The following is a 56,884-nucleotide window of genomic DNA, read 5'->3' on the forward strand; positions in this document are numbered from 1 at the left end:
CGCCGCCGCATCAGAGCGGGGCGGGCCTTTTACACGTGCGACCCGGGATCAGCGCGGCCGCGGCGCCTGCTGGGTACCGCCCGACGTGGAGCCCGAGGTCGAACCGGAGGGCTTGGTGCCGGTGGAGCCCGAGGGCTTCGAGGTCGAGCTGCTCCTGCCGCCGATCTGCGCCTTGATCTGGTCGAAGCCGCCCACGAGCTCGCTCTTGCCGGAGCTCTTGCCGCTCGTGCGGATCTTGCCGCTGAGCGTCTGGGCGCGCTCCCCCGGCGCCGGATGCGAGGCGAAGAACTGCTCGAAGGCGTTCGGGTTGCCGCCCGACATCCGCTGGAGCTTCTTGAAGAAGGCGGGCATCGCCGCAGGGTCGTAGCCGGCGCGGGTGAAGAACGCGAAGCCCTCGTTGTCCGCCTCGCGCTCCGCGTCGCGGGAGTGGCGGGACATGTAGCCCTGTGCGGCGATGCCGGCTGCGAGCTGCGAGATCATCCCGGGGTTCTGGCCCAGGGCGAGGGAGGCGAGGGTCTGCAGGCCGAACTGCGCGCCGAGGGCCCGCGCCGCGTGGCGCTCGGTGACGTGGCCGACCTCGTGGCCGAGCACCGAGGCGAGCTCCGCCTCGCTGTCCGCCGCCTTGATCAGGCCGGAGTAGATGTAGATGTGCCCGCCCGGCAGGGCGAAGGCGTTCACCTGGTTTGGATTGTCGATGACGGTGAAGTTGTACTTGATGCCGGCGCGGCGGTCCTTGCCGGCGGCGTTGACGATCTTCTGCCCGACCTGATCGACGTAGCGCTGCACCGCGTCGTTCTTGAGGATCTTCTCCTCCTTGTTCACCTCGGCGGCGAGCTGGTTGCCGAGCTTCACCTCCTCGGAGGTGGGGAGGAGGGCCTCGCCAAGGGCGGTGGTCCCCGCGTCCGCGGTCTTCTGCACGCCGGAACAGCCGGCCATGGCGACGGCGATCAACAGGCTGGATAGCAAACGACGCATTCTCGTCTCCTGGAGCGGCACGTTGCTGCACGTAGCTGGAAAGCCCCATCCAATGCGCACGACCCTCGGGTCGCGGCAACCGCAATTTCTCCAAACGTTGACGGTCGATTGCCCCGAAAGCTTCACGGCCGTAGGATGCGCGCCCCCGTGAAGCTCTCCGCCGTACAGGGCCAGCCCCGCGCCATCCGCCAGCTCGAGGCGGCACTCCGCAACCGACGCGTCCACCACGCCTGGCTCTTCGCCGGTCCGCCTGGGGTGGGGAAGGAGATGGCTGCGCGCGCCTTCGCCGCCGCCCTCCTCTGCGCGGAGGGCGGCGAGGAACCTGCCGCGGAGGCCTGCGGCAGCTGCGACGCCTGCCAGCGGGTGGCCCGCGGCGTCCACCCCGACTTCGTGGTGGTGATGCCGGAGGCCGAGGCGGTCCACCGCAAGCTGCTCGCCCGCGAGGACCTGCCGAAGAGCCCGTCCCGGGACCTCAAGATCGACCAGATCCGCCAGGTGGAGTCACAGCTCGTCCACGCGCCGCTCGTGGGCAGGCGCCGGGTGGTGCTCCTGCTCCGGGCCGATTCGCTCAACGCCGCGGCGCAGAACGCCTTCCTGAAGACGCTGGAGGAGCCGCCGGAGGGGACGCACCTCGTCCTGGTCGCCGACGCGGCGGACGGGCTCTTGCCCACGATCCGCTCCCGCTGCGTGCGCGTGCCCTTCGTGCCCCTGCCGATCGACTTCGTCGCTGCCCGGGTCCGGGAGGAGAAGGGGGTCGACGAGGAGACCGCCCGGCTCTGCGCCGCCCTCGCCGGCGGCTCGCTGGGGGAGGCGCTCGCCGTCTCCGCCGATTCGCTGGCGGACCGGGTCCGGATCCTCGAGGCGCTCGAGGCCCTCGCCCCCACCGACCTCCGCCCGCTCCTCGGCCTCGCCGAGACGATCGCGGGCAGCGGCAGGGAGGCGACCGAGCTCCGCCTCGACGTGATCGCGCTCTTCTACCGGGACGTGGCCCTCGCCGCGGAAGGGCTCCCCGACGACGCCCTCGCCAACCGCGACCTGGCGCCCCTCGTCCGCAAGGCAGCAGCCCGCGGCGCCGAGCAGGCGCTGGGCAGGGTGCGCCTCGCTGGCAAGGCGAAGGACGCGCTCCGCCGCCACGCCAGCGCCCGCCTCGCGGTGGAGCAGATGCTCCTCGCGATGATCGTGCCGGAGGAGATCTCGTGAGCGCAGCGATCGACGCGATCCTCGCCGACGCCAAGGCGGGGAAGGCGAAGCCCGTCTACCTCTTCCACGGAGAGGAGTTTCTCGCCCGCAAGGCCGCCGAGGATCTGGTCGACGTACTGGTGCCCCCGTCGCAGCGGGACTTCAACCTCGCGCAGCTCGAGGCCGCCGCCTCGCCGGGCGACGTGGCCCGGGACCTCGCCACCGTGCCCATGTTCCGCGGCACCAAGGTGGTCTGGCTCCGGGATCCGGAGTTCCTCGCGCCGCGCCGGGCGGCGAAGAGCGATCAGCTCGCCCGGCTCCGGGAGCTCTGGGAGCAGGGCCGGGACAAGGAGGCGACGCGGCGGCTCCTCGCCCTGGCGCAGAAGGCGGGGCTCGAGCTCGCCTCGGCCACGCCTGCGCAGTGGGAGAGCGAGGCGGGCTTGAGCCCCTCCGCGGAGGACCTGGCCTTCTGTGCTGCCGCCGCCTCCTTCGCGCAGGAGAACGGGATCACGCCGCCCTCCAACGACGTGGCGGAGCTCGAGCGCCTCCTCGCCCGCGGCATCCCGCCGGGCAACCACCTCGTCGTCTCGGCGGTGGCCCTGGACGGCAGGCTCGGCCTCTTCAAGAAGCTCAAAGAGGCGGGCGACGAGATCTCCTTCAAGACCAGCGGCAGGGAGAAGCGCGACCTCGGTGCGCTCGCCGCCGAGGTGCTGGCGCCGCTGGGCAAGCGGGCGTCCCACGGCGCGCTCGCCCGGCTCGACGCGCTGGTGGGCGCCGACCAGGTGCGGCTCCTTCACATGGAGCTGGAGAAGGTGGCGCTCTTCGTCGGCGATCGGCAGCAGATCGAGGCGGAGGACGTCGACGCGGTGGTGGAGCGCTCCCACGACGTCGAGTTCCTGCTTACCAACTCGCTGGAGAAGCGGAGCCTCGCCGGCGCCCTCGAGGGGCTCGCGCAGATCCTCGAAGCGGGCGGCGGCCTGCCGCAGGTGACCGCGTCGATCGGCACCTGCATCCGCCAGCTCCTCGCTGCGCGGGAGGCGACGAAGGCCACCGGCGGCAGGATCCCCGGCTTCGGCGGGGCGGCGCAGGCGTGGGTGCAGGCCTACAACGAGGCGGGCCTGAAGATGGGCAATCCCAACGCCGCGAAGTTCAAGGCGGAGGCCGCCTCCCGCTTCTCCCGGCAGGAGCTGGTGCGGGCGCTCCACAAGGCAGCCGCCCTCGACCTGCAGGTCAAGAGCGGCGGTGGCCGCCTCGACGTCGAGCGGCTCCTCTGGGAGATCTGCGGCGTCCGCGGCTGATCACTCGAGGCGGCAGTTGGCGCTGCAGCCGTCGCCGTCCGCGGTGTTCCCGTCGTCGCACTGCTCCTCGCCCTCGCGGACGATGCCGTCACCGCAGCGGGCCTGGGTGCAGGCGTTGGTGCAGCCGTCGGTGTCGACCGCGTTGGCGTCGTCGCACTGCTCGTCGACGTGGTTGATCAGGCCATCGCTGCATTTGGTGCAGTCCGCCCTGCAGTCCCGCGGGCCGCCGGTGCCGTTGACGCCCTCGCCGTCGTCGCAGCCTTCGTAGCCGGTGACCTTGCCGTCGCCGCAGATGACGATGATGCACTCGACGCACTCGTCGGTGGCGTCGGCGTTGCCGTCGTCGCACTCCTCGTCGTCCTGGTTGACCTCGCCGTCACCGCAGACCGGGGGCAGGGTCGTGCCGCCGCTCCCGCCGCTCCCGCCGCTGCCGCCGGCGCCGCCGCTCCCGGCCTCCCCGCCGCCGGCACCACCGGCACCCCCTTCACCTGCAGCGCCGCCGGCACCACCCGGCGCGCCGGCGCCGCTCCCGTCGTCGGAGCCGCAGGCGACGAGGAGCAAGAGAGCGACGCCAATGACGATCAGGCAGCGAGCTGCGCCCACCAGGAACCTCCGGGTGAAGGGAAAGCGCACATCGTGGCCGGGGGGCGGCCCCGTGTGGAATTCCCCGAACGGGTAGGTGTTCTCCTGAATCGGCGTCCCTGGCGGCTGGCCACGGGCAGCGGTCCGGGCGCCGTTCCGGGCCGGTTCCGCAGGGAATTCGGCTTTGACCCCACCTGGCCGTCGCGGTAAGGGACCCGCTTTTCCGAGCGGTCCCCTTGCGCCTTGCCGACCGCCCGCGATGGAGGAGCCGTGGCAAAGAAGATCCTCGTCACCAGCGCCTTGCCCTATGCCAACGGTCCCGCCCACCTCGGCCACCTGGTCGAATACCTGCAGACCGACATCTGGGTGCGCTTCCTCAAGCTGAGCGGCCAGGACGCCACCTACGTCTGCGCCTCGGATACCCACGGCGCGCCGATCGAGATCAACGCGGCGAAGAACGGCATGGCGCCCGACGCCTTCGTGGCGCAGTGGCGGGAGAAGCAGCTCGAGGCCTTCCGGGAGTTCCTGATCGGCTTCGACACCTTCTACACCACGCACTCGCCGGAGAACCGTCGCTGGGCCGAGGAGATCTTCCGGCGTCTGCAGGCCGGCGGCCACATCGAGGAGAAGCCCCTCGAGCAGTGGTTCTGCGAGCACGACGTCCGCTTCCTGCCCGACCGCTTCGTGAAGGGCACCTGCCCGAATTGCGGCGCTGCGGACCAGTACGGCGACGTCTGCGAGGTCTGCAACAAGGCCTACGCCTCCACCGAGCTCAAAGACCCGTACTGCTCGCTCTGCAGGAACCCGCCGGTCCGCAGGACCTCGCGGCACTTCTTCTTCAAGCTCGACCACTTCAAGGATTTCCTCGCCGACTTCACCTCCCGCGAAGGCGTGCTCCATCCCTCGATCCGCAACTCGATCAAGGGCTGGCTCGAGGGCGGCCTGCAGGATTGGTGCGTCTCCCGCGACGGCCCCTACTTCGGCTTCGAGATCCCCGGGGCGCCGGGCAAATACTTCTACGTCTGGCTCGACGCGCCGATCGGCTACCTCTCCTCCACCGAGCACCTGGTGGGAGAGGAGCGGGCCCTCGCCGACTTCTGGAACAAGGACGCCGACAGCCGGATCGTCCACTTCATCGGCAAGGACATCGTCTACTTCCACGCCCTCTTCTGGCCGGCGATGCTCCACGCAGCGGGCCTGCACGTGCCGGACAAGATCCAGGTCCACGGCATGCTCACCCTCGGCGGCGAGAAGCTCTCCAAGAGCCGCGGCCGCCTGGTCACCGCCCGCGAATACCTCGACGCCGGCCTCGATCCCGAGGCGCTGCGCTGGTTCTACGCCTCCAACCTCGGCGCCGGGCCCTACGACGTGCCGCTCGCCAAGGAGGAGATCAAGAACCGGGTCAACGCGGAGCTGGTGAAGACGCTGGCCAACTTCGTGGCCCGCTCGCTCACGCCGCTGAAGAAGGACTTCCCCAACGTCGGCATCCCCTCGGACGATCCGGCCTCGCGGGAGCTCTGGGCCCGGGTGCTCGAGCACTCCGGCAAGATCCACCAGGCCTACGAGGCGGTGGAGCTCCGGGAGGCGACGCAGGCGCTGGTGCAGCTCGGCTTCGAGGCGAACAAATACCTGCAGGACCGGGCGCCGTGGACCAAGCGGAAGCAGGGCGACGTGGAGGGCGCGCACCGCGACCTCGCCCTCTGCGCCAACGTGGCGTACGTCATCGGCACCTGGCTGACGCCGATCCTCCCGCGCTCGTCGGTGCGGCTCGCCGAGATGCTCGGCGGCGCCACCTTCGATCCGGCGAAGATCGCCGCTGGGGCGGATTGGCTGGTGGCCTCCGACACGGTGCTGGGCGAGCTCTCGCACCTCGCGACGCCGATCGACGACGCGAAGCTGGACGCCCTCTGGCCGGAGCCCGGGGCGGAAGCCACGCCGGCGGTGCCGCCGGTGAAGAAGCAGCCGCAGATCGAGAAGGTGGCGCCAGCGGAGAAGAAGGTGGCAGCGCCTGCGCCCGAGGGGATCATCAGCTTCGACGACTTCGTGAAGGTGGAGCTCCGCGTCGGCCACGTGCTCGCCGCGGAGCGCGTGCCCAAGGCCGACAAGCTGCTCAAGCTCACCATCGACGTGGGTGAGGAGGCGCCGCGGACCATCGCCGCCGGCATCGCCGAGCACTACGAGCCCGAGGCGCTCCCCGGCAAGTACGTGGTGGTGGTGGCGAACCTCGCGCCGCGCACCATCCGCGGGATCGAGAGCCGCGGCATGCTGCTCGCCGGCGGCGGCGACACCGGCAAGGTGGTCCTCGCCGAGGTCCCAGGCGTCGCCCCCGGCTCGCGGGTGAAGTGATGGAGATCGTCGAGCGACTCGAAGACGAGCGGCCCAAGGTGCGGGCGGAGGCGGCGGCGGATCTGGTCGAGCTCTGCCGCGCCGACCCGGAGGCGCGGGAGCGCTTCGGCATGCGCTTCCTCACCCTGCTGAGCGACGAGTCGCCGGCGGTCCGCGGGCAGGCGGTGGTGGGGGCGATCGTCTGCGACGACGAGCTCGCCCACGTCGATCGGGTGGCGCGGCTCCTCGAGGATCCCTCGCCGGGCGTGCGCCTCCAGGTGATCCACACGCTGGGGCCGCTGGGCCTTCCCGAGGTGGCGGAGGCGCTGGTCCCGCGCCTCCGCGACGAGGATCTGCGGGTGCGGACCACCGCAGCTTCGGCGCTGGCCTTCGGCGGCGACGCCCGCGGCCTCGACGTGCTGGTGGAGGCGCTGGAGAAGCGGGCGACCCGCGAGGAGGCGCTGCACGCCCTTCGGCAGATCGCTGCTGCGGACGAACGGGGTGCGGTGGCGGAGGCGGTGCGCCGGATCTTCGGCGGGCTCTTCACTTCGCGCTTCGAGCGGGTGGCAGCAGCGGGCGTCCTCGCCGCCCTCGGCGACGCTGGCGGGAGGACCCATCTGGTGGAGCGCACCGGGAAGACGGGTATGGATCGTCCCCTGGCGATGGAACTCTGCGGCGAGCTGGGGATCGCCGAGGCGGAGCCGCTCCTCGTGCAGGCTGCAGCCGACCGCAAGGATACGCTGCGCGGCACGGCGCTGCGCGCCCTCGCGTCGATGCAGGCCGCTTCCGCCTTCCCCTCCTGCAGCGACGTGCTCCTCGACGAATCCGAGGACGTCGATGTGCGCAGCGACGCGGCGGAGGGGCTGCTCCTCCTCGGCACCGCCGCGGCGGAGGGCGTGCTCCTCCAGGCCCGCGAGCAGATCCGCGACCAGCGGGTGGGACGGGTGGTGCAGGCCTGCCTCGCGCTGTGGGGCAAGCCCCAGCGCGAGATCCGGCTCTACCTGCCCCTCTCCGGCGACGAGCTGCACGGCGACTGACGCAGCCTGCCCGCCCGGGCGGTAGGCAGCCCCCGCCTGCACGGCAATCGTGCGCCTCGGGTCTTTGCCTGCAGGGGGAGCGGCATGCGCGCGATGGTGCTGGAGCGCTTCGGCGATCCGGAGGTGTTGCAGCTGAAGGAGATCGACCGGCCGTCTCCGGCGCCGGGGGAGCTGCTGGTGCGGGTGATCGCCTCCGGCACCAACCCCGTCGACGCCAAGGTGCGGGCTGCCGGGAGCTGGGCGGGGATCACGCTGCCGGCGGTGATCGGCTACGACGCCTCCGGGGTCGTGGAGGCGGTGGGCCCCGGGGCCGGGGATTTCCGGCCCGGCGACGAGGTCTTCTTCACCCCCGAGATCTTCGGCAACGAGCACGGCACCTACGCCGACTACACGGTGGTGCAGGCTTCGATCGTCGCCCGCAAGCCGCCGTCGATCTCCCACGTCGAGGCGGCGGCGGTGCCGCTCGCAGGCGGGACCGCCTGGGAGGCGATCGTCCGCAGGATGCAGGTGCAGCCCGGGGAGACGGTGCTGATCCACGGCGGCGCCGGCGGGGTGGGGACCTTCGCCGTGCAGATCGCCCGGGCCGCAGGCGCGCGGGTGATCGCCACCGCCTCCGGGGGAAACCTCGACACCCTGCGGCAGCTCGGCGCCGACGCTGCGATCGACTACACGAAGTACGACGTCTTCGAGGCGGCGCTCGAGGCGACCGGCGGCGCAGGCGTGGACGCGGTGCTCGATCTGGTCGGCGGCGACGTCACCCCGGACAGCTGCCAGGTGACCCGGCCCTTCGGGCGCATCGCCTTCATCCTCGGGCCCGTGGGCGATCTCTCCGCCGCCTACCAGAAGAACATCACCCTGCACGGCGTCTTCCTCCACCGGGAGCGGCGGCGCCTCGAGGAGCTCTCGCGGCTGCTCGAGCGCAAGCAGCTCGTGCCGGTGATCGACGAGGTGCTGCCCCTCGATCAGATCGCGAAGGCCCACCGGCGCCTCGACTCCGGCCACGGCAGGGGCAAGGTGATCCTCGAGGTGGCGCGGTAGGGCAGGGCGCGCTATTGGGCGGGACCATGGAGCTCATCGACGCGCACGCGCACCTCGACGCCAGCCAGTACGAAGCCGACCGGAACGAGGTGATCGCCAGGGCCCGCGCCGCCGGGATCACGAAGATGATCGCCGTGGGCCAGTGGCACGCCCCCGGCGACTTCGGCGGCGCCCACGCCCTCGCCGCGCGCTACCCCGACCTCTTCCACGCCACCGTCGGCATCCATCCCCACGAGGTGGCGAAGGTGCCTGCTGCGGATTGGGAGAAGCTCGAGGAGCTCGCGGCGCTGCCCGAGACGATGGCGGTGGGCGAGACCGGCCTCGACTACCACTACGACTACTCGCCGCGGGAGGAGCAGCGGCGGTGGTTCCGCCACCAGCTCGACCTGGCGAAGCGCCTGGGCAAGCCGGTGGTGGTCCACACCCGCGAGGCGGACGACGACACGGTGATGATTCTCCGCGAGGCGTCGCCCGAGGCCGGCGTGATCCACTGCTTCACCGGCGGGCCGGAGCGGGCGCGGGCCTACCTCGATCTCGGCCTGCACATCTCGGTGGCCGGCGTGCTCACCTTCAAGAACGCCGACGATCTCCGGGAGGCGGTGCGGATCGTTCCCCTCGACCGGCTGCTCATCGAGACCGATTGCCCCTACCTCGCGCCGATCCCCTTCCGCGGCAAGCGCAACGAGCCGGCGTACGTGCGCCACGTCGCCGAGAAGGTGGCAGAGGTGAAGGGCCTCTCCGTGGAAGAGGTGGCCGCCGCCACCGCGGAGAACACCCGCCGCTTCTTCCGGCTGGCGTAGCTGGCGGGTGGTTACGGCGGCGGTCCCGCTCCGGCGATAAATCCCCTCCTCGAACCTATTTCCCGGGAGGGGGATGCGGCGGTGGATGCTCGCGCTCTGCGTCTCGTTGCTTGCAGCCTGTGATTCGTCGAACGGTGGGGGAGGGGGCGCCGGCGACGACGGCCGCTGTGTCACCCAGGACGAGTGCAGCCTGCCGACGCCGCTCTTTGCCGAAGGGCGCTGCGTGGCCTGCACCGAGACCGCGCATTGCACCGCCGAGCGGCCCTTCTGCCTGGAAGGCGCCTGCTGGGGCCGCGACTGCCAGGACGACGCCGGTTGCAGCGAGGAGAAGCCGATCTGCGACCTCGGCATCTGCGTCGCCTGCGCCGGCAACCGCGACTGCGACGCGGGTGAAGTCTGCAGCGCGGCGGGCAGCTGCGGTCCCTGCACTGCCGACGGACAGTGCGACGCGGGGCAGATCTGCGAAGGGGGCAGCTGCGTCGAGATGCAGCCGCTGGCGGACGTCGTCTTCGTGGTCGACCGCTCCGGTTCGATGCAGATCTGCGCGGCGGGCGGTGCAGGGGAGGGGAGCTGCGACTCCGATGGCGACGGCAGCCTCGACGCCACGGGCGCGAGCCGCTGGGGCGTGGTGCGGGCGGTCCTCGCCGACACCTCCTGGATGGCGCCCGCGCAGAAGGTCGGCCTCGTGGTCGCCGGGGTCGGCGGCGACGACGCCAGCTGCGGTGCACCTGCGCTCTTCGTCTCGCCGGGCAGCAGCCCCGACGCCCTCGCCGCCGAGCTGCTGGGCGCCGCGGGCAGCGAGACGCGGGTGGTGCTGGTCACCGACGGCCCGATGAATTGCAACGTCGATCACGCGATGCCCTGCACCTGCGCCAGCGAGTACGGCTGTCCCAGCGCCGACGGCGGCGCCCCGATCGCCTTCCGCGAGGAAGGGAACCTCCTCGACGGCCGCTTCTGCCTCGACGCGGATGCCGGCGTCGAGGCGGTGCAGCAGCTCCGCGCGGGCGGCGTGCGCACGGCGGTGGTGTCGGTGACCGCCACTGACGACGCGCTCGCAGGGATGGGCTGGGTCGCTGCAGCGGGCGGCCTCGTCTCCGGGCATCCCTCGGGGATCCACCTGGCCGGCGACGAGGCGAGCCTCCTCCAGGCGGTGCAGGACGTCCTCAGCGCCGAGTAGCCGCGGCGTGTGAACCGAGCACGTCGAAGCTCGCCAGCGGGTAGGCCTGGCCGTTGACGAGCACCTCGATCCGGTGGCGGCCCGGGTAGTGCTTCCGGGTCGTCATCTCGGCGAATGAAACCGTCCCCGCGAGGTGGGCCGTCTCGAGCGGCCCGAGGCCAACGCGCCGCAGCTTGAAGACCTTCCGCCTGCTGGCGCCCCGTGCGCCGACGAAGTGGACGGCGAAGTCGACGAGCAGCTCCTGCGCGGTGCGCCCCGTGCTGGTGAGCTCGAAGGAGAAGCGCAGCTCCTCCCCGAGGCGGACCTGGCGAGGCGTGAGTGTGGGGCTGCCGATCTCGACCTGCGGCGCGCCACCGAATCCCAGCGCCTCGAGCGTCTGCGGATCCCCCTTCTTGACCAGGGAGCGGAGCGCGTGGCCCACGATCCAGCGGCGGCCCGCCGGCGCATCCTCCAGCCAGCGCCGACAGATCTCGGTCACCAACGCCGGGTGGTCCTTGCCGATGTCGTTCAGGTTGTTGGCGACGGAGCGCTGCACGTAGCGCTCGGGGTCGTCCTTCAGCAGCTCGAGCAGCTCGACCACCGGTGTCGGATCGGCCTGGTAGGCTCGCAGCCGCCGCGCCCAGGGGAGGCGGGGGCGGGTCCCCTCGGAGACGAGCCGGCGCACGTGCACGTTCTCGTCGGTGGCCCAGATCCGGAGGCGCTCCAGGGTGGGGCCCGGGTACCTCTCGAGGAAGGCCCGGATGCTGAACTCGGCGGTGAAGCGCTTCGTGAGTTGGTATTGCACCGCCATCGCCTCCTCGAAGTGGTCGACGCCGTATTTCTCCACGAAGCAGCCGTGGGGCAGGTAGCGCAGGGTCGACGTGCCGGAGAGCTCGCGCTGCGGCAGCTCCGCGCCCAGGGACGCGCCGAGCACCTCCGCCGCCAGCGGGAAGGGCTGGGGCAGGTGGCGGTGCATCGCCGCCGCGATCTGCCACGCGCGCGCTTTGAGCTCGAGCGCGTCGAGGCCGGCGAGGCAGTCGGCGGCGAAGGCGGCGCGATCGAGCGCCGGCCAGACGCGGTGCAGGTCGTCGGCGATCGCGCGAGCGGCGCCTGCGTCGAGGATGTCCTTGAGGTTCGTGGGCATTGCGCTGCTCCTCGGATCGCGGACGCTCAAGCACCCTCGACGAAGCGCTCGGTGATCCTGCCGCCGAAGCGTCCGACCAGCTGCTCCGCGATGTCGGAGAGCGCCTGATCGAATGCCGTCTTCATCGCGGGCAGGTCTTCGGCATCGTAGTGCTGCTCCCAGGTGAACGCCGTTCCTCCTGCGGTGGGTTGCACGAGGACGAGGGTGAGATCGCCGGTGATCCCGAAGGCGTTCGGCTCCTCGGCGCTCGTGGCGTAGCCGGTGCCGGCAGCGTACCAGCGCACCTCCTCGCGGAGGGACGAGCTGCCCTCGTCCGGAGCGGCGGGGCGGAAGTGGCAGATGCGCTCGTCCCCGGTGGCGCTCGCTTCGACGCGCTCGAGACCGGCGCTGTACTCCGGAAGGCGGGTGTGGTCGCCCACCAGGGCCCATACCGTGGCGACATCCGCCTCGAGGTGGACCCGGATCCGGTTGCGCAGCGGGCTGGAGGTGAAGGCAGCGGCTGCCGGAACTTCCGCTGCGTCGGCGCGGGTTGGGCCGGGATGTACGGCGGTCGCGCAGCCTGCGGTGAGGAGCACGGGAACGACAGACAGGGCGAGGAGCGGGGCGTGTCGGGAGCGGATCGGTTTCATCTCGTCGGTCTCCATTCGCCGAGCGGCGCTCGCTGCGCCGCCGGAGCCCTTTTCCCTAGCTCCGATCCATGACAGTTTCTGTCGCCATATGTCGCGTGCGGTTCGATTGATGGAGCTCGCCGACCTGCTGCGCGGCAGCGATGCCACGACGGTCGGGACCCTGGCGGCGCAGCTCGAGGTCAGTCCCCGCACCGTGCTGCGGGATCTGGCGACGCTTCGCGAGCGCGGGATGCCGATCTCGGGGGAGGCCGGCCCGGGCGGCGGGATTCGGCTCGAGAGGGAGCGGGGTGTCGCGGCGGTGCATCTCGCGGTCACGGAGGTGGTGGCGCTCTGGCTCGCCGCGCGCCTCTCCCGCGAAGCCAGCGACCTGCCGTGGGGGGAGGCCGCGACCTCCGCCCTCTCCAAGCTGCTCGCGAGCCTTCCGCCAGCGAAAGCGAGCGACATGCGGGTTCTGTGCAGGCGCGTGATCGTCGGCCCCCCCAGCAGCTCGACCATCCGCGCCGGCGCCGGGCTGCCGCCGCCGGAGCTGCTGCGCATCTTCGAAGAGGCATTCTCGGGCGGATTCGGGCTCGCCTTCCACTACCGGGATCGCGAGGGGCGGGAGACCAACCGGAAGATCGAGCCGCACGGACTGCTGGTGAATACGCCGGTCTGGTACGTGCTCGCGCGGGACGTGGAGAAGGGTGAGCCCCGGATGTTCCGGATGGACCGGATCGCCCGGCCACGCGTGGTCCGGCGCATCGAGTTCCGACCCGACTTCGAGCTGATCCGCTCGCAGATCCCGGAAGGGCCCGAGTGGCGGTCGCTGGCAGGTTGAGCGGCGGCCGTTCCAGCGCGGCAATCGTCGACTCCGCCCGAACCGGCGCTCCGACGATCGCCGGCTTCCCCCAACGCGAAACGCCCGCCGGCCACGGAGCCAGCGGGCGATTCCACGTGCTACGAAGTCCGGATCAGGCGTTGCCTTCCGGCTCCAGCCTGGCCGGCGTCTCCTCCGGGCCGGTCTCCGGCAGCGACTCGGTTGTGGCGGCTTCGGGCTGTGCCATCACCGACTCCTCCGCACCGGCGCCGGTCTCCACCGGCATCGGCGTGAGCTCGCCCTCGGCGCCCGGCGTCTCCGGCTCCTCGGTCAGCGCCGAGAAGGGCTTGAAGGTGAGCTTGGCCTCGCCGCCCCGTGGTGCGCCGCCCTCGGCGCGCTTGAGGATCTTCGGTCCGGGCCCGCGGCGCTCGGCGCCGCCCTCGCGCTGCGCGGCTTCGCGCGGGGCGCGCTCCTCGCGGGCCGGGCGCTCGCGGCGCTCCCGCCGCTCGGGGCCCGGGGCGGGAACGTTCTCGCCGGGGACCAGCGCTGCCTCGGCGGCGCTCACCTGCTGCCGCTCGCCGCGCTCGCGCTTCTTCTTCTCGCCCTTGCCGCGGCGCAGCTGCTTCCACGCCGGCCCCTGGCGCCTGCCCTCCTCGGTGGGCATCGCGCCCTTCCAGAGGAGCGACTCGTAGCCCTTGGTCGGCTCCGCCCAGCGCTCGCCCGGCGAACGCGCCATGTGCGAGAGCCAGGAGTTCACCCGGCTGTCGATCTCGTCGAGCTCGTGGACGAGGAAGGCTTCGATCGTCATCGGCAGCTTGGGCGAGCCGTACTCGAGGCGCCCGTGGTGGGCGAGCACGATGTGGGTGAGGTGGAGCTCGAGCTCCCGGGGGAATCCGCCGATGGTCTTCGCCCGCTCGTGGATCCACTGCGCCGTCATCACCAGGTGGCCGACGAGGCGGCCCTCGTCGGTGTAGCCGGTGCCGCCCTTGTCGTAGGAGAGCTCGTTCACCTTGCCGAGATCGTGGAGGAAGGCGCCTGCGACGAGCAGATCGCGATCGACCATCGGGTACTGATCCGCGAGGCGCTGCGCGAGGCGCACGCAGGAGAGCATGTGGTCGGCGAGGCCGCCCGGGTGGGCGTGGTGGATCTCCTTGGCAGCGGGCGCGCGCTTGAGCCGCGGCCCGATCTCCGGATCGTCGATGAAGGAGAGGAGGAGGGCGCGCACGTGGGGATCCCCCACCCGCGCGAGCTCCTGCCGCAGCTGCTGCACGGCGGCCTCACCGACGCCGCCGCGCCGCGGCTCCTCGCGCTGCGGCGCTGCCGGGGCTTCCGGCGCGTTGTAGTCGAACTCGGCCCGGTCCTGCTCGCCGGTCTTCGCGAGACGCTCGACGGTGAGCTGCGGCTTGCCCTGGAAGGATTCGACCTGGCCCTCCGCCTCGACGAAATCGCCCTGCTCGAAGGTGGCGCCCACGGTCTCGGCGTCGTGCCACACCCGCGCGTCGAGGTGGCCGGTCTTGTCCTGGAGCAGGAGCTTCAGGAAGGTCTTCCCGTTGCGCCCGGTCGCCTGCTGCTTCTTCGCCACGAGGAAGACGCTGCTGGCCCGCTGCCCCTCCTCGACGTCCTTGACCCACAGCTTGTCCATGCGTGCTCCGCTCGGCGCGGTCTTGCGCCCTCGTTGCCTGGAACGAACGGCGGAAGCTAGCAGAGCGATCCCCCACCGACAACGCGCGAATCACGGGGCGGCGTCCGGCGGCGGGCACCAGCCGTGGGGCTTGCGGTGCACGGCCGCTGCGACGATGCTGCACGGCCTCTCTCGCCAACCAGCTGCGCTGCGGGTGTCCGCATGGATCGACAGGTCGCTGTCTACATGGGAAGTGGCATGGCCTCGTTCGGCTTTCGCCCGCCGCACTACTTCGGCAGCGCGCGCTTCGCCCATTTCGCCCGCGTCTTCCTCGCCTCACCGTGGGCCGACCGGGTGGACCACCTCGACGCGCCGCCTGCGAGCGACGGGGAACTCACGCTCTTCCACACCGCCGAATACGTGGAGCACGTGCGGCGGGCCTGCGCCGCGGAGAGCGGCCTGCTCGCCCATGCGACGCCGGCGGAGCGGGGACTCGACGGCGCAGCAGCCGGCGTGGTCGGGGCGGTGGTCGACGGGGTGCGGCGCCTCCTCGCGGGGCAGCAGCGCCGGCTCTTCGTGCCCATCGCCGGCTTCCATCACGCGCGTCCCACCGCGGCGGCGAATTACTGCCTCTTCAACGATTGCGCGATCGGGATCCGCTACGGCCTCGCGCAGGGGCTCGAGCGGATCGCCTACGTGGACATCGACGTGCACCACGGCGACGGCGTCTGGTCCGCCTTCGCCGACGACCCGCGGGTGGCGGTCGCCGACATCCACCAGGAGCCGGACAGCTTCTGGTACGGCGCGGAGACGCCGGTGGCACCGGCGAAGGGCAAATACGCGGTGTCACTGCCGCCCGGCAGCGAGGAATCGGCCTTCTGGGCGAAATGGCCCGAGGTGGTGGCCTACCTCGACAACTTCCGGCCGCAGCTGGTGGTGCTGCAGGCGGGCGCCGACTCCCTCGACGGCGATCGCCTCGGCTCGCTGCGCTTCTCGCCGGAGGTGCACGAGGTGGTGACGCGGACGATCTGCTCGATCGCCGAGCGCCACGGCGAGGGGAGGGTGCTCGTCCTCGGCGGCGGCGGCTACCACCTCGACAACCTCGCCGCCGCGTGGACGATGGTGGTGCGGGCGCTGGTGGAGGCGCCCGTCGCCGTACGAAGCCCTGGGCTGCTATAGGGAGAGCCATGAAGACAGGTGGATGTGCCTGCGGCGCGGTGCGCTACACGATCAGCCTCGAGATGACCCCGGTCACGTTCTGCCATTGCTCGAAGTGCCGGCGCTGGCACGGACACGTCGGCGCGTACGCAGCGGTCGACCGGCCCGGTTTCCGGTTCGACGAGCAGCGCGGGCTCAAGTGGTGGGCTCTGTCGCCAACGGTGCGCCGCGGCTTCTGCGGCGAATGCGGATCGAGCCTCCTCTGGGACGAGGAAGGCGTGCCGAAGATCTCGATCTGCGCGGGCAGCCTCGACGCGCCGACCGGGCTGCGGCCGAAGGCGCACATCTACCTGGGGAGCAAGGGCGACTACTACGAAGTGCCAGAGGATGGCCTCATCCGGCGGGAGGAGTTCACCCGGTGAGGCCCTCCCTCAGAAGAGCGCCGCGATCACGATGAAGAGGCAGGCGAGGAGCGCGGTCACGAAGAAGATTTTCTTGAACCGCGCCACGTCGCTCTTCTCCGAGCGCATCATCGAGGCGTACTCCGGGATGTCCCGGAGCTTGCGCCATTTCTCGCTGCCTTCCTTGCGGATCTCGTCGTCGGGCTCGAGGAACTTCTGGCGGAAGAGCCGCACCACCTGCTGTCCATCGGCGGTGAGCTCGTCGCCGCTCCCCGTGCGGATGTGGTACTTCATCGCGCCCCCTCGGACGGTTCAGGCAGCGAGTGCATCACACTCCGCCGCGATCGCTTCGGCAACGCGCAGGCCGTCCACCGCTGCGGAGACGATCCCGCCGGCGTAGCCCACGCCCTCCCCGCAAGGATAGAGCCCCGGCGCCGAAATTGCCTGGTAGTCGTCGCCCCGCACGATCCGCAAGGGGGCGCTCGTCCGCGCCTCGAGGGCGATGAGCGTCGCCTCCTCGGTGACGTAGCCGCGCATCTTCCGGTCGAAGCCCCGGAGCGCCTGCTTGAGGGTGGCGGTGACGTGGGCCGGCAGGAGGAGCGAGAGATCGGCGTGGGTGAGGCCCGGCCGGTAGGTCGTCTTGCCCGGGGCCGTGCCCAGCCTGCCGGCGATGTAATCGGTCACCCGCTGCGCCGGAGCGAAGTAGTTGCCGCCGCCGAGCTCGAAGGCCGCCTTCTCCCACTTGCGCTGGAAGCGCAGGCCGGAGAGGGCGTCGCGGCCGTGGCCGTCCCGCTCGAAGTCGTCGAGGCTCACCGCCACCACGATCCCCGAGTTGGCGAAGTGGGCGTTGCGGCGGCTGTTGCTCATGCCGTTGACGCAGAGCAGCCCCTCCTCGGTGGGCGTGGGCACGACGATGCCGCCGGGGCACATGCAGAAGGAGTAGACGCCGCGGGGCTTGCCCTCGCAGACCGGGTTCTCGGCGAGCTTGTAGTCGGCGGGGGGCAGCTTGGGGTGGCCCGCCGCCTGGCCGTACTGGATCCGGTCGATGAGCTTCTGCGGGTGCTCGGCCCGGAAGCCGATGGCGAAGGGCTTGGCCTCCAGCGCCCAGCCCTGCTCGAAGAAGCGCTCGTAGAGGTCGCGTGCCGAGTTGCCTGGCGCGAGGATCACGCGGTCGGAGAGGAGCTCGGTGCCGTCGGCGAGGAGCACGCCCCTGCAGCGGCCCTTCGGGTCGCGGAGGATGTCGACGGCCTTCGCCCCGAAGCGGACCTCGCAGCCCTGGGACTCGAGCCACTCCCGCAGGCCGGTGACGGCGCCGGGGAGGAGGTCCGAGCCGATGTGCGGCTTGGCGTCGGTGAGGATCTGGTCGGGGGCGCCGAAGCGGGCGAAGACCTCGATCACCTTCCGCACCGAGGGGTGGGTGATCCGCGTGGTCAGCTTGCCGTCCGTATAGGCGCCGGCGCCGCCTTCGCCGAAGTTCATGTTCGACTCGGGATCGAGCTTGCCCTCGCGGCCCATCACCGCCACGTCGCGGCGGCGGGGGCCGATCGGCTTGCCGCGCTCGAGGAGGATCGAGGGGATCCCCCGCTCCATCAGGCCCAGCGCGGCGAAGAGGCCGGCGGGGCCGGTGCCCACGATGATCGGCCGCTCCTGGGGCTTGCGGGTCACCGGGGGCGGCGGGGGATCCGCCGGGGCGGGCTGCACGTCGCCGCCGATGGTGACGCCGGCCGCTTCGGGGACCTCGACGTCCACCACGTGGAGGAAGCGGGGGTGGCCCTTCTTCCGGCAATCGAGGGATTTGCGCACCACGCGGGGTGCGGAGACCTGGTCGACAGGCAGCCCGACGGCGTGGGCCGCACGGGCGAGGAGGAGGGATTCGTCCTCGTCGAGCCAGAGGGAGATGTTGCTGATCCGCAGTCGCATGCCGCCTTCAATTCTCGCGCAGGTTTCGAAATTCGACCTGCATCAACAGCCGGAAGGCGGCGTTTATAACCGCGGCCCGGGGCCCGGCCAAGCGTGGCGGGCCTCCCCGGGCTGCATGTGGACCGCGCAGGATGCTGCGCAGGGTTCGTCAGGCGTCGGCGGCGGGGAGCTCGGCCTTGACCTTGAGGTCGGCGGTGAGGAGCTCGAGGAGCTCGTTCGAGGCAGCGATCACCTGCTGCGGCGTGAAGCCCTCGGCCCGAAGCTCCTTGTAGAAGGCCTGCGCCAGCATCCGGGCGCTCCGTGCGTCCGCCGCTGCGTTCATCGCGAGCAGGCCCTGCGCCTTCAGTTCGAGCATCTTCTCGGGAACCATGGCTGCTTCTCCTTCTCGCGTCGCGGGGAGTCCATCGGGTTGGTTCGACGCGGAGCGCATGCGAGTAAGCAACCCCCACGCCAACGGCGAGCGCTCACTTGTGTGTAGCGAGAGAAATCAGGGGCTTGTCAACCTGCCGCACCCGGGATGGGGGGCCAGGTGCGTCACTCCTTACGCACCGGATCGGGTGCGTGCAAGGCCGGGTGCGTATCTCGCTACCCACCGGCCCGTCGCCTGCAGGACGGATGGGCGATGGAGGGGTTTTCCGCTTGATCGACCGGGGCTGCGCACCTATGTACGCGCCTCTCGCAGGACACGCTGCACGAGAGCGCCGCGCTGGTGCGACGCATTCAGACAAAGAGAGGCGAGCGATGAAGTTTGCCATCAACGGCTTCGGGCGAATCGGCCGCTGCGTCTTCCGCGCCGCGGTGGAGCGCAACGACAAGGACATCGAGATCGTCGCCATCAACGACCTCGACTCGCCCGCGACCCTCGCGCACCTGCTCAAGTACGACTCCGTCCACGGCACCTTCTCCGGCACCGTGGAGGCCCGTGAGTCGTCGATCGTGGTGAACGGGCGCGAGATCCCGATCACGGCGATCAAGGAGCCCGAGAAGCTTCCCTGGAAGCAGCTCGGCGTCGAGACCGTGTTCGAGTGCACCGGCCGCTTCACCGACCGCGACAAGGCCGCCAAGCATCTCGAGGCCGGCGCGCGCAGGGTCCTCATCTCTGCCCCCGCCAAGAACCCGGACATCACGATCTGCTACGGGATCAACCACGACCAGTACGATCCCTCGAAGCATCAGATCTTCTCGAACGCCTCCTGCACCACCAACTGCCTCGCGCCGGTGGTCAAGGTCCTCCTCGAGAGCTTCGGGATCGAGCGCGGTCTGATGACCACGGTCCACAGCTACACCAACGACCAGAACATCCTCGACCTGCCGCACAAGGATCTGCGCCGCGCCCGCGCTGCTGCGATGTCGATGATCCCGACGACCACGGGGGCCGCCAAGGCCGTGGGCGAGGTGATCCCGGCGGTGAAGGGCAAGCTCACCGGCATGGCCGTGCGCGTCCCCACCCCGAACGTCTCGATGGTCGACTTCACCGCGGTGCTGACGAAGAAGGCCTCCGCCGACGAGGTGAACGCCGCCCTCCGCAGCGCCGCCGAGGGCGCGCTCGCCGGCGTGCTCAACTACTCGGAGGAGCCGCTCGTCTCCATCGACTACAACCACTCGCCCTGGTCCTCGACCGTCGACGGCCTCTCCACCATGGTCATCGACGACATGGTCAAGGTCCTCGCCTGGTACGACAACGAGTGGGGCTTCTCGAGCCGCATGGTCGACATGGCGAAGATGATCGCAGCCCGGGGCTGATCGATCCCTCCGCCATGTACGGGCCTCTCGTCCCCCGGTCGGACGGGGGGCCCGTTTCGTTTGCAGGCTTCGACCGGGCACGCGTCCGCGCTCCTCTGCGCGGCGGGAGGGATCCGATGGCGATTCGTACGCTCGACCAGCTCCAGCTCCAGGGAAAGCGGGTCTTCATCCGCGTCGACTTCAACGTGCCGCTCGACGGCAACAAGGTCGCGGACGACACCCGCATCCGGGCAGCGCTTCCCACCATCCAGCACGCCCTCGAGCAGGGCGCGAAGGTGATCCTCGCCTCGCACCTGGGGCGGCCGAAGGGAAAGCCGGACCCGAAATATTCGATGCTCCCGGTGGGCGAGAAGCTCCGCGAGCACCTGAGGAACGTCGACATCGTCGTCGCCGACGATTGCGTGGGTGAGGGCGTCGCCAAGGTGGTGAAGGAGCTGCAGGACGGCCAGATCCTCCTGCTCGAGAACCTCCGCTACCACGCAGAGGAGGAGGGCAACGACGAGGAGTTCGCGCGGCAGCTCGCCTCCATCGCCGACGTCTGGGTGAACGACGCCTTCGGTGCGGCGCACCGTGCGCATGCCTCCACCGCGGGCATGGCGAAGTTCGTGAAGGAGAAGGCAGCGGGCTTTCTGATGAAGAAGGAGCTCGAGTACCTGGGCCAGGTCCTCGGCAAGCCGCAGCGCCCCTTCATCGCCATCCTCGGCGGCGCCAAGGTCTCGGACAAGATCAAGGTGATCGACAGCCTGATGAGCCGCTGCGACGCGATCCTGATCGGCGGCGCGATGGCCTATACCTTCCTCAAGGCCCAGGAGATCCCCACGGGCAAGAGCCTCGTCGAGGAGGAGAAGCTCGACCTGGCGGCGAAGCTCCTCGAGACCGCCGAGCGGAAGGGCGTGAAGTTCCTCCTGCCCATCGACCACATCTGCGGCCGCGAGGTGAAGGCGGGCACGGAGCGGATCGAGGTGAAGGAGCGCACCATCCCCGACGACCTCATCGCCCTCGACATCGGGCCGAAGACCCAGTCGCTCTACAAGGAGCAGATCCGCTTCGCCAAGACCGTGTTCTGGAACGGGCCGATGGGGCTCTTCGAGATCCCTGAGTTCTCGGACGGCACCTTCGCCATCGCAAAGGCGCTGGCCCAGAACGAGGTGATCTCGATCGTGGGCGGCGGCGACTCCGCAGCCGCGGTGGAGAAGGCCAACCTGGCCGAGAAGATGAGCCACGTGTCGACCGGCGGCGGCGCCTCCCTCGAGTTCATCGAGGGCAAGGAGCTTCCCGGCGTCAAGGCGCTGGAGGGTTGATCGATGGCCACTACGCGCAAGCCGTTCGTCGCCGGCAACTGGAAGATGCACAAGACCGTCGCCGAGGGCGTGGCCCTGGCGAAGGAGCTCCGTGAGCTCATCGGCGGCATGGATGGGGTGCGGGTCGCCCTGGCGCCGCCCTTCACCGCGATCCATGCGGTGGCGCAGCTGCTCACCGGCAGCAGGATCGAGGTCGCCGGCCAGAACGTGCACTGGGAAGCGCAGGGCGCCTTCACCGGTGAGGTCTCCTGCGGGATGCTCCGCGAGGCGGGCGCCACCTGCGTGATCGTGGGCCACTCGGAGCGCCGGCAGTTCTTCGGCGAGACCGACGAGACGGTGAACCAGCGCACGAAGGCCGCGCTCGCAGCGGGGCTCACCCCGATCGTCTGCGTGGGCGAGACCCTCGAGGAGCGCGAGGGGAACCGCACCCTCGACGTGGTGGGGACGCAGGTCCGCGGCGGCCTCGCGGGCCTCTCTCCGGATCAGCTCGCCGAGGTGGTGGTCGCCTACGAGCCGGTGTGGGCCATCGGCACCGGCAAGACCGCCACCTCCGCCCAGGCGCAGGAGGTCCACGCGGCGATCCGCGGGATGCTCCGCGCCCTCGGCGGGGACGTGGCCGACCGCATGCCGATCCAGTACGGCGGCTCGGTGAAGCCCGAGAACGCGGCGGAGCTGCTCGGTCAGCCGGACGTGGACGGCGCCCTCGTCGGCGGCGCCTCGCTGCAGGCGGAGTCCTTCGCCGCCATCGTCGAGGCGGCGGCGCGCTGACGGACCGGTCGAAGCGGAAGGAAGGGCGGCGTTCCTCGCGGGGCGCCGCCCTTTTGCGTGCATTTCGACCCGTTAGGAAAGTCTTAGGGCCCGCGTAGCGAACATGTAGCAACGAACATTCTGCCGCCCACGCATTCTCCACTCGTGCCGCCGACGAGGCGCACGGGGGATGGAACGTGACGCTGAACGCAGGATGGGGACGCTGGGTTCTCGCCGTGCTGGTGCTCGCCACCTGGGCAGGCGCCCTGGCGAGCACGCCGCAGGGACCGGGTGGGGCGGTGGCGCCGCTGCCGCAGCGGCTGACGGAGACCGGCCTCTACGCAGCGGAGGGGGAGGGCGCCATCCACCCCGACGCGCTCGCCTACGCGCCGCAATACCCGTTGTGGACCGACGGCGCCGAGAAGCGCCGTTGGTTGCGGCTGCCGCCGGGCACTGCCGTCGACGCATCCGATCCCGAGGCGTGGCGCTTCCCGACCGGCGCCCGGTTCTGGAAGGAATTCGCCTGGGCCGGCAGGCCGCTCGAGACACGGTACATGGAGCTGCTGGCCGACGGGAGCTGGCGCTACGCAACCTACGTCTGGCGCGCCGACGGCAGCGACGCGGATCTGGCGCCCGACTCCGGGCTCCGGCCGCCGCATCCCGCTGCAGCCGGCAAGGCCTGGGAGGTCCCCGGCGTCGCCGACTGCCGCGCCTGCCACCAGGGCACCCCCGGCGAAATCCTGGGCTTCGATCTCCTGCAGCTCTCGCCCGACCGCGATCCGCTGGCTCCGCATGCCGACGAGACCTCGCCTGCGGATCTGCGCACCCTGGCAGCAGCTGGGCTGCTCCGCGGGCTGCCGCAGTCCCTTCTCGATCGGCCGCCGCGGATCGAGGCGCCCAGCCCCGAGGCCCGTGCGGCCCTGGGCTACCTGCAGGGCAATTGCGCCTCCTGCCACAACCAGGCGGGGCCATTGGCTTCGCTTGGACTCGATCTCGCCGTCCGCGGCGGAATCTCCGGCGCGGGCGCGAGCGCCGCCGGTGTGCCCAGCCGCTTCGTCCTTCCAGGGCTCTCGCCAGCGGAGAGCTTCCGGATCGATCCCGGCGATCCGGCGCGCAGCGCCGTCGCCGTCCGCATCGCCTCGCGAGACCCGACGACACAGATGCCGCCCCTCGGTACCGCGCTGGCGGACGAGGAGGCCGCGCAGCTGATCCGGCGCTGGATCGAATCCGGCGCCCGCTCCCACGCAAACGAAAGGAAGAAGAGATGAAGACGATCGCTACGACGCTCCTCGCCACCTGCCTGGTGGTCACCGCCCTCTACGCCTCCGCGGCGAAGACCACCCCGCAGCCTGCAGCGACGAAGAAGGACGCGGAGGCCCTGGTGGAGCGCGGGGCCTACCTGGTCAATGCGATGGCCTGCGACGATTGCCACACGCCGCTGAAGATGGGGGAAGACGGCAGCATCGCGCCGGACATGAGCCGCCGGCTCTCCGGCCACCCGGAGGGCATGCAGCTGCCGCCGCCGCCGAAGCCGGTGGGGCCGTGGCTGACCTCGGTCGCCGCCACCAACACCGCGTGGGCGGGCCCCTGGGGGATCAGCTACACGGCCAACCTCACCTCCGACCCGGAGACGGGGCTCGGCAGCTGGACGAAGGAGAATTTCGTGCGGACGGTGCGGACCGGCAGGCACCTCGGCCAGGGCCGGCCCATCCTCCCGCCGATGCCCATCTTCGCTTTCCGCGACCTCACCGATCGGGACGTCGAGGCGATCTTCGCCTTCCTGCAGACCGTTCCCGCCATCAAGAACCGCGTTCCCACGCCGACGCCTCCCGCGGCGAAGTGAGCGCCCCCAGGATCCGGGCGCCCGGAATGGCGCCCGGATTCCGATCCGCGCCGGCACCGGCGCATGCGAGTGAAATATGCGTTTCGATCCCTACAGCCGGGTGCACAAGGGCCTGCGCACCCTGCTCTTCGACACCGCCGCGCTGGTGGCGCGGACCGATTTCTCCGGTGGAGAGACCCACTTCGGCGCCAGCGATCCCGTCGGCTGCACGCTGGATGCGGTGCGGGTGCTGCTCGGCTTCCTCCGCGAGCACGGCGAGCACGAGGACCGGGTGGTGATGCCGGAGCTGCGGCGACTGGGCCCCGAGGTGTGCAGCAGGCTGGCGGAGGAGCATGCCGCGCTCGAGGAGCTGCACCACCTCATCGAGGTGCTCGTCGCGCGCATCGACGCCGGCGGCGCCGAGCGCGCGGCGCTGGGCCGGGAGCTCGACGCCGCGCTCACCCGCCTGGTCGTACGCCACCTCGAGCACATGGAGCGCGAGGAGGCCGAGGGCAACTCGGTGCTCTGGGCCGCCCTGGACGACGGCGAGCTGGAGGTTCTGCTCGGGCGGATCCTCGCCACCATCGGACCGGAGCGGATGCAGCAATGGCGCACGCTGATCGCGCCCACCCTCGCTGCCCGGGAGCGGCAAGCCCTCGCCCGCTGATGGACGGGCCCTCCGCCGCAGCGGATGGAATGTGCGGGCGCGCCGGTTCTCCGAGTGGTCTCGCGGGGGCGGGATCGCTTTGCAGGATCAGGGAGCGCTGGACGTCGCGAAGGCGGCGGCCGTAGTATCCGCGCATCTCCGACCGGGGGACGGGCGGTGATCTCTTCCGAGCTGGTTCCATTCTTCGAAAGCGGCGTTTCCATCGGCGTAGCCACCCGAGACGCGGACGGCATGCCCGACGTGGTCCGCGGGCTGGGCGCCTACGTACACGCCGATCGCCTGCACCTGACGCTCTTCGTCCCAGCGGCGGTCGCCGAGACGACGCTGTCGAATCTTCTGCGCAACGACCGGGTGGCCGCCACCTTCTCGCGGCCGACGGACCACCGCACGCTGCAGATCAAAGGACGACGGGTGGCGCTGCGGCAGGTGGAGGGCGCGGAGCAGGAGCGGATCGAGGCCTATCTGCCCAGGCTGGCGGAAGCGCTCTGCCTGCTGGGCATGCCGCCGCGGATCACGCGGCGCCTGGCCCACGGGCCCGCCTGGGCGATCGACGTCCTGGTCGAGTCCCTCTTCGATGCCACGCCCGGTCCCGGGGCCGGCACGGCGCTGGTGCGGCGATGAACGTGCGGCTCGAGAGCCTGGCTCGCTGCTTCCGCGGCGTGCTCCCCAGCAAGCTGGCGACCTGCTCCGCGGACGGCGAGCCCAACGTGGCCTTCGTGAGCCAGATCGACTACGTCGACAGCGGCCACGTGGCGGTCTCCTGCCAGTTCTTCAACAAGACCCGGCGCAATCTGGGCGAGTCGCCGCTCGCCACCGCGCAGGTCTACGACCCGCTGACCTTCGAAGCCTACAAGCTGCGCCTGCGCTACCTCCGCTCCGAGACGGAGGGGCCGCTCTTCGACACGATGTCGCTGCGCATCGACGCCATCGCCTCGCAGACCGGGATGGCCGGCGTCTTCCGGCTCCTCTCCGCCGATGTCTTCGAGGTGCTCTCGATCGAGCGGGTGGAGGGATTCCTCGACGAGGCGCCGCAGCAGGAGCGCCTCGATCCCTCCTTCGAGCGGGCGGGACCCCTCACCGAGCTCCGGGGCCTGCAGGCGATCTCGGCGCGGATCAACCAGGCCGTGCATCTCGAGGAGCTTCTCACCGGCGTGCTCCGCGCCTTCGACGAGATCTTCCGCTTCCCGCACGGCATGGTGCTCCTGCCCGACGAGACGGGCGAGCGCCTGGTGGCGCTGGCGAGCCACGGCTACGGCGGATCGGGCATCGGCGCCGAGGTGCGGGTGGGGGAGGGGCTGATCGGCACGGTCGCGCAGCAGCGCCGTCTCCTGCGGGTCTCGAGCGTCGACGGCGAGCTTCGTTACGGCAGGGCCATCCGCGGCAGGGTCGAGGAGGCGGGCGGCAAGGCGCTCGCCCCGGAGATCCCGCTTCCCGGCCTGCCCGACGCCCAGAGCCACATGGCGATCCCGCTGCTGCTCCAGGACCGGCTGGTCGGCGTGCTCGCGGTGGAGAGCCGGGATCCGCTCTGCTTCGCCGAGTGGCACGAGGCCTTCCTCGAGATCATCGCCAACCAGATCGCGATGGGCATCGACGCCATGCTCGACGACGGGGAGGCCGAAGCGCCGGCAGCCGGGCGCGCGCCAGGGGCGATGGTGGCGCAGGATGCGCCCCAGCGGCGGCAATTCTGCTTCTACAAGAACGACGACTGCGTCTTCGCCGACGGCGAGTACTTGATCCGCAACGTTCCCGGGAAGATCCTCTGGAAGCTGCTCAACGCCTTCCAGCAGGAGGGGCGCAACGACTTCTCCAACCGGGAGCTGCGGCTCGACCCGTCGCTGGGGCTGCCGCCGATCAAGGACAACCTGGAGAGCCGCCTGATCCTGCTGCGCAAGCGGCTGGAACAGAAATGCCCGGACGTGCGGCTGGTGCCGACGGGCCGGGGCAGGTTCCGCCTGGAGCTCGACTGCAACGTCGAGCTCCAGGAGCGCGAATCCGCGTAGGCCGCGGTCGCTCCGAAGGAGGCGTGGGGGTGGGTTCACACCCACGTTGACCTTTTGCCGGCGGCCGTGGCACCTCTTTGCCGTGTTCGCCTTCCCGCAGCTGCGCGACCGTCTGGGCGCCCGCATTCCCGAGCTCCGCGCGCTGCTGCGCTGGCCGATCTTCGTCCTCTACGTGCAGCGGGTGCGGGCGTCGGTCATCGCCATGTGCGCCCACCTGGCGTTCATGACGCTGCTCCTCGAGCCGCTGCTCGCGTGGCTCATTCCGCCGCCCGCGCAGCCGAGCGGCCTGCTCGCCATCTTCAGCGGGCCGAAGAAGCCGGCCCCGCACGAAGAGGTCCTGGTCTGGCTCGATCCGCTCCTCTGGGTCTTGAGCTGGGCGGCGTTCTGCATCTTCCTCGAGCGCTCGATCAAGCCGGCGCTGGCGCGGGCCCGGGAGCGGAGCCGCGAGCTGCAGGCGCAGGCCGAGAAGAAGATCGAGCGGGGGGAGCTGGTGGCCGGCGTGACCATGCTTGCGGAGGCAGCAGCGGTCATGCCCGAGAAGCGGGAGCAGGAGCGGATCGAGGCCACGCTCGCGCAGGTGCGCTCGACGTGGATGGCGGCGAAGGCCACCGGGCTCGCGACCGCTGTCGGTCCCGGCACCGTGGGTGAACCGACGACGTCGGCGGCCACCGCCGTGCAGGTCGGGGCCACCGCGGTGCAGCCCGCTGCCGCAGCCGCTCCTGCGGAGAAGCAGCGCCCTTCGATGGCAGGCGGGCGCCTCACCGTCGATCGGCAGCTGGGCGCAGGCGCCATGGGGCGTGTCTTCGCCGCAACCGACCAGCTCCTCGGCCGCCGCCTCGCGGTGAAGGAGCTCGCCGACGGCGTCGCCACCGATCCCACCTACCGCGAGCGCTTCCTGCGCGAGGCGCGGGTGCTGGCGCGCCTCTCCCACGCCAACATCGTGCAGGTCTTCGATCTCCTCGACGAGGGGAGCCGCTTCTACCTCTGCATGGAGTTGGTGGAGGGCGACTCCCTCGAGACGCTGCTCCTCGAGCGCGGCAGGCTGGCGGTCGCCGAGGCCGCCGCGATCGGCCAGCAGATCGCCGCTGCCCTCGCCTACGCCCACGGGAAGGGCGTGATCCACCGGGACTTGAAACCCGCCAACGTGCTGGTCGCTGCCGGTGGGTTGGTCAAGGTGGTGGACTTCGGTGTGGCACGCCTCGTCGATTCGCGGATGACCCGGACCGGCATGGTGATCGGCACGCCGGTCTACATGGCCCCCGAGCAGATCCAGGGCGGCGTCGCCGACGAGCGGGCCGACCTCTACGCCCTGGGCGTCCTGCTCTACGAGCTCGCCTCGGGGCAGCCGCCCTTCGACGGCAACTTCGCCGCGCTCCTCACCAGGCACCTCACCGAGGTGCCGAAGCGGCTCGTCCTCGAACCCGCCGACGCTGCTGGCGAGGCCTATGCGGATCTCGTCGCCGCGCTGCTGGCGAAGGATCCTGCCGAGCGCCCCGCCTCCGCACAGGAGGTGGTCGGGAAGCTCGCCCCCCTCGCCGCTGCGGCGGCCGCTTAGATCGGGTGGCCCCCGGTCGGCTCCTCCTCCCAGCCGGCGAGGGAATCGCGCTGCGCCGGGGGCTCCGCCTCCACCGCGCCGACCTGGCGCAGGAAGTGGATCGTGTCCCAGCTCTGCCACTGCTCGATCACCCGGCCGTCGCGGAAGCGGAAGATGACGATGCCGTGGATGGTGCCCTCCCTGCCGGTGGGCTGGATGCCGAGGAGCGGGCCCCGCATCCGCGCCCGCATCGAGTAGCGGACCACTACGTCCTCGCCCCCGTCGATGAACCTGTCGGGACGCAGGTCGAGGATTTCGATCGAGCGCAGGAAGCGTCGCCGCCGTCGATCGTACTCGGTCTTGTCGAGCGCGCCTTCGATCGGATCGTGGATGACGGCGTCGTCGGCGTAGTCCTGCTCGTACGCGCGCCGCGACTGGTGCACCCAGGCCTCGTCGAAGATCTGCCGGGCCAGCTCCACGTTGTCGGCCATGGCTCCCCCCGCTGCGCGGCGAATGGCGCCGCATCGTTTCAGCAGAGGTAGCGACGCCGCCGCCCGCCGCCCGGCGCTGTCACGCCACCCCGGGGGCCCCCGGATCGCCGCGGGCCCCCATCCGCGCACCGGGCCTACCGGCCGATGGGCGCGAGGTCGAGGTACCGGCGCTCGAAGGCGCTCGCCCAGGAGGCGAGGGGGGGCTCCTCCTTCGCGAGGCGCACCAGCGCCTCGAGGGTGGCGGCGCGCAGCAGCTCGTCCGGGCGCTCGTGCCACTGGCGCAGGCCCGCAACCGCCGTTGCGGCGCCGGTATCGTCGGCGGTGCCGAGCACGGCCACGTGGCCGAGATCGAAGCGCTCGTCGGCGCGGACCGCCACGGCGAGGAGGGCATTGCGCCAGAGCTGGTTGGTGGCACGCCGGACGAGGTGCGCCGCGGCGCCGGGCCGGAAGCCCGAGACCGGCGTCGCCGTCCAGCTCTCGTAGGCATCGCTCTCGTACTCGGTCTGGCTGAAGGGCTCGGTGTATTTGGTCTCGACGCCGACGAAGCCGCGCCTGCCGTCTTCGGTGCGGTAGGCCACGAAGGCGTCGAAGGCGGTGCGATCGAGGAGCGGGTGCTCCGCCGGCGCCCACTCGACCTCGATGGCCTCGATGGTGTGGATGGGGAGATCGAAGAGCGTGGCGAGGACCCGGGCCGCCGTCTCCGGCTCCGCCCGCAGCAGGCCGAAGACGTTGAAGCAGAGGGGCATGCTCGAGAGCAGGTTCCGCTCGAGACGGTTCGGGTCGAGGGTGCCGCCGCCGCCGAGGACTTCCTGCGCCCGGGAGGCGGCGTAGGCAGCGATCCGTGGGTCGAGGAAGTTCAGCGCGCGATTGCCCTCGGGAAGAAGGTTCGCCCGGGGGATCTCCCCGTCGAGACCGGGCTCGAGCCCGAGCACCGTCTCGCGCCACCAGGACTGGAGCGCGCGGTATCTCGCGCGCCGTGCGTCGTCGCTAGCCACCAGGAGTCGCGGATCGTTCCAGCGCAGCTGCATCGTTCGTCCCCTCGTTACTCGGAGTGTCGCGGCAGCGTACCGCGACTGGATGTGCCCCCGGGGGCGAATCGTCAGGGGGCGCGGAGCTGCTTCTTCAGCACCTTGCCCATGGCGTTGCGGGGGAGCTCGGCGACGAGGTGCACGGCGCGCGGTCGCTTGTGGGGGGCGAGGAGCCGGGCGACGTGCTCGATCAGCGCGTTCTCGTCGGCGCAGGCACCGTCGCTGGGTACGACGAAGGCGACGATCCGCTCCCCGAGATCCTCGTCGGGGGCGCCGACCACCGCGGCCTCGCGCACGGCGGGGTGCTCGAGGAGCGCCGCCTCGATCTCGCCGGCGCCGACCTTGTAGCCGCCCGTCTTGATCAAATCGGTGGCGCGCCGGCCCACGATCCGCAGGTAGCCGTCCGCGGATCGGGTGGCGAGATCGCCGGTGTAGAACCAGCCGTCGCCGTCGATCACCTCGGCGGTTGCCTCCGGACGGTTGAGGTAGCCGGCGAAGACGTTGGGCCCCCGCACCGCGATCTCGCCGATCGCGCCCTCGTCGCCAGCGGCGATCGGCCGCCGGTGATCGTCGACGAGGCGGATCTCGACGCCCTCCACCGGCGGACCGACCGTGCCGGCGCGGCGCTCGCCGTCGTGGCGGATCGCGCAGTCGATCAAGGTCTCGGTGAGGCCGTAGCGCTCCACCACCCGCTGGCCGAGGAGCGCGGCGAGGCGCTCGTGCTCGCGGACGGGGAGCGCGGCGGAGCCGGAGACCAGGAGGCGGGCGCCGGCGATCCCCGCGCGGTCGTCGGGATGGGCCTCGAGGTGCTCGGCGATGCGGTGGTACATGGTCGGCACCGCGAAGAGCATGCTGGCGTCGCCTTCGAAGGCGGCGCAGATCGCCTCCGGCGAGAACTTCGGCAGGAGTACCAGCGTGGAGCCGGCCCGCAGCGATCCGAAGAGGCCGAGCACCAGACCGTGGACGTGGAAGAGGGGCAGGGCATGGACGAGCACGTCCGCATCGGTCCAGCCCCAGGCCGTGGCCAGCCCGTCGAGATTCGCCGCGGCGTTGCGGTGGGTGAGGATCGCGCCCTTGGGCGCCCCGGTGGTGCCGGAGGTGTAGAGCACGAGGAGGGGCGCGTCGGAAGCCACCTCCGGCAGCGCGCGGTAGCCCGCGCCGTCGAGCTCGATCGCGTCGACGAAGGGCGTGCGCGCTTCGAAGGCGCCCGGGCTCGCGGCGAAGATCCGCTGCGGCGCCGCGTCGCGCAGCACGTGCTCGAGCTCCCGCTCGCCCAGGGCCGGGTTGAGGGGCACGGTGACGAGTCCCGCCCGGGCGTTGCCGACCAGCGCCACCACCGTGGCCAGGTGCGGCACTGCCCAGACGGCGACGCGGTCGCCGGGCCGCAGGCCCGAGGCGAGAAGCCTGGCGGCATGGGAATCGGCACCGTGGGCGAGGGCTGCAAAGGAGAGCGAGTCGTCGCCGATTCGGACGGCGATCTTCTCGCCCCGAGACGCGAGGCCGGGAAGGAGGGGGTGGCTCATGGCGCGGCAGCGTAGCCGCTGGGCGCGCGGCGTGCAGCAACCGCCTCGTGTGTCGGCCGCCGCTCCGGGAGCGGACGGCATGACCCAGCGAAAGAAGAGGCCCACCGCGGCGAGCGCGGTGGGCCGGAGCCCCTGCCCACCGGCAGGAGCCGGCGGGCAGAGCGTGGACCGACGTCAGCCGGCTGCGGGCTCGAGCGGCCGGAAGAGCGGAACCGGCTCCGCCTCGGTGGCGCCCTGGCGCTTTCCGGCGCCGAGCGGCACGTAGGCGCCCACGGCGTCGTCCCACTCCCGGAGCTCCGCGTGGCCCACGTCGTAGAACCAGGCGTGGAGCCGGACCTCGCCTGCCTCGACCTTGCGCCGCAGCACCGCGTAGGCAGCGGCGTTCTCGAGCTGGAGCCGCGCGTTCAGCTGGGCCGCCTCCTCGGCGGTGGCGTCGGGCGGCAGCCTGGCGAGGAGCCCGTGTGCCTGCTCGAGCCAGCGCTCGACCGAGGGCATCGCGCCCTTCTCCGGCGGCCGGAGCACGGCGTTCATCGCGCCGCAGGCCGAGTGGCCGCAGACCACCACGTCGGTGACGCCGAGCACGGCGATGGCGTACTCGATCGCGCTGCCGACGGTGCCGGACGCATCGGAGTCGGGGTGCGGCACCAGGTTGCCCACGTTGCGGACGATGAAGAGCTCGCCCGGATCGCTGGAGGTGATCAGGTTCGGATCGATGCGGCTGTCGGCGCAGGTGATGAGCAGCGTGTGCGGGCTCTGGCCGCTTGCCAGCTGGTCGAAGAGCGGTCCGTAGCGGACGCGCTCGTCGCGCTTGAAGCGCTCCACGCCGTGGAGCAGGCGGTCCCGGGGGCCGACGCCGGTCTTGGCGAGGAGCCTGGCCACGTCCCCTTCGCTGGCGGAGAAGAGCTTCGCGACCTTCTCGCCGTGCTCCTGCTTGCGGAGTACCAGCTGCAGCGCCGGATGGAGGCCGTGCAGGGCGATCCGATCCTTGCGCCCGAGGACGTCCTCGACGATGCCGATCAGGATCTCGCCGGCGGTGCTGTCGATGGCGGTGACCTTCGCCATGTCGAGGACCACGCCCTGGCCAGGCTCCGCCTGGCCGATCTCGTTGCGGAGCTTCTCGAGGCGCGCCGCCGCGAGGAAGGTGAGCGGACCGGAGACGAGGAAGCGGTGCGGCCCCGTCGACTCGATGGCGAGGCGGTCGTGGTGCGCGCGGCCGAGCCGGATCGCGGCGATGGCGAGGGCGGCGAGCACGCCGGCCTGGACGCCGACGATGAGGTCGGTGGCCACGATCACCACGAAGGTGACGGCGTAGACCACCGCCTCCGAGCGGGAGCTCTTCCACAGGGCGATGAGCTCGCGGGGGTGGAGCATGCGCATCGCGGTGGCGAGGAGCACGCCGGCGAGGGCGGCGATGGGGATCCGGGCCATCACCGGCGCGAAGAGGTAGACGGCGCCGATGAGGACGAAGGCGTGGATGATCGCCGAGCGCCTGGTGCGGGCGCCCGACTGGACGTTCAGGGCCGAGCGGGCGATCACGCCGGTGACCGGGATGCCGCCGAAGAGCGCCACCGCCGCGTTGCCGATGCCCTGGCCCACCAGCTCCTGGTCGGGGTCGTGGCGCTCGCCGTTGCGGGCGAGCTTGTCCACGGCGCCGCTGGAGAGGAGCGTCTCGAGGGAGGCGAGGAGGTAGACCACCAGCGCCGTGCCGAGCAGGGGCAGGAGGTTGCCCTCCGGCAGCGCCGGCAGGGAGGGCATCGGCAGCGAGGCGGGCAGGGCGCCGATCAGCTCGACGTCGAGGCCGAGCGCCACCGCTGCCACCGAGGGAACCACCACCGCGACCAGCGGGGCGGGGAGCTTCGGGGCGATCTTCGGCAGGCCGAGGGCGATCGCCACCGTGGCCACGGTGAGGACCAGGGCGCCGGGGTGCGCCTGGCCGATCATCGCGCCGAGGTGGGTGAAGACGTCGATGACGTGGCTCTGCGCCGGGGGCGGCAGGCCGAAGGCCCGGGGCAGCTGGCCCACGAGGATGATGGCGCCGATGCCCGCGGTGAAGCCGGCGATCACGGGGACCGGGACGAAGCGGATCAGCTTGCCCAGCCCGAGGACGCCGGTGAGGAGCTGCAGGGCACCGGTCACCAGGCCGATGACGAGCAGCCCCCCGAGGCCGTGGTTCTCCACCGCCGAGGCGATCAGCACCGCCATCGCCGCAGCGGGGCCGCTCACGGCGAGCGGCGTGCCGTTGAAGAGGGCGCAGGCGATACCCGCGACGATCGCGGTGACGAGGCCCACCTCCGGCGCGACGCCGGAGGCCAGGGCGATTGCCAGGGAGAGGGGGATGGCGACGCACGCCACCGTGAGGCCGGAGACGACGTCCTCGCGGAGGTAGCGCGGGGAGAGCATGGCCTTCCACTGGGGAAGGAGCTGGGAGAAGCCGAGGTCGAGACGCAATCCTGCCGTGCGCGGCTTCTGCCGCGTGGTTGCCGAAATCTGGTTCATCTGTCCGTTTGACTCGCTCGTTGGCTCGCGGGCCTGGCCGGCGCGGGCACATACCGGTGCCGGCGCGGGTGGACCGCGGACGAAAATCCGCTGACGAGCCGAGCGGCGCGCACACGTCTGCCCGGTACTCCCCGCGCTCGTTGCCGCAGGAGCGGAAACGACGACGAGGGGACTGCCACGGCCCAACCGCTTCGAAGCGGAGGGCGTAGCCCGGGTGTACGCGTGGCGTCACCGCACGGCGCTGCTTGCACGAGCGCCCGGCATCCGTGGATGCGAGGCGTTCGACGCTGCTTTCAGGCGGCGAGCGATTGTTCTTGGGTGTCGTCGGGACCGACGTGCCTGCGGAGCAGGAGACGGCGCCTGCGCTGCGGGGTCCGCTTTACCGGCGGCGCCTGCCGCTCACGCCTGCGCGCGGGGCTGGACCTGCCGGTGCGCCGGCGCCGGGGAGGCTGCCGGGACCCTACCTGGGCCGAACGCCGCACGCCCACGTGGTGCATCCGGACCTTCTCCTCCTCCTCGAAGACACCGCCCACCGGCGCGGGGCCGGACGGATCGATGGGCACCAGGCGCATCGACGGGGGAGCGCCGAAGGCCATCGCCAGGGTGAGGAGGAAGCTGATCCAGAGAGGGGCGTTCATGACGTTGCGGTGCGTAAGGATGCGGGCCCGTAACACGGGTTGCGAAGAGAAATTTCCTTTTTTGGGATCCGGTTCGGGGAGGGCGCGCCAACGGAAACGTTGGTTGCGATGCGAAAGGGCAGCGTGCTACGTTGCGCCGCTTTCCGGGGGGCTCTCCCGGCTGACTTCCTTACCCGAGAATCGGCCCATGGAACTCGCGATCTCCATCCTGCACGTGCTCGTCTGCATCTTCCTCGTCCTGACCATCCTGCTGCAGGCGGGCAAGGGCGCGAGCGTCGGCGCCGCCTTCGGCGGTGCCGGCAGCCAGACCGTCTTCGGCGGCCGCGGCGCGCAGACCTTCCTCAGCAAATTGACCACCGCCGCAGCGGCGATCTTCTTCATCACCTCGCTGGCGCTCTCCTACGCCTCGACTGCCGGCGGTACCGGCTCGCTCCTCGAGGGCGAGACCGCGGCGCCCGCAGCCGCGCCGGCCCCGACCACCGGCGAGGCCAAGCCCGAGACCCCGCCCACCACCAGGGCCCCTGCCGACGCAGGTGGCGCGCAGCCCGAGGCGGTCGAGCCCGCCCCCGAGGCGGCAGAGCCTGCGCCCGCAGCGGAGTAGGCCTCTCCCGGTGGGAGATGAAAACGGGGTCCACGCTACGGCGTGCGACCCCGTTTTCGTTTTTCCGGGGGCGGGAGGAACTCCAGGCCGGCGGCACCGGCGCCCGTCGGAGAATGGCCCTGCGCCGGCGGAAGAGGGCCGATCGCACGCTGGTTCAAAAAAACGAGCGACGACGAAAAAAGAAGTTGCACGCCCCCGGGGGCGTTGGTAAACACCCGCTCACTTCGGCGGCGACGCCGGAAGCAAAAAGCCAAGTGAATATGCCCAGGTGGTGGAATTGGTAGACACACCATCTTGAGGGGGTGGCGCCGCAAGGCGTGCGAGTTCGAGTCTCGCCCTGGGCACCAAAGAGAGGGGAATCCGAGTCATCGGGTTCCCCTTTCGCTTGTGCTCCGATCGCTTCCTCCCCGCGGGACCGGATCCATCCGGGGCGTCCCCTCCCCGCCGCAGCTGCGATGCGCAACCTCCCTGCCGGAGGTCTCCCATGCACGCGGATTGGCCGGCGCTGCCCTACGACAGCTGGAAGGACACCCTCGCCACGCTCCATCGATGGACGCAGGTCGCGGGCAAGGTCCAGCTCGCCTTGACGCCCCTCGTGAACCATTTCTGGAACGCGGGGATGCGCGTGGGCGTCCGTGGCCTCACCAGCGGCCCGATCTGCGTGCAGGGGGTCGTCTACGAGCTCGCCTTCGATTTCCTGCGCGACCGCTTCGTGATCCGGAGCAGCGAGGGCCGGGAGGAGTCGCTGCCCCTGGAGCCCCGCACCGTCGCCGATTTCTACGAGAAGGCCCTGCAGATGCTCGCGTCGTTCGGCATCGAGCCTGCGATCAGCGACAAGCCCTGCGAGATCGCCACCGAAGCGATCCCCTTCCGCCAGGACACGCTCCATTTCGCCTACGACCCGGAGGCGGCGCGGACCTGGTGGCGGATCCTGCGGCAGACCGTCTCCGTCTTCGAGATCTTCCGGTCCCGCTACGTCGGCAAATCGAGCCCGGTGCTCTTCTGGTGGGGGAGCTTCGATCTGGCGGTGACGCGCTTCTCCGGCAACCGGGCGCCGGTACGGCCGGACGCGGGGCCGATCACCCGCGAAGCCCACTCCCACGAGCAGAGCAGTGCCGGGATCTGGCCCGGCACGCCGGAGCTCGGCGGCCCGGCCTATTTCGCCTACACCGCGCCGGCGCCCCGGGGGCTCTCCGTGCAGCGGATCGAGCCGGAGGAAGCCTGGTACGACCACGGCTTCGGCGAGTTCCTCCTGCGCTACGAGGACGTGCGGCGGGCGGACGATCCGGTGGCGACACTCCTCGGCTTCCTGCAGAGCAGCTACGAGGCGGGGGCGCGGCTCGCGGGCTGGGAGCGCACCCTGCTGGAGCGGCAGCGCCCTGCGGGCCAGGACTTCGCCGGGGCGCCGCCGGAGAGCGCGCTCCACCCCTCGCCCTGACCGCGGGGCAGTGTCCGCTGCGGCACCAGGCAGGCCCGCGCGGCACCGTCGCCGCCGAAGAAAGGAGAGCCAGGAAGGCCGGGCGGCGGTAGTTTCGGTGCCGGGGGCGGATGGCCCGCCCGGGAGGTGCGCACATGATCCAGTCGTCGCAGCCCAGCCCGCTGGCGCCAAGGCGCCTCGAGGTCTTCGACACGGTCCTGCGGGAGATCGTCTGGGAGACCCACGACACGGTGACGCTGGTGCTCGATCCGGGCGAGCACCACCGCAACTACACCGCGGGGCAATTCGTCTCGATCGACCCGGGACAGTTCCGGGAGCTCAAGCAGCAGATCGCCTATTTCGAGAAGGCGAAGGGCAAGCGCGAGCCGGTCCGCGCCTATTCGATGGCCTCCACACCGGACGAGCCCCACCTCGCGATCACGGTGAAGGAGGAGGAGTTCCTCGAGGACTCCACCGAATTCCCGCCGCTCCTCTCGCCCCTGCTGGTCCACGGCCTCGAGGTGGGCCGGAAGATCACGGTGAAGGGCTACAGCGGCTTCTACCACCTGCCGCCGGACGTGATGGAGCAGACGGGCCACGTGGTCCACGTCACCGCGGGCTCCGGCGTGGTACCCAATTTCGCGATGGTGAAATGGGCGCTCCGGCACCTGCCCGATCTGCGGCACACCTTCGTCTACTCGAACAAGACCTGGGCCGACACCATCTTCGCCAGGCAGCTCACCGAGATGGAGCAGGGGAGCGGCGGCAGGCTCCGCGTGCTCCACTGCCTCACCCGCGAGCCGAGCGTCCCTGCGGAGAGTCCCTGCGCGCGGCTCGGCCGGATCAACACCGAGCTCCTCGCCGACGCGATCCCCGATCCGGAGAGCTGCCTCGTCTTCGCCTGCGGCCCGGCGATCACCCGCTGGGACAAGAAGGCGGCCCGGGCGAGGGGGGAGGAGCCGAAGCCCCGCTTCCTCGAGACGGTGAAGGAGCTCCTCGCCGAGCGGGGCGTGCCCCGGCAGCGGCTCCATACCGAGGCCTACGGCTGATCGGTTGCCCGGTACCGGGCCGCTCCCCATCTCTACCGGCAGGCGAACGCCTCCTCGTCCCACCGACGGGGAGGCGTCTTCGTAGGCGCAAGGGGCAAGTCCTCGCGGTTTCGGGCATTTCCTGTCCCGACGGGCTCTGATTGACGATTCAATCAGGGCATGGCGCAATGCGGCATACGGGTTTATGAAAGGGAGATGCAGCGCGATGCTGCGCTGCGGCGTTCTTTTGGGAAGGAGTCCCCGATGGCTTCCGATTCTTCGAATTTCTTCCGCGACAACGAGGACCTCCTCTTCCAGTTCGAGCAGGGCTTGAAGTGGGAGGAGATCGTCGAGCTCACCGAGAACGGCTATACGCTGCCCGATGGCCCGAAGAACCTCGACGAGGCCCGGGGCTTCTACGACGAGGTGATGGACGCCACGGGCGAGTTCGCCGCGAAGGAGATCGCGCCAAGGGCTGCGCGCATCGACGCGAAGGGCACCCACCTCGAGAACGGCGACGTGGTCTTCTCGGAGGAGCTCGACGCGGTCTTCGCCGGCCTCAAGGAGCTGGGCCTCTACGGCCTCTCCATCCCCCGCGAGCTGGGCGGCTCCAACTGCCCGATGGCGCTCTACTTCGTCGCCGGCGAACTGATGGCCCGGGCCGACGTCTCGGTGATGACCCACTTCTCGTTCCACGGCGGCATCGCCTCGGCGATGCAGCTCTACGCCGACAAGGAGGGGAGCACCGTCTACGAGAACGGGCGGATCGTGAAGACCCGCTGGGAGCGGGAGATCGCCGAGATCGCCGCAGGCGAGAACTTCGGCTGCATGGTCCTCACCGAGCCCGGCGCCGGCTCCGATCTCGCCGCGATCCGCACCACCGCCGAGGAGCGGGACGGCAAGTGGTACCTGAACGGCGAGAAGATCTTCATCACCTCCGGCCACGGGCAGTACCAGTTCGTGCTGGCGAAGACGGAGAAGGAGGGCGGCCTGAAGGGCCTGTCGCTCTTCCTCGTGCCCCGCCGGATCGAGCGGGACGGCAAGCAGGTCGACAACGTGGTCGTGACCAAGGTCGAGGAGAAGCTCGGCCACCACGGCTCCGCCACCTGCTCGCTGCAATACGAGGACTCGGTCGGCGAGCTGGTGGGCAAGCGCGGCCAGGGCTTCGAGCTGATGCTCCTGCTCATGAACTCCGCCCGGATCGGCGTGGGCTTCGAGGCGATCGGCAACGCGGAGGCGGCGCTGCGCATGGCCCGCGACTACGCCACCGAGCGCGTCACCATGGGCAAGCCCATCGCCCAGCACGAGCTGGTCGCCGAGAAGCTCCTCGACATGGAGATCTGGATCCGGGCGATGCGGGCGCTGGCCTTCGAGGCCGTGAACGCGGTGGAGATCAGCACCAAGCTCGAGCTCAAGCTCCGCAACGACCCGCCCGCCGACCCCGACGAGAAGGCCCGCCTCGAGCAGCGGCAGAAGCGGCTCACCCGCAGGGCCAGGCGCCTCACGCCGCTCCTCAAGCTGATCACCTCGGAGAAGTCGGTGGAGATCAGCCGCGACGCCATGCAGATCTTCGGCGGCATGGGCTACATCGACGAGACCGGCGCCCACAAGCTGCTCCGCGACGCGCTGGTGATGCCGGTCTACGAGGGCACCACCCAGATCCAGGCGCTGATGGCCACCAAGGATCACCTGCTCTGGGCGGTTCGCGATCCGGGCGGCTTCGTGCGGCGCGCTGCACGCGCCCGGCTCCTCTCCCGCACCGCCTCGACGCCCCTCGCCCGGGACGTGAACCGCGCCGACGCCATCCTCCACTCGACCACCGAGACGATCCTCCTGCGCATCTTCGGCAAGAAGGTGCGGAGCGAGTGGGAGGGGGGCCTCCGCGGCAAGGAGCCCACGCAGATGGGCCGCTACCTCGCCCGGCAGTTCCTGCGGCAGTGGGACGTGAAGGCCGACTTCTCCCACGGCCTGCTCCACGCGGAGCGGCTGGCGCGGATCCTCACCGACGTGGCGATCGGGAAGATCCTCGTGCGCCAGGCGGAGCGCTTCCCCGAGCGGCGGCAGCTCGCCGAGCGCTTCGTGCGGAAGATGCTGCTCCGGGTCGAGGCGACGGCCCGGGAGATCGAGGCGAGCGACGACAGCGTCTTCGAGTCGATCGCGGCGCAGCAGGAGAAGGCCGAGACGGCCTGATCGCCATCGCCGCTGCAGCGCATGGGAGGCGGGGCGGCAGAGGCTGCCCCGTTTCTCGTTCATGGGAGGAAACGCCGTCGCCTCCCGTGGAAGCGCAGCAACCGCTCGGGGAAGGCCCGTTCCCCTCGCTTCACGAGCGGTGAAGGGAGCGGCGAAAGTGCTTCCGTTTCGCGTGCAGCACCTGCCGCCCGTTCGCCCGCAGCCGTGCAGCTCCTCGGCAACCCAAGCCCATGCTTGGCTGCACCTCCTACCCATTCGCACACTCATCGTCGCGAAGTTCGGCCGTTTTCGGGGCCAAGGGGGTTTGGGCGATGGTGGAGGCTGGACGGGGCCGCTTGGCGGCCTGGTGGGGGGCGGCGTGTGTCGTCGCCACGATGTCCGTGGGTTGCGGCGAGGATCGTCTGATCGACTGGCCACTGGCGCTGCCCGACGGAAAGCCACTCACGGAGAAGTTCATTCCGACGGTGATCATCCCGCCGGAGCTCGGCGCACCGGCGCCGCTCCTGCCGCCGGAGGCGGAGAAGCCGGAGGGGTTCGGGGTTCTGGCGCAGGGCGGTGCGAGCTGCGCCGGGGAGCCGGTGCAGCTGCAGGCGCGGGCCTTGAGCGGAATCGGGCCCTGGACCTTCCTGTGGGAACCGGCCGAGGGGCTCTCCGATCCCACCGCGCCGGATCCGGTGGCGACCGGTGTCGAGACCCGGAACTACACGGTGACCGTCACCGATGCCACGGGGCAGAGCGCCGAGGCGACAGTGCTGGTGGAGCGGCGGGCGCTGCCGGTCGCCGCCTTCTCGATCGTCGGCGCGGACAACGTCGCCTGCGCGGGTGAGGAGTTGGTGCTCGACGGCAGCGCATCGAGCGCGAGCGACGGCGGCGCGCTCACCTACGCGTGGGATCTCGACGGCACGCCGGAGAGCACGGAGGCGAGCGGCGCCTCGACGAGCTTCCTTCCGAGCGCGGATTCGACGCTGACTCTCACCGTCACCGATGCCGGCGGGTGCAGCGCCAGCGTCTCCCAGCCCTATACCGTTCGGCCCCTGCCGCAGGTGAGCGCCGGTACGGATGGCGGCCTCTGCCTCGGCGGCTCGGTGCGGCTCGGCGGCCCGGCGCAGCCCGGGCTCACCTACGCGTGGTCGCCTGCAGCGGGCTTGAGCGATCCCACCGCCAGCGATCCGCTGGCGACGCCGGGCGCCGACGTGAGCTACACGGTCACCGCCACCGACGGCTTCGGCTGCGCGGCGAGCGACACCGTGCAGCTCGCGGTCAACCCGCTCCCGGTGGCGGACGCGGGACCCGATCGCGAGGTGGCCCGCGGCGGCGAGGTGCGCCTCGTCGGCAGCGCCAGCGGCGGCACGCCCGGCTATTCCTTCGCGTGGACGCCTGCCAACACGCTCGACAACGCCGCGGTGGCGCAGCCCCTCGCCTCGCCCAACAACGACACGACCTACCAGCTCACCGTCACCGACGCCAACGGCTGCGTCGGCGCCGACACCGCGAGCGTCGCCGTTCGCGCCGGCCTCTTCGTCAGCGCCAGCGAGGACCTGCGCCTCTGCCTCGACGGCGGCACGTCGGTCGAGATCGGCGCCAGCGCCTCGGGCGGGGTCGGCACGTTGAGCTACAGCTGGACCGCGAGCCCCGGCTGCAGCGGCTGCATCGACACCCCGAACGCCGCCACCACCACCGTGCGGCCGACGCAGACGACCACCTTCACGGTCACCGTCCGGGATGCGAACGGGACCACCGCCACCGACTCGGTGGTGGTCGAGGTCCGCCAGTCGATCGCGGCATTCGCCGGGCCCGACCGCCAGACCCAACGGGGCGGGGTGGTGCAGATCGGCACGACGCCGCAGCCGGGCTACAGCTACGAATGGAGCTGCGACAACTGGTCGTGCGGCATCTCGGATCCCAACGTCGCCGACCCCTGGGTCGCGCCGGAAGGCAATACCGCCTACCGGGTCACCGTCTCCGACGGCAGCACCTGCACGGGCACCGACACGGTGCTGGTGACCATGGACGTGCGGGTGATCGCCACCGTGCCGGTGGAGGGTTACACGCCCTGGCCCCGCGACGCGCTGATCTGGGTGATCTTCGATTCCGACATGGATCCCGCCTTCTTTGCCGGGAACGTGACCCTCTGGAATCCGGACACCGGTGCGGCGCTGCTCTCCAACGTCCACTACGACGCGGCCACGCGCACCCTCGAGGTCGATCCGCAGTCCTATCCGCAGAACAACCGGCCGGCGGTGCTGCAGATCCGCGGCGGCCCCACCGGCGTGCGCACCCTCGCCGGCGACACGATGTATTCGGATTTCCTGCTCGAATACAACGCGTCGTCGATGGGCGACGGCGCAGCGCCGCGCGCGGCCTGGACCCGGCCCGCCGGCGGCGCCACCGGCGTGCTCCCCTCCACCGACGTGGTGATCCAATTCGACGAGCCGGTCGATCCGCAGACGGTGAACACCACCAGCTTCTCGATCGCCGGTGTCCCCGCGACGGTGAGCTACGACTCGCGCAACTGGACGGCGACGCTGCGGCCGACCCAGCCGCTCCAGGCCAACCGGCTCTACACCGTCCGCGCCGACGGCGTGCGCGACGGCAGCAACAACGCCTCGACGATCGGCTGGAGCTTCACCACCGGCAGCGGCACCGACACCACGCCGCCCACGGTGGCGGGCAGCTCCCCGGTGCCGAACGCCGCCTCCTTCGACGTCGGCACGCCGCTCACCGTGACCTTCTCGGAGGCGATCGACAGCGCCACGGTCGGCGGGGTGCGCCTCATCGACGTCTCCAGCGGCTACCCCGTCGCCGGCGAGGTGATCTACGACGACGCCACCAACACGGCGACCTTCGACGCGAGGCGGATCCTCGAGCCCAACCGGCAATACCGCCTCGACGTCTCGGGCATCCGCGACCAGGCGGGCAACCAGATGAGCGCCCGCTACTCGGCGCCCTTCACCACCACCCAGGTGATCTTCCTCGAGCGCTTCGAGAACGCTGCGGCGGGCTGGATGCTCCAGCAGCCCTGGGCCACCCATTGGCAGGCGACCCGCGCCGGCTCGTCGGGCCTCACCGACAGTCCCACCGGTACGTACGCCGCGAGCGCGTCGCTCACCGCCACCACGCCGGTGATGAGCGTCGCCGGTCGCTCGAGCGTGGCGCTCTCCTTCTGGAACCGGCGGCTACTGCCGGCGGATCAGGACCGGGTGGTAGTGGAGTACTCCACCGATCAGACGACATGGGTGAGCGCCGGCGAGCTGCGGGAGCCCGCGGGCTGGCGGCAGTGGAACGCGATCCTGAACACCGGTGGCGCGGCCCGGCTCCAGGTGCGGCTGCGGCTGGTGAGCAACGCCACGGTGCAGATGGACGGCTTCTTCGTCGACGAGTTCGTGGTGCGCTGACACCTGCCGGCGGCGGGGCGGCGCTCGCCCCGCCGCCTGGCCGCCATTCGAGGGCCGGTCTGTGGCGGTGGACGCCTTTCGGCGTTATGGATCGCGGCGCACCGACCGACGCACCCAGGCCGCGTGCAGGCAGGTCCATGTTCTCGCACGAAGGAAAAGCCCGCTCGTTCTCGGAGAACGCCCGGCTGGCGATCGCGCTCTCCGGCGTCGCCGGGGCGGTCAACGCCACCGGCTTCTTCGTCGTCGGCACCTACACCTCCCACGTCACCGGCAACCTCGCCCGCGTCGGCGACGAGCTGGCGCAGGGGCACCTCGCCCTGGCGTGGGATTTCCTCGTGCTGGTGGTGGCATTCCTCTTCGGCGCGATGACTGCCACCGTGCTGGTCGACGTCGCCAGGCGGATCGGCGGCAGGGCCCACTACCGGAGCACGCTCCTGCTCGAGGCGCTCCTCCTCGGCCTCTTCACCGTGCTCTCCGCAGGCGCAGGTCCCAAGCCCCACCTCTACCTGCTCGTGCTCACCGCGATCCTCAGCTACGCGATGGGGATGCAGAACGCCCTGGTCACCCGGATCTCCGGGGCAGTCGTGCGCACCACCCACCTCACCGGGATCACCACCGACCTCGGGATCGAGCTGGTCCGGCTCTGGATCTGGTACCGGGAACGCACCGCGGGCCTCGGCCTGCTGGGCAGGCTCCGCCACCTTCCCGAGATCCTCGTCCACGAAGAGCTCGAGCGGGCCTGGCTCCACCTCGCCATCTTCGGCTCCTTCTTCCTCGGCGCCGTCGCGGGCCCGCTCCTCTACCTGTGGAGCGGGCACCTCGCCATGGCGCTCCCCTGCCTGGTGCTCGTCTCGCTCCTCGGGCTCGATCTCGCGAAGCGGCGCAGGCCGGCGCCGGCGATGCTGCGGTGATCCTTGTGGTGAGGCGCCGCCTTCTGCGAAAAGAGCGGCGGCCATGACGACCGACGCGCGCCTTCTCCAGCTCCTGGCTCCCTACCGCGGCCGCCTCCTCGCTGCGGTGGCCTGCGCTGCCCTCGCCGCGGTGGGCATGGGCGGCTACGCGTGGCTCGCTGGCCCGGCGGTGCGCCTGCTCATCCAGGGTGGCTCTCTCGGCGCGAGCGGCATGCTCCAGGAGCTGCTGCCCGCGGCCTTTCTCGAGGCCCTCTCCCGCTTCGTCTTCGGCGCGCTGCCGGCGCTGCTGGTGGGGGCCGCTGCGATCAAGGCCGCAGCCTCGGCGGGCTTCAACGCGCTCCTCCCCGGCTCGGTGGCAGCGGCTGCAGCGGATCTGCGGCGGCTCCTCTACGAGCGCCTCCTGCGCGCGGACCCCGGCTTCTACCGGGAGCGGTCGATGGGCGAGCTGGTCTCGCGGATGACCGCCGACGTCTCCAGCGCCGAGTCTGCGGCGACCCAGGTGGTGGCGACCCTCGTCCGCGACGTCACCCAGGCGGTCGCGCTCCTCGTCGTCTGCGCCTTCATCGACATCCGCCTGGTGATCGCCGCGGCGGTGGTGGTGCCGGGCACGCTGGTTCCCGTGCGCCGCTTCGCCGCGAAGCTGCGGGCCATCGGGCGCGAGCAGCTCGCTGCCCAGGCCGCCGTCGCCCGCCGCGCCGAGCAGATGCTCCAGGGCCACCGGATCGTCTCCGCCTACAACGGCCAGGCCTTCGAGACCCGACGCTTCGGGAAGGCGAGCCTGCGGCTCCTCGAGACGATGCGGACCTCCTTGCGGCTCCGCGCCGCCTACAGCCCGACGATGGAGGGTCTCGGCGTAGTGGCGATGGCGCTGGCCATCGCCTACGCGGGCCGGGCAGTGGTGGCGGGCAGGCTCCCGCCCGAGGCAGTGATCTCCTTCGCCGCTGCGGCGCTGATGCTCTACCAGCCCTTGAAGGCCCTCGGGAACCTGGGGCAGCAGCTGGCCCAGCTCCGCGCCGCAGCCGACCGGGCCTTCGAGATCCTCGACGCCCCCGACGCCATCGGCGACGCCCCCGGCGCGCGCCCCGTGCCCCCGCCGCGGGAGGTCCGCCTCGAGGGCGTCTCCGTGCGTTACGGCGACCGCGAGGTGATCCACGACCTCGACCTCACCTTCCGGGCCGGCGAGACGGTGGCGCTGGTGGGGGAGAGCGGGGCGGGCAAGAGCACCATCGCGCAGCTGCTGCTCCGCTTCGTGGAGCCTTCCTCCGGCAGCGTGCGCTTCGACGGCGTCGACGCCAGGGAGATCGCCCTGGCCTCGCTCCGCTCCCACGTGGGCTACGTGCCGCAGGAGACGGTGGTCTTCGCCGACACCGCCCGGGCGAACATCACCTGCGGCGCCGCGCTCTCCGACGAGGTGGTCCGGCGGGCTGCCCGGGAGGCCAACGCCCACGTCTGGATCGAGCGGCTGCCCGGTGGCTACGACGCGGTGCTCGGGGAGCGGGGCAGCAACCTCTCCGGTGGCGAGCGCCAGCGCCTCGGCGTGGCCAGGGCCCTGGCCCGCGGCGCCCGCGTCCTCGTCCTCGACGAGGCGACCAGCGCCCTCGACGCGGAGAACGACGCGCTCCTCCAGGAGGCCTTCGCCCGCGCCCTCGGCGGCGAGCGGATCGGCGTGATCATCAGCCACCGCCTCGCCTCGCTGCGTGGCGTGGACCGGGTGGTGGTGCTGGACGGCGGCAGGGTGGTGGAGGACGGGCGCCCCGACGACCTCCTCCGGGCCGGGGGCGCCTTCTCCCGCCTCTGGCAGCTGCAGGCTGCTTAAGGCGCGCTGGGCGAGACGGTGCGGCCCTGGTGCGCCTTCGCGTCCCGCAGCCAGACGAGCACGTCGACGTAGGAGAGGATCCCCACCAGGTGATCCTCGTCGTCGAGGATCGGCACCGCGCCGATCCGCTCGTCGGTGAAGAGGTCGAGGGTCTCCGAGAGTTTGTTGTGGGTCCGCATCACCACCGGATCGGGGATCATCACGTTGGAGACCGGCTCGTCCAGGCGCGAGCGCTCGACGCTGGTCCAGTCGAGGAAGTCGGTGCCCAGCCTGCTGCGCAGGTCGCGCTCGGAGATGATCCCCACCAGGCGGAACTCCTCGTCGATCACCGGCAGGTGGCGGAAGCCGCCCTCGAGGAGGGCGCCGGCCGCATCACCCAGGCTGGCGTCGGTGCCGATGGTGATCGGGTCGGGGGTCATCACCCGGGCCACCGGCACGTCGGTGAGGTTCTCGAGGGGCAGGCGCTGCCCCGAGAGGGCGCCGAGCAGGTCGCTGTCGGTGACGATCCCGCAGAGCTTGCCCTCGCCGTCGAGAACCGGGAGGGAGTGGATGTGTTTGGAGAGCATGAGGCGGATCGCCTCGTCGGTGTCGCCGTCCACCGAGATGGTGACCGGCGGCCGGGGCATCACGTCGTAGACGGGGACGAGCCGCGGATTGCCGGGCTTCGCGGCGTGCTCCATCAGGTCCATCCGCGAGATCAGTCCCACCACCTTGTCGTGGGAATCGAGGACCGGCAGGTGCCGGAAGCGGCGGAACCGCATCAGGTCCGAGGTGAGCCCCAACTCCTCCCACTCCCGCACCGTGTAGACGTTGCGCGTCATCACATCGCCGATACGCATGTGCATCTCCCCTTCCGCTCGCTGGCGGTTTTGCAGCGCTTGCGGATGAAGCTAAGCCCCCCCGGGAATCGGTGACGGGCCCGCCTGTCCGCCCCTCGACAAACGGAGCGTTTGCGTCTATCCGGGGCGGGCCATGACGAATTTCGCCAAGCCCGATCCCGCCAATCGCTTCGTTCTCCGCCAGGTCCTCGAGGCAGCCCGCCGGCACGGCGCGCGCGGCATCGCCGTCTTCGATCTCGACTCGACCCTCTTCGACAACAAGCCCCGGCAGGCCCGGATCCTCCGGGAGTTCGGCGCCGCCCACGGCGTCCCCGCGCTCGAGGCCTGCACCGCCGACCACTGGACCTCGGGCTGGGACATGAAGCCCGCCATGCGCGCGGTCGGTCTCTCCGACGAGCGGATCGAGGCGATCGCCGCACCGGCGAAGGAGTTCTGGCGGGAGCGCTTCTTTACCAGCCCCTACTGCATCGACGACCGGCCCATCGCCGGGGCGCCCGCCTTCGTGCGCGCCGTGTGGGAGGCGGGGGCGACGGTGGCCTACTGCACCGGGCGCCACGAGCCGATGCGCGCTGGCAGCGTCGAGAGCCTGCGTCTGGGCGGGTTCCCCGTCCCCGCGGGGGAGCGGGCCACGCTGATCATGAAGCCGACCTTCGAGGTCACCGACGACGACTTCAAGCGCATGGCCCACGCCCGCCTGCGGGAGATGGGTACGGTGATAGCGGCCTTCGACAACGAGCCGATCCACATCAACGACTACCACCGGGTCTTTCCCGAGGCGCTGGCGGTGCACCTCGCCACCGATCACTCGGGGCGCGAGGTGGCGGTCGAGCCGAGCATCCCGGCGGTGGCGGACTTCACCCTCCCGTAGCCGCAGGGCCGCGCGCCCGTGGCACGGCGCCCACATCCCACCTTTGCGACGTGCGGGAATTCGCACGATCGGGGCCCTCCCGCCGCTGGTACTGTGCCTGCAATCGCATGAATGCGGGACGGCGTGTCGCCGTCTCCCGTGCGTTTGCCTGCCGGGCGATCGGAAGAGGGATCCATGAAGGCATCGGGACTCCGCATCGCAGCGCTGCTGGCGCTGCTCACCGCGTTCTCCTGCACCTGCGGGGGCGAGAAGCCCACGGCGGTGGAGGAGGAGGGACGCGTCCTCGAACCGCTTCCCGCTGCGCCATCGGTGCAGGTCGATCCCGAGGCGCTGCCGGGCGCCGACGGCGCGCTCGCGGTGGTGGTGGCCCGGCCGCAGGGCGAGGCCGAGGGGAGCTTCCACCCGACCATCACCTTCTCCCGGCCGATCGTGGCGCTGCAGGAGGTCGACGGGCAGCAGCTGCAGCCGGCGCAGATCGCCCCGGCGGTGGCGGGCACCTGGAAGTGGCTCGGCTCCACCACCGCCGAGTTCGTGCCGGCGTCGCAGCTGCCCTACGCCACCACCTTCGAGGTGACGGTCCCCGCGGGGCTGCGCGCGCTCGACGGCTCCACCCTCGGCGAGCCCTACCGCTTCTCCTTCTCCACGCCGCGGCCGGTGGTGCAGACCATCCACCCGCCCCCGGGCCACCGCTGGCTCGACACGCTCCCGAAGTTCACCCTGATCCTCAACCAGCCGGTGGCGGACATCGACCACGCGGTCTCCCTCCACGTGGTCAAGACCCGGGCGCCGCTGCAGCTCAAGGTGATCGAGAAGGTCCTCGTCGCCGACGAGCTGCGCGCCAACGAGAAGCGGCGCCGCTTCGATCGGATGGAGGACGATCCCTTCCGCAACCAGCAGACCCGCTACGTGCTCCAGGCGGAGGGGCCGGTGCCCCTCGACAGCGATCTCCGGCTGGTGATCGACGGATCCCTGCGGGGCAGCCAGGGGCCGCTCACCCTCGGTGAGACCCAGACCTTCCCCTTCCGCACCTACGGCCCGATGCGGGTCGAGGGGGTGCAGAAGTGCATGTGGAACGACGGCACCTGTCCCTGGGGGCCGGTGGTGCTGCGCACCTCCAACGAGGCGGAGGTCGAGAAGCTGCGCGGCCTGCTCACCGTCGAGCCCGCGGTGGAGATCGACTGGGATCGGGTGGAGCGCCACCTGCCCAGCGAGTGGAGCTCGGTGCGGGACCCGTGGGTGGTCCTCCCCGGCAACTGGCGCCCGGGAACGACCTACACCCTGCGCGTGGCGGCGGGACTCTCCGACGTCTTCCACCAACGCGCCGCCGCCTTCGAGGGCACGGTGCGCACCGACGATCGCGAGCCCTTCTGGAACGCAGGCGGCGAGGTGGCGCTCCTCGAGAGCAACGGTGAGGCGAGCCTGCCCGTCGAGACGGTGAACGTGCCGCGGATCGACGTGTCGCTCTGGCGGCTCGAGCCCGCGGAGATGGCGCGGCTCCTCGCCAGCCGCGAGGCGCAGCCCGGCGCAGCGGACCGCACCTTCTCCGTGGAGACCGCCGCCACGCCCAACCGGACGAAGTGGACGCCGATCGAGGTCCGCAAGGAGCTCGGCTTCTCCCGCTCCGGGCTCTTCGCCGCGCGGATCGCCGCGCCGCGGATCCCGCAGCGCGGCCCCGATCGGATCATCGGCCAGATCACCGATCTGGCGGTGCACACCAAGCTCGGCGCCACCTCCGGCGCGGTCTGGGTGACCCGGCTCTCCACCGGCTCGTCGGTCCCGGGGGCGGAGCTGGTCCTCTACGACCGGACCGGGACGCGGAAGTGGCAGGGCCGCACCGACGAAAGCGGCCTCGCCCGGGTGCCCGGCCTCTCCGAGCTCCTGCCCGGCGAGGACCGCGGCTACCGGTGGGAGGCGCCCTTCGCCCTGGTCACCGCAGCCAAGGACGGCGATCTCGGCGCGGCGCTGTCACAGTGGATGGACGGTCTCGCGCCGGTGGCCTTCGACCTGCCGATGGAGTGGGAGGGCAACGAGCGCAAGAGCCTCGGCCTGGTCTTCCCCGAGCGCGGGATCTACCGGCCCGGCGAGACGGTCCACACCAAGGGCGTGGTCCGCTTCCGCCGCCTCGGTGCGCTGCACAAGCCGCCGGAGGGGACGGCGGTGGAGCTGCTGCTCCGCAGCCCCCGCGGCGACGAGGTGGCGAAGCGGCAGGTGCAGGTGAGCCGCTTCGGGACCTTCCACGCCGACTTCGCGGTGCCGGCGGACGCGCCCCTCGGCACCTGGCTGGTGGAGGCGACGGCGTCCCTCGAGAAGGGGGAGATGCTGCGCTGGGGCGGCGACTTCCGCGTGGAGGAGTACCGGGCGCCGCAGTTCCAGGTCGACGTGCGCATCCCCGCAGAGGTCGCCTTCACCGGCGATCCGCTCCAGGCCCACGTCGCCGCCCGCTACCTCTTCGGCGGCGCGATGTCCGACGCGAAGGTCAATTGGTCGGTGCAGCGCAGCACCCTCGATTTCACCCCGCCGGGGAACGGCGGCTTCGTCTTCGGCGCCAACACCTGGTGGTGGGACGACGAGCGGCCGCAGCCGAGCAGCGAGATCGTCGGCGGCGGCAGCGGCAGCGTCGACGCGAAGGGCGCCATCTCCCTCGATCTCGGCAAGGCCGAGGCCCCTGCGGGCAGGAGCTGGCAGTACACCGTCGAGGCGGAGGTCGCCGACGTGAACCGGCAGCGGGTGGCGGCCCGCGCCTCGATCCCGGTGCACCCGGCGGCGCTCTTTGCCGGCACCCGGGTGGCAGGCAACGGATTCGCCGAGGTGGGCAAGGAGGTAGCGATCGAGCTCGTCGCCGTGTCGCCGGAGGGCACACGGGCGGAAGGCGCGAAGATCGCCCTCGAGCTGAAACGCCGCAGCTGGCAGTCGATTCGCAAGAAGGGCGTCGGCGGCCACTGGTACACCGAGAGCGAGCCGGTGGAGGAGCGGGTGAGCGGCTGCGAGGTTCGTTCGACCTCGACCCCGCAGCGCTGCACCTTCACGCCGAAGGAGCCCGGCTTCTACCTGCTCGAGGCCACGGTCACCGACGCGCAGGGGCGCACGCAGACCACCCGCGATTCCTTCTATGTGGTGGGCGGCGGCTGGGTCTCGTGGCAGCGGGGCGATACCGATCGGATCGATCTCGTCGCCGATCGGAAGATCTACGAGCCGGGGCAGACGGCGAAGATCCTGGTGAAGAGTCCCTACCCGGAGGCCGAGGCGCTGGTCACCGTGGAGCGCGCCGGCGTGATCTCGGCGGAGCGGATCAGGCTCACCGGGGCCTCTACCACCATCGAGGTCCCGATCACCGAGGCGTCGATCCCCAACGTCTTCGTCGGCGTGATCCTCGCGCGCGGCAGGGTGGACGAGGGCGGGATCGAGAGCGGCCAGGATCCGGGCAGGCCCGCGGTTCGCGTCGGCTATACCGAGCTCCTCGTGGAGAAGAAGGCGCGGCGCCTCGCGGTGGAGGTGAAGCCCGACGCGGCGGAGAAGCGGCCGCGTGAAAGGGTGCGGGTGGACCTCGCCGTGCGCGGCGCCGATGGCAGCGGCGCGCAGGCGGAGCTGGCGGTTTGGGCGGTGGACGAGGCGGTGCTCCGGCTCACCGGCTACGAGGCGCCGGATCTGGTGGCGGCGATCCATCCGCGGCAGGGGCTCTCGGTGCGGATCGGTGAGCCGCTCCTGCATCTCGTGCAGCGGCGCCTCTACGGCGAGAAGGGGCAGAGCCCCGGCGGCGGCGGCGGCGACGGATCGGGCGCCGGCTTCCGCTCCCGCTTCCAGACCACGGTGCTCTTCGCGCCCTCGGTCGTCACCGACGCGCAGGGCAGGGCGCAGGTGGAGTTCGAGCTCCCCGACAACCTCACCACCTGGCGGATCCTCGCGGTGGCGGTGGGCGCCGACGATCGCTTCGGCAGCGGCGTCGCGCAGGTGAAGGTCGCCAAGCCGCTGCTGGCCCTGCCGGCGCTGCCGCGGGCGGTGCGCGTCGGCGATCGCTTCGAGGCCGGCGTGGTGCTCCACGGCCACCGCTTCGAGGCGCCGGAGGTGCAGGTCACCGCAGAGGCGGAAGGGGTGCGCATCGAGGGCCCTGCCACGCAGACCGTGTCGGTCGTGCAGGGCAGGCCGCGGGAGGTCCGCTTCCTCTTCGTCGCCGAGAAGGAGGGCACCGCGGTGCTCCGCTTCGCGGCGCAGGGCGGCGGCGAGCGCGACGGGGTGGAGCAGCGGATCCCGGTGAAGCTGCCGGTGGCGATGGAGGCGGTGGCCACGTACGGCGACACCACCACCGAGACGAGCGAGGGGCTCGTGCCGCCGAAGGGCGCGCGGCCCGACGTGGGTGGTCTCGAGATCACCATGGCCTCCACGGCCCTCGGCGGCTTCGATGAGAACTTCGACCAGCTGGTCGACTATCCCTACGGCTGCCTCGAGCAGATGTCCTCGCGGCTCACGCCCTTCGTGGCGCTGCGCGAGCTCTCCGGCCGCTTCGGGATCCCGTGGAAGGATGCAGCCGGCAATTGGCTCGACGAGCAGGCGCTGCGGCAGTGGGGCAGCACCGATCCCGACGTGGTGGTGGCGAAGACCGTGAAGGCGATCGAGCAGCTCCAGGGCCACGACGGCGGCTACCGCTACTGGGCCTCGAGCCCCTGCTCCTCACACTACGCCTCGGCCTATGCGGTCTGGGCGCTGGCCCGGGCCAAGGAGGTGGGGTACGCGGTCGACGCGCAGGCTCTCGCGCGCGGCCAGTCGTTCCTGGCGGACGTGGTGGCGGCGGGGCAGTGCGAGGCTTGCGGCTGGGGCTGCAACGCGCCCTCCGACGAGGTGCGGGTGGCGGCGCTCTGGACGCTGGCGCGCACCGGCAAGGCGCGCCCGTCGTATTTCGGCGCGCTCTACCGCGAGCGGAAGAAGCTGCCGCTCTTCGCCCAGGCGCAGCTTGCCGACGCGATGTTCGTGGGCGGGGGCGATCGCGCCCAGGCCCGGCAGCTCCTCGGCGAGATCCTCAACCACGCGAAGGAGTCGCCAGGCGGCGTGCACTTCGAGGAGACCGATCCGCGGACCTACGCGGCGCTCTGGTCCACCGACACCCGCACCACCGCCATCGTCCTCGGCACCCTGGTGGCGATCACGCCGGAGCATCCTTTCGTGGCGAAGATCGCCCGGTGGCTCGGCAGCGCCCGCGGCGAGGACGGCCGCTACGACACCACGCAGGAGGCGGCCTTCGCCCTCACCGCGCTGACCGAGGTGACGCGGGTGAAGGAGGCGGCGGTGCCGGACTTCACCGCACGCGTGATCCTCGGAGGCGACGCCCTCGTCTCGCAGGCCTTCGAGGGACGCTCGATGCGGATCGAGAAGGCGGAGCTGCCGATGAGCCGCCTCGGTGGCGGTGGCGCGCTCACCTTCCGCAAGGAGGGGGAGGGCGTTCTCTACTACGCGGCGCGCTTGCGCTACGCGCCGGAGGAGATGCCCACCAGGCCGCTCGATCGCGGCCTCACCGTGCAGCGCTGGTTCGAGCCCTACGAGGGCGGTGGCCAGGCGAAGCGCTTCTACGCCGGGGAGCTCGTCCGGGTCCGGGTGCGGATCGCCTCGAACCAGCAGCGCCACTACGCGGCGATCGAGGTGCCGCTCCCTGCGGGCCTCGAGGCGGTGGATACCTCGCTCGCCAGCACCGCTGCGCTGCCGCGGACGCAGGAAGAGGAGGGACCCGGCGAGGGCTACGAATACGAGAGCGCCGAGGACCTCTACGGCGACAGGCCGCCGGAGGATTTCGGTCCGTGGGCGGAGCGCTTCTACAGCCCCTGGAGCCACACCGAGATCCGCGACGACCGGGTGCTGCTCTTCGCCGATCAGCTGCCCCCCGGCGTGCACGTCGCCTCGTTCGTGGCGCGGGCCACCACCCCCGGGCGCTTCGTGCTGCCGCCGGTCCATGCCGAGGAGATGTACGCGCCGGAGGTCTTCGGCCGCTCCGACGGCGGGCTCCTCGAGGTGATCGACGCGCAACCGGTGGCGGAGCGGTGAGCGTTCGTGAAGCGGAGCCGAAGGCGGAGCGAACGCAAGGAGGAGCGTCCTTCGCGCGCGCTGCTGCGTTCGCGCTGCACCTGGGCGCGGTGGCGCTCCTCGCCTTCGTGCTCTGGCCGCTGCCCGAAGGGCTGCTCGATCGGGCGGCGATCACCTCCACCCGGATCACCGATCGGGAGGGCGGGCTGCTCCGCGAGCTCCGCTCCCGCGACGACGGGCGGAGCGTGCCGCTCCCGGGGCCGATCCCGCCGCAGGTTCGCGCAGCCTTCCTCGCAGCGGAGGACAAGCGCTTCGCGCGCCACCCCGGCGTCGACCCCCTCGCCATTCTCCGCGCCGCGGTCCAGAACCTGCGGGCGGGGCGGGTGGTGAGCGGCGCCTCCACCATCCCGCAGCAGCTCGCCAGGCGGCTCGTGCCCAGGGAGCGGAGCCTCGCCGGCAAGGCGGGGGAGGCGCTGCTGGGCTTGCGGCTCGTGGCGCAGCTCCCCCGCGACGAACTCCTGCGGGCCTACCTCGATCGCGTGCCCCTCGGGCACTCGAATTACGGTGTCGAAGCGGCGGCTCGGTTCCACTTCGGCAGGCCCGCCTCCCGCCTCTCCCTCGGCCAGGCGGCGCTCCTCGCCGGCATGGCGCGATCGCCGGCGCGGCTCGATCCCTTCCGCCGCCCCGAGGCGGCCCGGCGCCGGATGGAGATCGTGCTGGCGCAGATGGAGCGGCTCGGATCGATCACCGCCGAGGAACGCCGGGTGGCGCTCTCCACGCCCCTCGATCTCGTCGCGCCGGCGCGGGCCTTCGAGGCGCCGCACCTCGTCTCCCATCTCGCCGGCGCGCTCCCCGCCCTCGGCCTCGACGGCGCCGCGCGGATCGAGACGACGATCGATCCGGCGCTGCAGGCCGACGTGGAGGCGATGCTGCGCGAGGAGGTGGCGGCCCTCGCCGGGAACCGCGTCGGCCAGGCGGCGGCGCTGGTGGTCGACAACGGCACCGGCGAGATCCTCGCCTGGGTGGGCTCGGTCGACTTCCTCGACGAGGAGGCCCTCGGGCAGAACGACGGCGTGCGGGCGCTCCGCCAGCCCGGGAGCGCGCTCAAGCCCTTCGCCTACGGTCTCGCCCTGGCGGACGGGGCCACCGCGGCGACGGTCCTCTCCGACGTGGAGACCCACCTCGCCACGCCTTCCGGCGATTACGCGCCGAAGAATTACGACCGCAGGGTGCACGGGCCGGTGCGCCTCCGGGCGGCGCTGGCGAGCAGCTACAACGTGCCGGCGGTGCGCCTCGCCGAGCAGCTCCAGCCGGCCCGGGTGCTCGAGGTGCTGCGGCGGGCGGGCTTCGCTTCCCTCGACGAGGACGCTTCGCATTACGGCGTGGGGCTCGTCCTCGGCAATGGCGACGTCACCCTGCGCGAGCTCGCTGCCGCCTACCGGGGCCTTGCCCGCGGGGGCCTGGCGGCGCCGATCACCGAGGTGCGCCGCGCCTTCGATGCGGCGGGACGGGCGATCCCGCTCGGCAGGGGCGAGGAGCGCCGCTTCCTCCCGGCGCCGGCGGTGGCGCTCCTCACCGACATCCTCGCCGACGAGGCGGCGCGCTCGCCTGCCTTCGGCGCGGACAACGCCCTGCGCCTGCCCTTTCCCGTGGCGGCGAAGACCGGCACCTCGCGGGCCTACGTGGACAACTGGACCGCGGGGTATACGGCGGAGCGCACCGTGGTGGTCTGGGTCGGCAATTTCGACGGCACCTCGATGCGCGGCGTCTCCGGGATCACCGGCGCGGGGCCGCTCTTCCGCCGGGTGATGGTGCGGGCGATGCGCGGCATCGATCCGGCGCCGCTCGTCTCCAGCAGTGCCTTCGACGAGCGCACCATCTGCCCGCTCTCGGGACGGCTCGCGGGGCCAGCGTGTCCCGGCGCCTTCCGCGAGATCTTCCTGCCCGGCACCGAGCCGCACGCGGACTGCACGATGCACCGCCTCGCCCCCGTCGACGAGAGCGGCAGGCCGGTGGCCTGCGGGGCGCCTGCGGCACGGGTGGCGCCGGTGCTCGATCCCGGGCCGGGCTTCTACGCCTGGGCCCGGGGCGAGGGGCTCGCCGCAGCGCCGGTGCCCGGTTGCGAGGAGGGCGCCGGAGAGGGAAGGGCAGAGCTCCTCTCGCCTGCGGATGGCGACGAATTCCTGCTCGAGGCGGGGCTGCCCGCAGGCGCGCAGAGCGTGCCAGTCCGCGCCGTACTCCCGGCCGGGACGAGCAGGGCCGTGGTGGTGGCGGACGGAGAGCGGATCGAGCTGGCGGCGCCCTTCACCACCCGGATCCCGGCGGTGCGCGGCAGCCATCGGATCGAGCTCTGGCTGGACGGCGCCGCCGCACCTGCCGCGGTGGCGCGGTACACGGTGCGCTGATGCGGCAGCTCCTCGCGCTCCTCTGCCTCCTGCTCCTTGCTTCGCCAGCGCTTGCCGACGAGACGGTGCGCGTCTCGATCCTCTCCAGGCACGCCCCGCGGTGGATCGAGATCCGGGGGCCGACACAGCTGCTGGTGCGCGCCGGCGCGGCGGGGCTCCTCGTCGACGGGGTGCCGCGGGATCGCATCGCGCTGCAGCCGGCGCGCTGGGCGCTGCGGGGCGCGGGTTTCCGCCGTGTCTACGACGGGAGTCTCGAGCTTCGCCAGGAGCGCGGCGCGATCGCCGTGTGGATCGATCAGCCCCTCGAGGCCTACGTCGCCGACGTGGTCGCAGCCGAGAGCGAGCCGGGCACGCCGCCAGCGGCGTTGCGGGCGCTCGCCGTCGTCGTGCGCTCGTATGCGGTGGCCGGTGCCGATCGCCACGAGGCCGGCGGCCGCTGCGACCTCGCCCATTGCCAGATCACCTTCGGCAGGCGGAGCGACGCGGCGGCGGCCCGCGCCGCTGCAGCGGCCACGGCCGGGCAGGTGCTCCGCCTCGCCGACGGCAGCGTCGCCCTGGCGCCCTTCCACGCTTCCTGCGGCGGACGAACGGCTTCACCGGCTGCGCTCTTCGGCGGCGTCGATCGCAGCGGCGCCGCCCCCGTCACCGACCCCGGCTGCAGCGCGCCGTGGGAGGCGCTCCTTCCCACGGCTGCGGTGGAGGCGGCGATCGCCGAGGCCTTCGGCGTCCCGGCTCCGCTCGCGCGGCTGCGCCGCCACGGCGAGAGCCGCTGGGTCGATCCGGCCACCGGTCGCTTCGCCAGCGCGGAAGGCTTCGCCCGAGCGCTCGATCGGCGGGCGGGATGGGGCGTGGTCCGCTCGCCCCGCTTCGACTTCGTGCCCGGCGGCGGCGCGGTGCGCCTGCGTGGCCGCGGCCACGGCCACGGCGCCGGGCTCTGCCAGGCTGGCGCCGCAGCGCTCGCCCGGGCGGGAAGCAACCACGCGGCGATCCTCGCCCACTACTTCCCGAACGCGCGGCTGCGCTGAACGGATCGGCGCCGCCGCGCGTAGAGGGGCGAAGGAGGTTTCCGATGTCCCGTCCCCGCCTCTTCGTTGCTGTCGCCGCCCTCGCTGCCCTCTACGTCGTCTCGCCGATCGACGCGATCCCCGACGTGGTGCCCGGCGTCGGCTGGGTCGACGACGGCCTGGTCGCCGCGGCCACCTTCCTCCTCGGCGCGCTGGGCAAGCGCCGCCGCGCTGCCCGTCGCTCACAATCCGCCGCGTAGCGCGCCGCTACCGATCCGAGAGCGGCTCGTCGAGCGGCGTCTCCGGCTTCGGCTCCGGCGCCGGCGCCGGCGGATGCGGCGTCTGTGGCTGCGGC

46 protein-coding genes and 1 tRNA gene (1 of these 47 cut by a window edge) are annotated in these 56,884 nt (G+C 71.6%); 32 read left to right on the plus strand and 15 right to left on the minus strand.

Features of this window, described 5'->3' with window-relative positions; translation table 11 throughout:
• Positions 1–48: 48 nt before the first annotated feature.
• Entirely contained in the window at positions 49–975 is a 927-nt protein-coding gene (locus tag ACESMR_RS15370; protein WP_373047979.1) for a M48 family metallopeptidase, read from the minus strand.
• 147 nt (positions 976–1,122) lie between these two features.
• Here ACESMR_RS15370 and holB point away from each other — a divergent pair, with 147 nt between their 5' ends.
• Both holB and holA read left to right on the plus strand, forming a co-directional pair.
• Positions 1,123–2,175, plus strand: a complete 1,053-nt coding sequence (holB, locus tag ACESMR_RS15375; protein WP_373047980.1) for a DNA polymerase III subunit delta' — start codon at positions 1,123–1,125, stop codon at positions 2,173–2,175.
• Positions 2,172–3,452, plus strand: coding sequence for a DNA polymerase III subunit delta (gene holA / locus ACESMR_RS15380; protein WP_373047981.1), 1,281 nt, complete (start codon positions 2,172–2,174; stop codon positions 3,450–3,452). The genes holB and holA overlap by 4 nt, the downstream gene beginning before the upstream one ends.
• Here the strand turns inward: holA and ACESMR_RS15385 are convergent, their stop codons facing one another.
• Entirely contained in the window at positions 3,453–4,055 is a 603-nt protein-coding gene (locus tag ACESMR_RS15385; RefSeq protein WP_373047982.1) for a DUF4215 domain-containing protein, read from the minus strand.
• Between the two features lie 249 nt (positions 4,056–4,304).
• Here ACESMR_RS15385 and metG point away from each other — a divergent pair, with 249 nt between their 5' ends.
• The 5 genes from metG (at position 4,305) to ACESMR_RS15410 (ending at position 10,411) form a co-directional block, all read left to right on the plus strand.
• Positions 4,305–6,380, plus strand: a complete 2,076-nt coding sequence (gene metG / locus ACESMR_RS15390; RefSeq protein WP_373047983.1) for a methionine--tRNA ligase — start codon at positions 4,305–4,307, stop codon at positions 6,378–6,380.
• Positions 6,380–7,396 carry a HEAT repeat domain-containing protein gene (locus tag ACESMR_RS15395; RefSeq protein WP_373047984.1) on the plus strand — a complete coding sequence of 339 codons (1,017 nt, stop codon included), beginning with the start codon at positions 6,380–6,382 and terminating at the stop codon, positions 7,394–7,396. Before metG ends, ACESMR_RS15395 begins: the two co-directional genes overlap by 1 nt.
• Before the next feature lie 84 nt (positions 7,397–7,480).
• Positions 7,481–8,434, plus strand: a complete 954-nt coding sequence (locus ACESMR_RS15400) for a zinc-dependent alcohol dehydrogenase family protein (RefSeq protein ID WP_373047985.1) — start codon at positions 7,481–7,483, stop codon at positions 8,432–8,434.
• Positions 8,435–8,460: 26 nt separating this feature from the next.
• Positions 8,461–9,234, plus strand: a complete 774-nt coding sequence (locus ACESMR_RS15405; protein WP_373047986.1) for a TatD family hydrolase — start codon at positions 8,461–8,463, stop codon at positions 9,232–9,234.
• Positions 9,235–9,307: 73 nt separating this feature from the next.
• On the plus strand, positions 9,308–10,411 hold the full coding sequence (locus tag ACESMR_RS15410; protein ID WP_373047987.1) for a hypothetical protein: 1,104 nt from the start codon (positions 9,308–9,310) through the stop codon (positions 10,409–10,411).
• Here the strand turns inward: ACESMR_RS15410 and ACESMR_RS15415 are convergent.
• Entirely contained in the window at positions 10,398–11,534 is a 1,137-nt protein-coding gene (locus ACESMR_RS15415; RefSeq protein WP_373047988.1) for a DNA alkylation repair protein, read from the minus strand. The genes ACESMR_RS15410 and ACESMR_RS15415 overlap by 14 nt on opposite strands.
• A 26-nt stretch (positions 11,535–11,560) precedes the next feature.
• Complete coding sequence (locus ACESMR_RS15420) at positions 11,561–12,163, minus strand: SRPBCC family protein (protein WP_373047989.1); 603 nt, start codon at positions 12,161–12,163, stop codon at positions 11,561–11,563.
• 109 nt (positions 12,164–12,272) lie between these two features.
• On the opposite strand from ACESMR_RS15420, the gene ACESMR_RS15425 reads away from it, so the two are divergent.
• Positions 12,273–12,980 carry a helix-turn-helix transcriptional regulator gene (locus tag ACESMR_RS15425; RefSeq protein ID WP_373047990.1) on the plus strand — a complete coding sequence of 236 codons (708 nt, stop codon included), beginning with the start codon at positions 12,273–12,275 and terminating at the stop codon, positions 12,978–12,980.
• A gap of 133 nt (positions 12,981–13,113) precedes the next feature.
• Here ACESMR_RS15425 and ACESMR_RS15430 read toward each other — a convergent pair whose 3' ends face one another.
• Complete coding sequence (locus ACESMR_RS15430; protein ID WP_373047991.1) at positions 13,114–14,601, minus strand: 3'-5' exoribonuclease YhaM family protein; 1,488 nt, start codon at positions 14,599–14,601, stop codon at positions 13,114–13,116.
• A gap of 201 nt (positions 14,602–14,802) precedes the next feature.
• Between ACESMR_RS15430 and ACESMR_RS15435 the strand changes: the two genes are divergently transcribed.
• On the plus strand, positions 14,803–15,759 hold the full coding sequence (locus tag ACESMR_RS15435) for a hypothetical protein (RefSeq protein WP_373047992.1): 957 nt from the start codon (positions 14,803–14,805) through the stop codon (positions 15,757–15,759).
• Positions 15,760–15,767: 8 nt separating this feature from the next.
• A complete protein-coding gene (locus ACESMR_RS15440) occupies positions 15,768–16,160 on the plus strand; it encodes a GFA family protein (protein WP_373047993.1) in 393 nt (130 codons plus the stop codon).
• A 9-nt stretch (positions 16,161–16,169) separates the two neighbouring features.
• On the opposite strand, the gene ACESMR_RS15445 is transcribed toward ACESMR_RS15440, so the two are convergent.
• The 3 genes from ACESMR_RS15445 to ACESMR_RS15455 form a co-directional block, all read right to left on the minus strand.
• Positions 16,170–16,433 (minus strand): hypothetical protein, encoded by a 264-nt coding sequence (locus tag ACESMR_RS15445; protein WP_373047994.1) that lies wholly within the window; start codon positions 16,431–16,433, stop codon positions 16,170–16,172.
• Positions 16,434–16,451: 18 nt separating this feature from the next.
• Positions 16,452–18,059: an NAD(P)/FAD-dependent oxidoreductase gene (locus ACESMR_RS15450; protein WP_373047995.1), complete on the minus strand. Its 1,608-nt coding sequence runs from the start codon at positions 18,057–18,059 to the stop codon at positions 16,452–16,454.
• 148 nt (positions 18,060–18,207) lie between these two features.
• Positions 18,208–18,429: a hypothetical protein gene (locus ACESMR_RS15455; RefSeq protein ID WP_373047996.1), complete on the minus strand. Its 222-nt coding sequence runs from the start codon at positions 18,427–18,429 to the stop codon at positions 18,208–18,210.
• Between the two features lie 371 nt (positions 18,430–18,800).
• Between ACESMR_RS15455 and gap the strand changes: the two genes are divergently transcribed.
• The 9 genes from gap (at position 18,801) to ACESMR_RS15500 (ending at position 27,894) form a co-directional block, all read left to right on the plus strand.
• The gene (gap, locus tag ACESMR_RS15460) at positions 18,801–19,802 is read left to right on the plus strand and encodes a type I glyceraldehyde-3-phosphate dehydrogenase (RefSeq protein WP_373047997.1); all 1,002 of its coding nucleotides are present in this window, start codon (positions 18,801–18,803) and stop codon (positions 19,800–19,802) included.
• Between the two features lie 116 nt (positions 19,803–19,918).
• Complete coding sequence (locus tag ACESMR_RS15465; RefSeq protein ID WP_373047998.1) at positions 19,919–21,103, plus strand: phosphoglycerate kinase; 1,185 nt, start codon at positions 19,919–19,921, stop codon at positions 21,101–21,103.
• A gap of 3 nt (positions 21,104–21,106) precedes the next feature.
• Positions 21,107–21,871, plus strand: a complete 765-nt coding sequence (gene tpiA / locus ACESMR_RS15470; RefSeq protein ID WP_373047999.1) for a triose-phosphate isomerase — start codon at positions 21,107–21,109, stop codon at positions 21,869–21,871.
• Between the two features lie 176 nt (positions 21,872–22,047).
• A complete protein-coding gene (locus ACESMR_RS15475; protein ID WP_373048000.1) occupies positions 22,048–23,118 on the plus strand; it encodes a hypothetical protein in 1,071 nt (356 codons plus the stop codon).
• Positions 23,115–23,693: a diheme cytochrome c-553 gene (locus ACESMR_RS15480; RefSeq protein ID WP_373048001.1), complete on the plus strand. Its 579-nt coding sequence runs from the start codon at positions 23,115–23,117 to the stop codon at positions 23,691–23,693. Before ACESMR_RS15475 ends, ACESMR_RS15480 begins: the two co-directional genes overlap by 4 nt.
• A 76-nt stretch (positions 23,694–23,769) precedes the next feature.
• Complete coding sequence (locus ACESMR_RS15485; RefSeq protein WP_373048002.1) at positions 23,770–24,339, plus strand: hemerythrin domain-containing protein; 570 nt, start codon at positions 23,770–23,772, stop codon at positions 24,337–24,339.
• 156 nt (positions 24,340–24,495) lie between these two features.
• On the plus strand, positions 24,496–24,960 hold the full coding sequence (locus ACESMR_RS15490) for a pyridoxamine 5'-phosphate oxidase family protein (protein ID WP_373048003.1): 465 nt from the start codon (positions 24,496–24,498) through the stop codon (positions 24,958–24,960).
• Positions 24,957–26,339 (plus strand): GAF domain-containing protein, encoded by a 1,383-nt coding sequence (locus ACESMR_RS15495; protein WP_373048004.1) that lies wholly within the window; start codon positions 24,957–24,959, stop codon positions 26,337–26,339. The genes ACESMR_RS15490 and ACESMR_RS15495 overlap by 4 nt, the downstream gene beginning before the upstream one ends.
• An 82-nt stretch (positions 26,340–26,421) precedes the next feature.
• The gene (locus tag ACESMR_RS15500; protein WP_373048005.1) at positions 26,422–27,894 is read left to right on the plus strand and encodes a serine/threonine-protein kinase; all 1,473 of its coding nucleotides are present in this window, start codon (positions 26,422–26,424) and stop codon (positions 27,892–27,894) included.
• Here ACESMR_RS15500 and ACESMR_RS15505 read toward each other — a convergent pair.
• The 5 genes from ACESMR_RS15505 to ACESMR_RS15525 all read right to left on the minus strand — a co-directional run bounded on the left by ACESMR_RS15505 (position 27,891) and on the right by ACESMR_RS15525 (position 34,049).
• Positions 27,891–28,364 (minus strand): ester cyclase, encoded by a 474-nt coding sequence (locus ACESMR_RS15505; RefSeq protein WP_373048006.1) that lies wholly within the window; start codon positions 28,362–28,364, stop codon positions 27,891–27,893. The genes ACESMR_RS15500 and ACESMR_RS15505 overlap by 4 nt on opposite strands.
• Before the next feature lie 134 nt (positions 28,365–28,498).
• Complete coding sequence (locus ACESMR_RS15510; RefSeq protein ID WP_373048007.1) at positions 28,499–29,392, minus strand: PGN_0703 family putative restriction endonuclease; 894 nt, start codon at positions 29,390–29,392, stop codon at positions 28,499–28,501.
• Between the two features lie 71 nt (positions 29,393–29,463).
• Positions 29,464–30,915, minus strand: coding sequence for an AMP-binding protein (locus ACESMR_RS15515; protein WP_373048008.1), 1,452 nt, complete (start codon positions 30,913–30,915; stop codon positions 29,464–29,466).
• A 174-nt stretch (positions 30,916–31,089) separates the two neighbouring features.
• Complete coding sequence (locus tag ACESMR_RS15520; RefSeq protein ID WP_373048009.1) at positions 31,090–33,411, minus strand: SulP family inorganic anion transporter; 2,322 nt, start codon at positions 33,409–33,411, stop codon at positions 31,090–31,092.
• A gap of 293 nt (positions 33,412–33,704) precedes the next feature.
• Positions 33,705–34,049, minus strand: a complete 345-nt coding sequence (locus ACESMR_RS15525) for a hypothetical protein (RefSeq protein ID WP_373048010.1) — start codon at positions 34,047–34,049, stop codon at positions 33,705–33,707.
• A gap of 187 nt (positions 34,050–34,236) precedes the next feature.
• Here ACESMR_RS15525 and secG point away from each other — a divergent pair, with 187 nt between their 5' ends.
• From secG to ACESMR_RS15565, 8 genes are all read left to right on the plus strand, one after another.
• A complete protein-coding gene (secG, locus tag ACESMR_RS15530; protein ID WP_373048011.1) occupies positions 34,237–34,650 on the plus strand; it encodes a preprotein translocase subunit SecG in 414 nt (137 codons plus the stop codon).
• 262 nt (positions 34,651–34,912) lie between these two features.
• Positions 34,913–34,997 (plus strand) — tRNA-Leu (locus ACESMR_RS15535).
• A gap of 137 nt (positions 34,998–35,134) precedes the next feature.
• Entirely contained in the window at positions 35,135–36,088 is a 954-nt protein-coding gene (locus ACESMR_RS15540; RefSeq protein WP_373048012.1) for a DUF5996 family protein, read from the plus strand.
• A 134-nt stretch (positions 36,089–36,222) separates the two neighbouring features.
• The gene (locus tag ACESMR_RS15545; RefSeq protein WP_373048013.1) at positions 36,223–37,116 is read left to right on the plus strand and encodes an oxidoreductase; all 894 of its coding nucleotides are present in this window, start codon (positions 36,223–36,225) and stop codon (positions 37,114–37,116) included.
• A gap of 243 nt (positions 37,117–37,359) precedes the next feature.
• A complete protein-coding gene (locus tag ACESMR_RS15550) occupies positions 37,360–39,285 on the plus strand; it encodes an acyl-CoA dehydrogenase family protein (protein WP_373048014.1) in 1,926 nt (641 codons plus the stop codon).
• A gap of 311 nt (positions 39,286–39,596) precedes the next feature.
• Entirely contained in the window at positions 39,597–42,680 is a 3,084-nt protein-coding gene (locus ACESMR_RS15555) for an Ig-like domain-containing protein (protein WP_373048015.1), read from the plus strand.
• Between the two features lie 137 nt (positions 42,681–42,817).
• Positions 42,818–43,591 carry a YoaK family protein gene (locus tag ACESMR_RS15560; protein WP_373048016.1) on the plus strand — a complete coding sequence of 258 codons (774 nt, stop codon included), beginning with the start codon at positions 42,818–42,820 and terminating at the stop codon, positions 43,589–43,591.
• A gap of 43 nt (positions 43,592–43,634) precedes the next feature.
• Positions 43,635–45,407 (plus strand): ABC transporter ATP-binding protein, encoded by a 1,773-nt coding sequence (locus ACESMR_RS15565; RefSeq protein WP_373048017.1) that lies wholly within the window; start codon positions 43,635–43,637, stop codon positions 45,405–45,407.
• Here the strand turns inward: ACESMR_RS15565 and ACESMR_RS15570 are convergent.
• Positions 45,404–46,246: an HPP family protein gene (locus ACESMR_RS15570; protein ID WP_373048018.1), complete on the minus strand. Its 843-nt coding sequence runs from the start codon at positions 46,244–46,246 to the stop codon at positions 45,404–45,406. The genes ACESMR_RS15565 and ACESMR_RS15570 overlap by 4 nt on opposite strands.
• Positions 46,247–46,379: 133 nt before the next feature.
• On the opposite strand from ACESMR_RS15570, the gene ACESMR_RS15575 reads away from it, so the two are divergent.
• The 5 genes from ACESMR_RS15575 to ACESMR_RS15595 all read left to right on the plus strand — a co-directional run bounded on the left by ACESMR_RS15575 (position 46,380) and on the right by ACESMR_RS15595 (position 56,789).
• The gene (locus tag ACESMR_RS15575) at positions 46,380–47,114 is read left to right on the plus strand and encodes an HAD family hydrolase (protein ID WP_373048019.1); all 735 of its coding nucleotides are present in this window, start codon (positions 46,380–46,382) and stop codon (positions 47,112–47,114) included.
• 174 nt (positions 47,115–47,288) lie between these two features.
• Entirely contained in the window at positions 47,289–53,141 is a 5,853-nt protein-coding gene (locus ACESMR_RS15580; protein ID WP_373048020.1) for an MG2 domain-containing protein, read from the plus strand.
• On the plus strand, positions 53,138–55,525 hold the full coding sequence (gene pbpC / locus ACESMR_RS15585) for a penicillin-binding protein 1C (protein ID WP_373048021.1): 2,388 nt from the start codon (positions 53,138–53,140) through the stop codon (positions 55,523–55,525). Before ACESMR_RS15580 ends, pbpC begins: the two co-directional genes overlap by 4 nt.
• Positions 55,525–56,550 carry a SpoIID/LytB domain-containing protein gene (locus ACESMR_RS15590; RefSeq protein ID WP_373048022.1) on the plus strand — a complete coding sequence of 342 codons (1,026 nt, stop codon included), beginning with the start codon at positions 55,525–55,527 and terminating at the stop codon, positions 56,548–56,550. Before pbpC ends, ACESMR_RS15590 begins: the two co-directional genes overlap by 1 nt.
• A 44-nt stretch (positions 56,551–56,594) precedes the next feature.
• Complete coding sequence (locus ACESMR_RS15595; RefSeq protein ID WP_373048023.1) at positions 56,595–56,789, plus strand: DUF1232 domain-containing protein; 195 nt, start codon at positions 56,595–56,597, stop codon at positions 56,787–56,789.
• A 7-nt stretch (positions 56,790–56,796) separates the two neighbouring features.
• Here the strand turns inward: ACESMR_RS15595 and ACESMR_RS15600 are convergent, their stop codons facing one another.
• Positions 56,797–56,884: the 3' portion of a hypothetical protein gene (locus tag ACESMR_RS15600; protein ID WP_373048024.1), read on the minus strand. Its footprint extends 65 nt past the window's final position; only the last 88 of its 153 coding nucleotides appear in the window; its start codon lies off the right edge, out of view — the gene reads right to left on this strand; it ends in the stop codon at positions 56,797–56,799.

Source organism: Vulgatibacter sp. (assembly GCF_041687135.1).
Taxonomy (GTDB): domain Bacteria; phylum Myxococcota; class Myxococcia; order Myxococcales; family Vulgatibacteraceae; genus JAWLCN01.

Coding starts and splice junctions, on each gene's coding strand:
- ACESMR_RS15480 (WP_373048001.1), top strand. CDS start 23,115: ATGAAGACGATCGCTACGACGCTCCTCGCCACCTGCCTGGTGGTCACC.
- ACESMR_RS15555 (WP_373048015.1), top strand. CDS start 39,597: ATGGTGGAGGCTGGACGGGGCCGCTTGGCGGCCTGGTGGGGGGCGGCG.
- ACESMR_RS15450 (WP_373047995.1), bottom strand. CDS start 18,059: ATGCGACTGCGGATCAGCAACATCTCCCTCTGGCTCGACGAGGACGAA.
- ACESMR_RS15565 (WP_373048017.1), top strand. CDS start 43,635: ATGACGACCGACGCGCGCCTTCTCCAGCTCCTGGCTCCCTACCGCGGC.
- ACESMR_RS15465 (WP_373047998.1), top strand. CDS start 19,919: ATGGCGATTCGTACGCTCGACCAGCTCCAGCTCCAGGGAAAGCGGGTC.
- ACESMR_RS15560 (WP_373048016.1), top strand. CDS start 42,818: ATGTTCTCGCACGAAGGAAAAGCCCGCTCGTTCTCGGAGAACGCCCGG.
- ACESMR_RS15400 (WP_373047985.1), top strand. CDS start 7,481: ATGCGCGCGATGGTGCTGGAGCGCTTCGGCGATCCGGAGGTGTTGCAG.
- tpiA (WP_373047999.1), top strand. CDS start 21,107: ATGGCCACTACGCGCAAGCCGTTCGTCGCCGGCAACTGGAAGATGCAC.
- ACESMR_RS15520 (WP_373048009.1), bottom strand. CDS start 33,411: ATGAACCAGATTTCGGCAACCACGCGGCAGAAGCCGCGCACGGCAGGA.
- ACESMR_RS15485 (WP_373048002.1), top strand. CDS start 23,770: ATGCGTTTCGATCCCTACAGCCGGGTGCACAAGGGCCTGCGCACCCTG.
- ACESMR_RS15570 (WP_373048018.1), bottom strand. CDS start 46,246: ATGCGTATCGGCGATGTGATGACGCGCAACGTCTACACGGTGCGGGAG.
- ACESMR_RS15495 (WP_373048004.1), top strand. CDS start 24,957: ATGAACGTGCGGCTCGAGAGCCTGGCTCGCTGCTTCCGCGGCGTGCTC.
- ACESMR_RS15410 (WP_373047987.1), top strand. CDS start 9,308: ATGCGGCGGTGGATGCTCGCGCTCTGCGTCTCGTTGCTTGCAGCCTGT.
- ACESMR_RS15595 (WP_373048023.1), top strand. CDS start 56,595: ATGTCCCGTCCCCGCCTCTTCGTTGCTGTCGCCGCCCTCGCTGCCCTC.
- ACESMR_RS15445 (WP_373047994.1), bottom strand. CDS start 16,433: ATGAAGTACCACATCCGCACGGGGAGCGGCGACGAGCTCACCGCCGAT.
- ACESMR_RS15515 (WP_373048008.1), bottom strand. CDS start 30,915: ATGAGCCACCCCCTCCTTCCCGGCCTCGCGTCTCGGGGCGAGAAGATC.
- ACESMR_RS15430 (WP_373047991.1), bottom strand. CDS start 14,601: ATGGACAAGCTGTGGGTCAAGGACGTCGAGGAGGGGCAGCGGGCCAGC.
- ACESMR_RS15550 (WP_373048014.1), top strand. CDS start 37,360: ATGGCTTCCGATTCTTCGAATTTCTTCCGCGACAACGAGGACCTCCTC.
- ACESMR_RS15455 (WP_373047996.1), bottom strand. CDS start 18,429: ATGGTTCCCGAGAAGATGCTCGAACTGAAGGCGCAGGGCCTGCTCGCG.
- ACESMR_RS15510 (WP_373048007.1), bottom strand. CDS start 29,392: ATGCAGCTGCGCTGGAACGATCCGCGACTCCTGGTGGCTAGCGACGAC.
- ACESMR_RS15540 (WP_373048012.1), top strand. CDS start 35,135: ATGCACGCGGATTGGCCGGCGCTGCCCTACGACAGCTGGAAGGACACC.
- ACESMR_RS15425 (WP_373047990.1), top strand. CDS start 12,273: ATGGAGCTCGCCGACCTGCTGCGCGGCAGCGATGCCACGACGGTCGGG.
- ACESMR_RS15545 (WP_373048013.1), top strand. CDS start 36,223: ATGATCCAGTCGTCGCAGCCCAGCCCGCTGGCGCCAAGGCGCCTCGAG.
- ACESMR_RS15575 (WP_373048019.1), top strand. CDS start 46,380: ATGACGAATTTCGCCAAGCCCGATCCCGCCAATCGCTTCGTTCTCCGC.
- ACESMR_RS15505 (WP_373048006.1), bottom strand. CDS start 28,364: ATGGCCGACAACGTGGAGCTGGCCCGGCAGATCTTCGACGAGGCCTGG.
- ACESMR_RS15420 (WP_373047989.1), bottom strand. CDS start 12,163: ATGAAACCGATCCGCTCCCGACACGCCCCGCTCCTCGCCCTGTCTGTC.
- ACESMR_RS15405 (WP_373047986.1), top strand. CDS start 8,461: ATGGAGCTCATCGACGCGCACGCGCACCTCGACGCCAGCCAGTACGAA.
- ACESMR_RS15590 (WP_373048022.1), top strand. CDS start 55,525: ATGCGGCAGCTCCTCGCGCTCCTCTGCCTCCTGCTCCTTGCTTCGCCA.
- ACESMR_RS15435 (WP_373047992.1), top strand. CDS start 14,803: ATGGATCGACAGGTCGCTGTCTACATGGGAAGTGGCATGGCCTCGTTC.
- ACESMR_RS15580 (WP_373048020.1), top strand. CDS start 47,289: ATGAAGGCATCGGGACTCCGCATCGCAGCGCTGCTGGCGCTGCTCACC.
- ACESMR_RS15440 (WP_373047993.1), top strand. CDS start 15,768: ATGAAGACAGGTGGATGTGCCTGCGGCGCGGTGCGCTACACGATCAGC.
- ACESMR_RS15525 (WP_373048010.1), bottom strand. CDS start 34,049: ATGAACGCCCCTCTCTGGATCAGCTTCCTCCTCACCCTGGCGATGGCC.
- ACESMR_RS15395 (WP_373047984.1), top strand. CDS start 6,380: ATGGAGATCGTCGAGCGACTCGAAGACGAGCGGCCCAAGGTGCGGGCG.
- gap (WP_373047997.1), top strand. CDS start 18,801: ATGAAGTTTGCCATCAACGGCTTCGGGCGAATCGGCCGCTGCGTCTTC.
- ACESMR_RS15370 (WP_373047979.1), bottom strand. CDS start 975: ATGCGTCGTTTGCTATCCAGCCTGTTGATCGCCGTCGCCATGGCCGGC.
- ACESMR_RS15415 (WP_373047988.1), bottom strand. CDS start 11,534: ATGCCCACGAACCTCAAGGACATCCTCGACGCAGGCGCCGCTCGCGCG.
- secG (WP_373048011.1), top strand. CDS start 34,237: ATGGAACTCGCGATCTCCATCCTGCACGTGCTCGTCTGCATCTTCCTC.